Annotated in this window: 36 protein-coding genes and 3 pseudogenes (1 of these 39 running past the window's edge); 24 read left to right on the top strand and 15 right to left on the bottom strand. The window is 59.4% G+C overall.

The window, feature by feature from the left end; translation table 11 throughout:
• The 3 genes from U1A24_RS10055 to U1A24_RS10045 form a co-directional block, all read left to right on the top strand.
• On the top strand, window positions 1-212 hold the end of the coding sequence (locus U1A24_RS10055) for a GNAT family protein (protein ID WP_322321840.1). The gene continues 472 nt to the left of window position 1, outside the view; the window shows 212 of its 684 coding nt (coding positions 473-684); its start codon lies off the left edge, out of view; it ends in the stop codon at window positions 210-212.
• Between the two features lie 58 nt (window positions 213-270).
• Window positions 271-972: a GntR family transcriptional regulator gene (locus U1A24_RS10050; RefSeq protein ID WP_322321839.1), complete on the top strand. Its 702-nt coding sequence runs from the start codon at window positions 271-273 to the stop codon at window positions 970-972.
• A gap of 122 nt (window positions 973-1,094) precedes the next feature.
• Entirely contained in the window at window positions 1,095-2,057 is a 963-nt protein-coding gene (locus U1A24_RS10045) for a dihydrodipicolinate synthase family protein (RefSeq protein WP_322321838.1), read from the top strand.
• Window positions 2,058-2,070: 13 nt separating this feature from the next.
• Here the strand turns inward: U1A24_RS10045 and U1A24_RS10040 are convergent, their stop codons facing one another.
• The 3 genes from U1A24_RS10040 to U1A24_RS10030 form a co-directional block, all read right to left on the bottom strand.
• The gene (locus U1A24_RS10040) at window positions 2,071-4,449 is read right to left on the bottom strand and encodes an aldehyde dehydrogenase family protein (RefSeq protein ID WP_322321837.1); all 2,379 of its coding nucleotides are present in this window, start codon (window positions 4,447-4,449) and stop codon (window positions 2,071-2,073) included.
• A 3-nt stretch (window positions 4,450-4,452) separates the two neighbouring features.
• The gene (gene deoC, locus U1A24_RS10035) at window positions 4,453-5,454 is read right to left on the bottom strand and encodes a deoxyribose-phosphate aldolase (protein WP_322321891.1); all 1,002 of its coding nucleotides are present in this window, start codon (window positions 5,452-5,454) and stop codon (window positions 4,453-4,455) included.
• Between the two features lie 145 nt (window positions 5,455-5,599).
• Window positions 5,600-6,331 (bottom strand): DeoR/GlpR family DNA-binding transcription regulator, encoded by a 732-nt coding sequence (locus U1A24_RS10030; RefSeq protein ID WP_322321836.1) that lies wholly within the window; start codon window positions 6,329-6,331, stop codon window positions 5,600-5,602.
• A gap of 287 nt (window positions 6,332-6,618) precedes the next feature.
• Between U1A24_RS10030 and U1A24_RS10025 the strand changes: the two genes are divergently transcribed.
• The 10 genes from U1A24_RS10025 to U1A24_RS09980 all read left to right on the top strand — a co-directional run bounded on the left by U1A24_RS10025 (window position 6,619) and on the right by U1A24_RS09980 (window position 20,035).
• The gene (locus tag U1A24_RS10025) at window positions 6,619-7,203 is read left to right on the top strand and encodes an ANTAR domain-containing response regulator (RefSeq protein ID WP_322321890.1); all 585 of its coding nucleotides are present in this window, start codon (window positions 6,619-6,621) and stop codon (window positions 7,201-7,203) included.
• Window positions 7,200-8,372, top strand: a complete 1,173-nt coding sequence (locus U1A24_RS10020; RefSeq protein ID WP_322321835.1) for a CmpA/NrtA family ABC transporter substrate-binding protein — start codon at window positions 7,200-7,202, stop codon at window positions 8,370-8,372. The genes U1A24_RS10025 and U1A24_RS10020 overlap by 4 nt, the downstream gene beginning before the upstream one ends.
• Window positions 8,373-8,624: 252 nt before the next feature.
• A complete protein-coding gene (locus U1A24_RS10015) occupies window positions 8,625-9,983 on the top strand; it encodes a CmpA/NrtA family ABC transporter substrate-binding protein (protein ID WP_322321834.1) in 1,359 nt (452 codons plus the stop codon).
• A gap of 67 nt (window positions 9,984-10,050) precedes the next feature.
• A complete protein-coding gene (locus U1A24_RS10010; RefSeq protein ID WP_322321833.1) occupies window positions 10,051-11,136 on the top strand; it encodes an ABC transporter permease in 1,086 nt (361 codons plus the stop codon).
• A 5-nt stretch (window positions 11,137-11,141) separates the two neighbouring features.
• Window positions 11,142-12,800, top strand: coding sequence for an ABC transporter ATP-binding protein (locus U1A24_RS10005; protein WP_322321889.1), 1,659 nt, complete (start codon window positions 11,142-11,144; stop codon window positions 12,798-12,800).
• Window positions 12,800-15,235 (top strand): nitrite reductase large subunit NirB, encoded by a 2,436-nt coding sequence (gene nirB / locus U1A24_RS10000; protein ID WP_322321832.1) that lies wholly within the window; start codon window positions 12,800-12,802, stop codon window positions 15,233-15,235. The genes U1A24_RS10005 and nirB overlap by 1 nt, the downstream gene beginning before the upstream one ends.
• Window positions 15,232-15,567, top strand: coding sequence for a nitrite reductase small subunit NirD (gene nirD / locus U1A24_RS09995; RefSeq protein WP_322321831.1), 336 nt, complete (start codon window positions 15,232-15,234; stop codon window positions 15,565-15,567). Before nirB ends, nirD begins: the two co-directional genes overlap by 4 nt.
• A complete protein-coding gene (locus U1A24_RS09990; RefSeq protein ID WP_322321830.1) occupies window positions 15,564-18,206 on the top strand; it encodes a molybdopterin-dependent oxidoreductase in 2,643 nt (880 codons plus the stop codon). Before nirD ends, U1A24_RS09990 begins: the two co-directional genes overlap by 4 nt.
• Before the next feature lie 308 nt (window positions 18,207-18,514).
• Window positions 18,515-19,567, top strand: a complete 1,053-nt coding sequence (locus tag U1A24_RS09985) for a sensor histidine kinase (protein WP_322321829.1) — start codon at window positions 18,515-18,517, stop codon at window positions 19,565-19,567.
• 72 nt (window positions 19,568-19,639) lie between these two features.
• Complete coding sequence (locus U1A24_RS09980) at window positions 19,640-20,035, top strand: response regulator (RefSeq protein ID WP_322321828.1); 396 nt, start codon at window positions 19,640-19,642, stop codon at window positions 20,033-20,035.
• 149 nt (window positions 20,036-20,184) lie between these two features.
• Here U1A24_RS09980 and U1A24_RS09975 read toward each other — a convergent pair whose 3' ends face one another.
• Window positions 20,185-21,330 carry a PHB depolymerase family esterase gene (locus tag U1A24_RS09975; protein WP_322321827.1) on the bottom strand — a complete coding sequence of 382 codons (1,146 nt, stop codon included), beginning with the start codon at window positions 21,328-21,330 and terminating at the stop codon, window positions 20,185-20,187.
• A gap of 251 nt (window positions 21,331-21,581) precedes the next feature.
• On the opposite strand from U1A24_RS09975, the gene U1A24_RS09970 reads away from it, so the two are divergent.
• The gene (locus U1A24_RS09970; protein WP_322321826.1) at window positions 21,582-22,304 is read left to right on the top strand and encodes an SDR family oxidoreductase; all 723 of its coding nucleotides are present in this window, start codon (window positions 21,582-21,584) and stop codon (window positions 22,302-22,304) included.
• A 9-nt stretch (window positions 22,305-22,313) separates the two neighbouring features.
• Here the strand turns inward: U1A24_RS09970 and U1A24_RS09965 are convergent, their stop codons facing one another.
• Window positions 22,314-23,072, bottom strand: a complete 759-nt coding sequence (locus U1A24_RS09965) for an MBL fold metallo-hydrolase (protein WP_322321825.1) — start codon at window positions 23,070-23,072, stop codon at window positions 22,314-22,316.
• A 19-nt stretch (window positions 23,073-23,091) separates the two neighbouring features.
• Here U1A24_RS09965 and U1A24_RS09960 point away from each other — a divergent pair, with 19 nt between their 5' ends.
• Window positions 23,092-24,243 (top strand): aminotransferase class I/II-fold pyridoxal phosphate-dependent enzyme, encoded by a 1,152-nt coding sequence (locus U1A24_RS09960; protein ID WP_322321824.1) that lies wholly within the window; start codon window positions 23,092-23,094, stop codon window positions 24,241-24,243.
• A 165-nt stretch (window positions 24,244-24,408) separates the two neighbouring features.
• Here the strand turns inward: U1A24_RS09960 and U1A24_RS09955 are convergent, their stop codons facing one another.
• Together U1A24_RS09955 and U1A24_RS09950 are read right to left on the bottom strand one after the other, a co-directional pair.
• Window positions 24,409-24,975 carry a hypothetical protein gene (locus U1A24_RS09955; protein ID WP_322321823.1) on the bottom strand — a complete coding sequence of 189 codons (567 nt, stop codon included), beginning with the start codon at window positions 24,973-24,975 and terminating at the stop codon, window positions 24,409-24,411.
• Between the two features lie 32 nt (window positions 24,976-25,007).
• Window positions 25,008-25,511, bottom strand: a complete 504-nt coding sequence (locus tag U1A24_RS09950) for a hypothetical protein (protein WP_322321822.1) — start codon at window positions 25,509-25,511, stop codon at window positions 25,008-25,010.
• A 315-nt stretch (window positions 25,512-25,826) separates the two neighbouring features.
• Between U1A24_RS09950 and U1A24_RS09945 the strand changes: the two genes are divergently transcribed.
• The 7 genes from U1A24_RS09945 to U1A24_RS09915 all read left to right on the top strand — a co-directional run bounded on the left by U1A24_RS09945 (window position 25,827) and on the right by U1A24_RS09915 (window position 44,220).
• Complete coding sequence (locus tag U1A24_RS09945) at window positions 25,827-27,875, top strand: catalase (RefSeq protein WP_322321821.1); 2,049 nt, start codon at window positions 25,827-25,829, stop codon at window positions 27,873-27,875.
• A 51-nt stretch (window positions 27,876-27,926) separates the two neighbouring features.
• Window positions 27,927-29,156: an FAD-binding oxidoreductase gene (locus U1A24_RS09940; RefSeq protein ID WP_322321820.1), complete on the top strand. Its 1,230-nt coding sequence runs from the start codon at window positions 27,927-27,929 to the stop codon at window positions 29,154-29,156.
• A gap of 305 nt (window positions 29,157-29,461) precedes the next feature.
• Window positions 29,462-37,786, top strand: coding sequence for a GH36-type glycosyl hydrolase domain-containing protein (locus U1A24_RS09935; RefSeq protein ID WP_322321819.1), 8,325 nt, complete (start codon window positions 29,462-29,464; stop codon window positions 37,784-37,786).
• 157 nt (window positions 37,787-37,943) lie between these two features.
• Complete coding sequence (locus U1A24_RS09930; protein WP_322321818.1) at window positions 37,944-38,759, top strand: hypothetical protein; 816 nt, start codon at window positions 37,944-37,946, stop codon at window positions 38,757-38,759.
• On the top strand, window positions 38,662-40,179 hold the full coding sequence (locus U1A24_RS09925) for a DNA polymerase Y family protein (RefSeq protein WP_322321817.1): 1,518 nt from the start codon (window positions 38,662-38,664) through the stop codon (window positions 40,177-40,179). The genes U1A24_RS09930 and U1A24_RS09925 overlap by 98 nt, the downstream gene beginning before the upstream one ends.
• Window positions 40,179-43,463, top strand: a complete 3,285-nt coding sequence (locus U1A24_RS09920) for an error-prone DNA polymerase (RefSeq protein ID WP_322321816.1) — start codon at window positions 40,179-40,181, stop codon at window positions 43,461-43,463. The genes U1A24_RS09925 and U1A24_RS09920 overlap by 1 nt, the downstream gene beginning before the upstream one ends.
• Window positions 43,464-43,620: 157 nt before the next feature.
• On the top strand, window positions 43,621-44,220 hold the full coding sequence (locus tag U1A24_RS09915) for a 2'-5' RNA ligase family protein (RefSeq protein WP_322321815.1): 600 nt from the start codon (window positions 43,621-43,623) through the stop codon (window positions 44,218-44,220).
• A gap of 191 nt (window positions 44,221-44,411) precedes the next feature.
• Here the strand turns inward: U1A24_RS09915 and U1A24_RS09910 are convergent, their stop codons facing one another.
• Entirely contained in the window at window positions 44,412-44,705 is a 294-nt protein-coding gene (locus tag U1A24_RS09910; protein WP_322321814.1) for a hypothetical protein, read from the bottom strand.
• A gap of 1,478 nt (window positions 44,706-46,183) precedes the next feature.
• Between U1A24_RS09910 and U1A24_RS09905 the strand changes: the two genes are divergently transcribed.
• Window positions 46,184-50,824, top strand: a complete 4,641-nt coding sequence (locus U1A24_RS09905) for a hypothetical protein (protein WP_322321813.1) — start codon at window positions 46,184-46,186, stop codon at window positions 50,822-50,824.
• A 343-nt stretch (window positions 50,825-51,167) separates the two neighbouring features.
• On the opposite strand, the pseudogene istB reads toward U1A24_RS09905, so the two are convergent.
• From istB to U1A24_RS09890, 3 genes and pseudogenes are all read right to left on the bottom strand, one after another.
• Window positions 51,168-51,973 (bottom strand): annotated as a pseudogene (istB, locus tag U1A24_RS09900) (IS21-like element helper ATPase IstB).
• Window positions 51,906-52,704: pseudogene (locus U1A24_RS09895) on the bottom strand (Mu transposase domain-containing protein); the annotation flags it as partial. The pseudogenes istB and U1A24_RS09895, both read right to left, overlap by 68 nt.
• 235 nt (window positions 52,705-52,939) lie before the next feature.
• Window positions 52,940-53,710, bottom strand: a complete 771-nt coding sequence (locus tag U1A24_RS09890) for an IS110 family transposase (protein ID WP_322321812.1) — start codon at window positions 53,708-53,710, stop codon at window positions 52,940-52,942.
• Window positions 53,711-53,809: 99 nt separating this feature from the next.
• Here U1A24_RS09890 and U1A24_RS09885 point away from each other — a divergent pair.
• Window positions 53,810-53,938, top strand: a pseudogene (locus U1A24_RS09885) (IS110 family transposase); the annotation flags it as partial.
• 613 nt (window positions 53,939-54,551) lie between these two features.
• On the opposite strand, the gene U1A24_RS09880 reads toward U1A24_RS09885, so the two are convergent.
• The 4 genes from U1A24_RS09880 to U1A24_RS09865 form a co-directional block, all read right to left on the bottom strand.
• On the bottom strand, window positions 54,552-55,346 hold the full coding sequence (locus tag U1A24_RS09880; RefSeq protein ID WP_322321811.1) for a 3-hydroxybutyrate dehydrogenase: 795 nt from the start codon (window positions 55,344-55,346) through the stop codon (window positions 54,552-54,554).
• A 24-nt stretch (window positions 55,347-55,370) separates the two neighbouring features.
• Window positions 55,371-56,117: an acetoacetate decarboxylase gene (locus U1A24_RS09875; protein WP_322321810.1), complete on the bottom strand. Its 747-nt coding sequence runs from the start codon at window positions 56,115-56,117 to the stop codon at window positions 55,371-55,373.
• Window positions 56,104-57,279: a DUF3734 domain-containing protein gene (locus tag U1A24_RS09870; RefSeq protein ID WP_322321809.1), complete on the bottom strand. Its 1,176-nt coding sequence runs from the start codon at window positions 57,277-57,279 to the stop codon at window positions 56,104-56,106. The genes U1A24_RS09875 and U1A24_RS09870 overlap by 14 nt, the downstream gene beginning before the upstream one ends.
• Window positions 57,279-57,671: endonuclease/exonuclease/phosphatase family protein (locus tag U1A24_RS09865; protein ID WP_416173482.1), on the bottom strand; the 393-nt coding region annotated here is incomplete at its 5' end. The genes U1A24_RS09870 and U1A24_RS09865, both read right to left, overlap by 1 nt.

Below are 57,671 nucleotides of genomic sequence, written 5' to 3'. Positions count from 1 at the left end.
CGCTGCGGTTTGGCTTTCAGTATGAGGGGCTGTTCCGGCAGCATTTTGTGATCAAGGGGCTGAACCGGGATACCGCGTGGTTTGCGATGATCGACAAGGATTGGGTCAAGCTGAAGCCTGCCTATGAGGCGTGGCTTGCGCCCGAAAACTTCGATGCCAATGGCGGGCAGAAGCGGCGGTTGGAGGATATTCGCGCTGATTTTGGTGCCTGAGGCGGTTGATCGGCGGGGGATGTGGCCGTAACTGTGTGGGCCACAGAAGGAATGGCTCATGGACAACTCCCCTGCCCCGCCACCCGAACGCAAGCGCGGCTCTGGCGTTAAGATGGTCTATGATCTTTTGCGCGATGATATTCTTGATCTGGTGATGCCGCCGGGCAGCCCGATTGATGAGGTGCAGCTGGCCGAGCGTTTTGCGATCTCGCGCACGCCGATCCGCGAGGCTTTGGCGCGGCTGGCGATGGAAGGCTTGATCGACACGCTGCCGAACCGGTCCACCATGGTGTCGCAGATCGACTTTGTGAACCTGCACACGTTTTTTGACGCGATCACGCTGATGTACCGGGTGACGACGCGGCTTGCGGCGCAAAATTGGCGAGCGGGAGATCTGGAGGTGATCCGGGGGCATCAGGCGGAGTATTGTGCGGCGTTTGAGGCGCATGATGCTTTGGCGATGATTGGCACCAATCGCGACTTTCACGCGTCCATCGCCGAGGCGGGGCGGAATCCGTATTATCTGGCGCTGTTCTTGCGGCTGCTAGACGAGGGGCGGCGGATTTTGCGGCTGTATTATCAGTCGTTTGACGACCAGCCACCGGCTTCGGTGATCACCGAGCATGAGGATATTATCGTGGCGATTGCGGCGCGGGATGTGGCGCGCGCCGATGCGTTGGCGAAGGCGCATGCCGATCAGATTGTCGGGCAGATACAGCGATTGATGGCGCGGGATCAGCGGCAGGATATTGAGTTGTAAGGGTTTCAGTTTTACGTCGACAAGAAAAATACAAGATGTATATTAAAATGGAGAAGTGAGTCCTCCGGCAAGTGCCGCATGGCGTCACTGGGTCCAACCGCTATTTTACAGGGATGAAGCAGATGCAGTCCGAGATCTTTTCAGGGGTGATCCCCGCGCTGATGACGCCTTGCACGGCGGACCGCGCGCCGGATTTTGACGCTTTGGTGCGCAAAGCACGGGAATTGGTCGCGGCGGGGATGTCGGCGGTGGTTTATTGCGGGTCGATGGGGGATTGGCCGCTGTTGACCGATGCGCAGCGGATGGAAGGTGTGGCGCGGCTGGTGGCGGCGGGCATCAAGGTTGTGGTCGGCACCGGCGCGATCAATACCGCGTCGGCGGTGGCGCTTGCGCGTCACGCGGCGGAAGTTGGCGCGCATGGGTTGATGGTGATCCCGCGGGTGTTGTCGCGTGGGCCTTCGCCCAGCGCACAGAAAGCGCATTTCAAGGCGATCTTGTCCGCCGCGCCCGATCTGCCTGCGGTGATCTACAACAGCCCATACTACGGCTTTGTCACTCGCGCTGATTTGTTCACCGCTTTGCGGGCCGAGCATCCCAATCTGGTGGGGTTCAAGGAATTCGGCGGCCCGGCCGAGATGCGCTATGCGGGGGAGTTCATCACCTCGGCGGGCGATGGGGTGACGCTGATGGTCGGGGTGGATACCGGGGTGGTGAACGGGTTTGTCAACTGTGGGGCGTCGGGGGCGATTACCGGGATTGGCTGCGTGTTGCCGCGCCCGGTGTTGATGCTGTGCAATCTGTCGCGGGCGGCGGCTTTGGGCGATGTGGAAGCGCGGCAGAAAGCGTTGGAGTTGGAGGCGGCGTTTGCGGTGCTGTCATCGTTCGATGAAGGCCCTGATCTTGTGTTGTATTTCAAATACCTATTGGAATTGCAGGGCGAGGCCGAATACGCGCTGCATTTCGTTGAGTCCGATGCGCTGAGTGCGAGCCAGCGCGGCTATGCCGAGGCGCAGTTCAAGCTGTTTACCGCTTGGTATGATGTCTGGAGCAAGCAAGGCGGCGCTGTCGGGCGTTATCTGGCCTAAGCGGCTGGAGTCCCTACACGCCGTAGGGAATCCAGATATTCTTCACCTCGGTGGCGTGGCGCAGCCAATCTGCGCCTTCGGCGCTGGGGTGGTGCCAGTCGGTGAGCCGCCCGTGATCGACAAAGGTGCGTTTGAGGTTGCTGGCAGAGAGGCGTTCGACCGACTCTGACAGCGCTGCCGAGCCGAAGGCCCAGAGGGCATCGACATCCGCGTGGGTGGCGAGGGCCTCGGCCAAGGGCTGCGGATCGCCGGTGACGATGTTCAGGACGCCATCGGGCAGATCAGAGGTTTCCAATACGCCATAGAAATCGGTGGCCGACAGCGGATGCGGCGCGCTGGGGACGGCGATGACGCGGTTGCCCATGGCGATCAGCGGGGCGGTCAGGCTGATCAGACCCAGCAGCGGGGCTTCTGGTGGGCAAATCACGCCGACGACGCCGATGGGCTCAACCATCGCCAGCGCCACACCGCGCAGGGGTGGAGCGTGGACGCTGCCTTCGTATTTATCGGCCCAAGCGGCGTAGCTGAACAGACGGTCGATGGAGGCTTCGACTTCGGCATCGGCTTTGGCGGAGCTTTGACCTGTCATAGTGCTGATGCGGGCGGCGAATTCTGCGGCGCGGGCGGAGAGGTTTTCGGCGATGTAATACAGCACTTGCGCGCGATTGTGGGCGGTGGAGTTGGCCCAAGCATCGGCTTTGCGGGCGGCGGCGACGGCGTTGCGGATGTCTTTGCGGTTGCCCTCACCAACTTCGGCAATCACCGCGCCTTTGGGGGTCAGCACCGGACGGGAATAGTTGCCATCGGGGCGGGCCTGTTTGCCTGCGATGAACAGCTTGGCAGTGCGGTCGATAGTGGGAGCGACGAAATCGGCTATCGAAGCCGAGCGGGCGGTGATCGGTGGCTGTGCAGGGCGCAATTTGCGGCCCAGCATGGCCTTGGGTTTGAGGTATTCATAAGCGCCTTCGCGGCCGCCTTCACGACCAAAGCCAGATTCCTTACGACCCCCAAAGCCGACGGCCGCATCGAACAGGTTGGTGGCGTTGACCCAGACCACGCCAGCCTCGACCTTGGCCGCGACTTGCAGGGCGAGGCTGATGGATTCGCTCCAGATGCTGGCCGACAGGCCGTAGCGGGAGTGGTTTGCGAGTTGCACAGCCTCATCCGGGGTGCGGAAGGTCATGGTGACGGCGACCGGGCCAAAGATTTCTTCTTGGGCGACAGTGTGGGCGGGTTGCACGTTTGTCAGCAGGGTGGGCGGGTAGAAGCAGCCGTTGGTCGGAAGGTCTATCGCGGCCTGATAAAGAGTGGCACCCTCGGCCACACCCTGCGCGACCAAAGTGCGGATGCAGTCGGCCTGCACCGGGGCGACGATGGCGCCCATGTCGATGGATTTGTCGAGCGGGGAGCCGACCCGCAGGGTATCCATCCGGCGTTTCAGGCGGCGGATGAAGTCGTCAGCGATGCCCTCTTGCAGCAACAGCCTAGACCCCGCGCAACAGACCTGGCCTTGGTTGAACCAGATCGCATCGACCACGCCTTCGACAGCGCCATCGAGATCGGCATCGTCGAACACGATGAACGGGGATTTGCCACCGAGTTCCAGCGTCAGCGATTTGCCCGTGCCTGCGGTGCGCTGGCGGATCAGGCGGCCGACTTCGGTGGATCCGGTGAAGGCGATTTTGTCGATGCCGGGGTGATCGACCAACAGCGCCCCGGTGTCGCCTTCACCTGTGACGATGTTGATCACGCCTGCGGGCAGGCCAGCGGCTTGCGCCAGTTCGGCAAACAGCAGCGCGGTGAGCGAGGTGTATTCGGCGGGTTTCAGCACCACGGTATTGCCCAAAGCCAAAGCGGGGGCGAGTTTCCATGCCAGCATCAGGAACGGGAAATTCCACGGGATGATCTGGCCGACGACGCCAACCGGGGCATGATCGGGGAAGGCGGTGGCCTGCAGTTGTGCCCATCCGGCGTGATGGGTGAAATGACGGGCGGCCAGTGGCACGTCGATGTCGCGCGTCTCACGGATGGGTTTGCCGTTGTCGATGGCCTCAACCACGGCGATCAGCCGGGCATGGCGTTGGATCATCCGGGCGAGGGCGTAAAGGTGGCGGGCGCGGGCGTGGCCGGAAAGTTTCGCCCAAGGGGTTTGGGCCTTGCGGGCGGCGGTGACGGCAGAATCGACATCAGCAGCAGTGCCAAGTGCTAGCTGTGCCAGTGGCTTGCCTGTGGCGGGTTCAAAGGTTTGAAAGCTGTGATCCGGCGCGGTGAAGCTGCCGGCGATGAAATGGCCAAAGCTGTGATCGTGGCGGGCGAGCCAAGCGCGGGCCTCAGTGTCGGATTCTGGGGACAGGCCGTAGGACATATCGTCGAAATGCTTTGCGATGTTCATCAGTTATCCGATCGGGTGTCTGTTGAAGGCGGAATAGCCGCCGGTGACATGGGTTTCGAGTTGGCGTTCGATATCGGCCAAAAGGGAGGAGGCACCGATGCGGAACAGATCGGGTTCGAGCCACGGGCGACCGAGTTCTTCCTTCATCAGAAACTGCTGCATCAACACGTCTTTGGTGGTGGCAATGCCGCCTGCGGGTTTGTAGCCGACGCGGTAGCCGGTGCGATCATGGTAGGCGCGGATGGTGCGGATCATGGTCAGCGTCACGGCGGGGGTGGCGTTGACTGCCTCTTTCCCGGTCGAGGTTTTGATGAAATCCGCGCCTGCCATCATGCAAACGAGGCTGGCTTGCGCGACATTTCGCAGGGTTTTCAGCTCACCTGTCGCTAGGATGGCTTTGACATGGGCATCGCCACAAGCGGCGCGGAAATCACGCATCTCATCGTAAAGCGCCTGCCAGTTGCCAGTCAGCACATGTTCGCGGGTGATCACGATGTCGATTTCGGCAGCGCCATCGGCGACCGAGGCCGCGATCTCGCGCAGCTTCACATCATGCGGGGCGAGGCCTGCGGGAAAGCCTGTGGAGACGGCGGCGACCGGAATTCCGGTCCCTGCAAGGGCATCAACTGCCATGCCGACAAAGCGGTGATAGACGCAGACGGCGCCTGCGGTCAGGCGGCGGTCGCCCATGCCGAGGGCTTCTTGCAGGGCGGGGGTCAGCGGTTGCGCGGCTTTGGCGCACAGCCTGCGAACGCGTCCGGCGGTGTCATCGCCGCTGAGGGTGGTCAGATCAATGCAGGTCAGGGCTTTCAGCAACCACGCCGCTTGGGCATCTTTCTTGACGCTGCGGCGACCGGGCAGGCTGGCGACACGGCGATCGGTGGCGGATTGGTTGACGCGGGTCCTAGCGATCCACTCCAGATCAAGCGGCATCCCGGCGTTGCGCACCGTTTGGCCTGTCGGCTGCAGTAAGGCGATCTTTGCCTGTATTTCCGGCTGTAGTATCGTCACCGAACGCCCTCCGCTGCGCCAAATCCCCGAGGCAATCCGGCGCGGCCTTTCGACGCGATTCGCTGTGTTGCGCTCTTTCGTTATATTTGTATCATTATTTTGTTATCTTTACAACATAACTTTTCGCGGTCAGGGGCGATCAGGCTTTGGCACTTAACGGCATTTCCCCGGCTTCGGTGATGATGGCGTCGAAATCACCGACATCAGCAAACTGCGCCGGGCGCACCCGACCGATTTTAGTGCTGTCGCCAACCAGATAACGGCGCTGCGCCATTTGCATCGCTTTTCGTTTGATCGGCACCTCGTGGAACTGCTCACAGGACACGCCGCGCTGTTGGTCAATACCCGAGGCGGACAGGAAGGCGACATTGATGCCCAACGCATTCAACGTGTCTGCCCCCGAAGCCCCGGCGAAAGAGGCAGAGGCGGGGTGATAGACGCCGCCCAACAGGATAAGTGTGATATTTTCCTTTGCAATCAAACGCTCTGCTGTGTTGAAGGCATAGCAAACCACGGTCAGGCGGGTATCGGCGGGGATCAGATCAACCAGATGGATCAGCGTGCTGCCGCAATCCATGAACACGGTTTCATCCGGCTGCAGATAGCGCAAGGCGTGGATCGACGCTTGGCGCTTGGCGGCAGAATGGCTTTCCGCTGCCCGCGTGACGGCATAGGGCGCCTCAAGTTCGGACCTGCCCGCCGAAATGATATGCGCGCCAAGCGTGCCGAACAGGTCGGGGTTTTCAGCCACATCGCGGCGCACGGTCATTTCCGACACCTGCATCAAAGCGGCGGCTTCTTTCAGATGGATCACCTTGCGCTCTGCCAGAGCCAATGACAACGCCATGACGCGTCGGTCTTTTGCGGTCATTTCTTGCAACCCCTGATCGGTTTCCACTTGTTATATTTATAACATAGTTAGAGTAGAATCAACTTCTGTCATGAAGCAAACAGTCTGGCGGCTTGTCTTTCACCCCGACTTTGCCTGCTGTCACGAAATGGCGGCACTTGGTCTCGCGTTGTTGGTTTGCTTATTTTCATCGCACCTCTGAAATGTATGCCCAATATGCAGGCATACATATGCGACTTGGCCTGATGCTGGCGGTGCTGATGGCGGTTGCGCTTTCCTCGCGCGCTGCATCGCCGTCTTGCATTTGCATGGCACAACGGCTTTCCATCATTGTGGTTGAAAAGGACCGCGCCCGCGCGATGCTGATCGTGGACGGCCTGCGCGATGCCGGTGATTTTGATGTGATGGTGATTGCCGAGGAGACTGGGCTTGCCCGTCGGATCGCCCAGCGCAACCCGGATCTGGTGCTGATTGATGCCGGAAATCCGTCGCGCGATGTGCTGGAGGAATTAGCGTTGGCGACCGGGCCGACCGAGCGGCCGGTGGCGATGTTTGTCGATCAAAGCGACGGCAGCCTGACCAAAGCGGCGATTGAGGCGGGGATGTCGGCCTATGTGGTCGATGGCCTGCGGGCGGATCGGATCAAGCCAATTTTGGATGCCGCCATTGCGCGGTTTCACATGCTGCAAAAGATGCGGATCGAGTTGCTGGAGACCCGCCGGGCGCTGGAAGACCGCAAGGCGATTGACCGCGCCAAGGGGATTTTGATGCGGGCGCGTGGGATTGGCGAAGAGGAAGCCTACGCGCTGCTGCGCAAGACCGCGATGGATCAGGGGCGCAAGCTGGCGGATGTGGCGAGTGCTTTGGTGCTGGCGGCGGATCTGTTGAAATGAGTGTGCCCCTGCGCCTTGGCTATGTGCCCCTGCTGGATGCAGCCCCACTGATCATCGCCGAGGCTTTGGGCTTTGCCGAGGAAGAGGGCCTGACACTAGACCTGCACACCGCGCCCAGTTGGGCCAGCTTGCGCGATATGTTGGCGGTGGGCCAGGTCGACGCGGCGCAGATGCTGGCGCCGGTGCCTGTGGCGATGGCCTTGGGGCTGGGGCGGGGCACGGTGCGGTTTGAGGCGCTTTGTGTACTGAATCTGAACGGCAATGTGATCGGGATTTCCAACGCTTTGGCGGCCAAGATGGCTGGCGCGGGCTATGGCTTTGACTTCAGAGATGCGGCAGCGGCGGGGTGGGCTTTGCTGGCGGCTGCCCCTAGCCTGCGCATCGGCGTGCCTTATGCGTTTTCGATGCACCGCGAGTTGCTGCTGTATTGGCTGGCGGCTTCCGGTGCGCAAGCCGCGCAGTTGGATATCCGCACGGTGCCGCCGCCCCGGATGGCCGAGGCGCTTTCCGCCGGAGAAATTGATCTGTTCTGCGTCGGCGAGCCTTGGGGTTCGGTCGCGGTGGAAAATGGCTCGGGGACATTGCTGCTGCCGACCTCGGCTTTGTGGGCGCGGGCCCCGGAGAAGGTTCTGGCAGCACGGTTGGGCTGGGCGGAAGCCGAGCCCGCGCTGGCGGGGCGGTTGTTGCGTGCGGTGTGGCGGGCGGGACGCTGGTTGTCGCGACCGGAAAACCACATCATTGCGGCTGAGATGCTGACAGCGCAGGGGCGCATTGTCGTGTCGGCGGATCTGGTAGAGCGGGCGTTGACGGGCCGGATTGTGACTGCGCCCGATGGCCGCGAACATCTGACGCCGCAGCTGATCGAATTCTTTGAGGGCGCGGCGGGCTTTCCGTGGCGCAGTCAGGCGGCGTGGATTGGCGCATCTTTGGCGGGGCGGCATGGGCTGGATGTAGTCGAGGCGTCTGCCTCTGCCGCCGATGTCTTCCGCAGCGATCTCTATCGTCTGCATCTGCGGCCAGCGGGGGCCATTCTGCCGGGCGCATCTGAGAAACTTGAGGGGGCGCTGGCGCAAGCGACCGCCGTTCCAGCCGAGCGTGGCCAGCTGATTCTGCCCGCTGACCGCTTTTTTGATGCCCGGATTTTCGACCTGGCAGCGCCTGCGCGCTGAAAAAAGTGGCATCGCGATGCTGCGTCTGCGAAATCGCCCCATTGGGTGCGGAATCCGACACGGTATTGTTGACGCCGCAGCGCGGCATCGGCAGGTTTAATCCAAGCACGAAGGCAATGACGCCTTCACCGCTGCCCCCCAAAGTTGGGAAAAGCCGAGCACCGCCGCTCGATCCACTGCCTCTGTTGGCATGGGATCTGGCGGCTTTTTGCATTTCAACGCCCCCGTATCGGGGGCATCCGGGAACCAGATATGACACGCATCGCCAGCCTGCTTGCCACCACCGCATTGCTTGCCTTCCCCGCTTTTGCCGAGACCCCCGGCATTGAGAAACCCGAGCTGACGCTGGGCTTCATCAAGCTGACCGATATGGCCCCGCTGGCGATTGCCAAGGAGAAAGGGTTTTTCGAGGATGAGGGCCTGTCGGTGACGCTGGTGGCGCAGTCAAACTGGAAAGTGCTGCTGGACGGCGTGGTTTCCGGCGAGCTGGACGGCGCGCATATGCTGGCGGGGCAGCCGATTGCGGCCTCGATTGGCTATGGCACCAGGGCCGCGCTGGTGACGCCGTTCTCGATGGATCTGAACGGCAATGCGATCACCGTGTCGAATGCGGTGTGGGAAGCGATGAAGCCGGGGTTGAAGATGGAGGGCGACAAGCCTGCGCATCCGATTTCCGCCGCTGCACTGAAGCCGGTGATTGAGGCTTATGCCGCTGAAGGCAAACCGTTCAATCTGGGCATGGTGTTCCCGGTATCCACCCATAACTACGAGTTGCGCTATTGGCTGGCTGCTGGGGGTATCAATCCGGGTCTCTATTCGGCGGATGATGTGTCTGGCCAGATCGGTGGCGATGTGCTGATTTCGGTGACGCCGCCGCCGCAGATGCCGGCGACGTTGGAGGCCGGCACGATTGACGGCTATTCGGTGGGCGAGCCGTGGAACCAAGCTGCAGTTGCCAAAGGTATTGGCGTGCCGGTGATCACCGATAACGACATCTGGAAGAATAACCCGGAAAAGGTATTCGGACTGACCGCCGAGTTTGTCGAAGCCAACCCGCAGACGACTTTGGCGCTGACCAAAGCCCTGATCCGGGCGGCGATCTGGCTGGATGAGAACGACAACGCCAATCGCGCCGAGGCGGTGACGATCCTGTCCAGCCCGGACTATGTCGGCGCGGATGCGGCGGTAATCGGCAACTCGATGACCGGAACGTTTGAGTATGAAAAGGGTGACAAGCGCCCTGCCCCCGATTTCAACGTGTTCTTCCGTTACAACGCGACCTTCCCCTACTACTCCGATGCGGTCTGGTATCTGACCCAGATGCGCCGTTGGGGGCAGATTGGCGAAGCCAAGCCCGACGCGTGGTTCGACGAGATCGCGAAATCGGTCTACAAGCCGGATATCTACAAAGCCGCCGCCGAGGCAGTGATTGCCGACGGAAACGCCACGGCTGACCAGTTCGATTTTGACGCCGATGGCTACCGCGCGCCCTCTGCCGATTTCATCGACGGCGTGTCCTACGATGGCACCAAACCCAACGCCTATATCGACAGCCTGACGATTGGTTTGAAAGCCGCGCAGACTGTCACGGGCGGCGAAATCATCAACTGATCCAATACCTTCTCTGAATTGACGGGTGGCTATCCGCCCGTCAAAGCCGCCGCTGATGGAGACTGACATGACCCTGCTTGACCCTGCTGCTTTGCCCGAAGAACCCACGCGCGACCGCACCGTTCGGCTGGAAAAGCTGTACCGCTTGATCAGCAGATGCGACAAATGGTTCAAGCTGCTGGGGCTGGCATGGATCACCCCGATCTGGCGCGTGCTGGCCGGGGATAATCCGCGCGGGCAGATGCCGGAAATCTGGCGGCTGGCGGTGGTGCCGATGCTGGCGATTGCCGCGTTTTTGGCTTTGTGGGGAAGCCTTGCGCCGATGGTGCAGACCTCTTTAGGGGCCATTCCGGGGCCCGTGCAGGTCTGGGAGCAAGCGGTGGCGTTGGATGCCAGTGCTGCGACTGAAGGCGTGAAAGAGCAGGAATTCTACGCCAAACGGGCCGCGAAAAATGCAGCACTGGTGGCGGAAGGCAAGGCGGATCAGGTGAAAACCCCCGCCTATACCGGCAAGCCGACTTATTACGCGCAAATCTGGACCTCAATCAAAACCGTGTTCGCGGGGTTTCTGATTGGCACGATTATCGCGGTACCTTTGGGGATTTTGGCGGGGCTTTCTGCCACCGCAAATGCCGCGATCAACCCTTTGGTGCAACTGTTCAAACCGGTGTCGCCACTGGCCTGGTTGCCGATTGTGACGATGGTGGTGTCCGCCGTTTATACCGATGGCGATTTGCCGAAAAGCTTCATCGTTTCGGCGTTTACGGTGACCTTGTGTTCGCTGTGGCCGACGCTGATCAACACCTCGCTGGGGGTGGCCTCGATTGATAAGGATTTGGTCAACGTTTCCCGCGTGCTGAAGCTGTCGCTGTGGAAAAAGATCACCCGGCTGGTGCTGCCCTCGGCCTTGCCACTGATTTTCACCGGGCTGCGGCTGTCTTTGGGCGTGGGCTGGATGGTGCTGATTGCGGCGGAAATGCTGGCGCAGAATCCGGGTTTGGGCAAGTTCGTCTGGGATGAGTTTCAGAACGGGTCCGAGCAGTCCTTGGCGAAGATCATGGTCGCGGTGCTGACGATTGGCGTGATTGGTTTTTTGTTGGACCGGGTGATGTTCGCTTTGCAGTCGCTGTTCACCTTCTCGAATAATCGGTGAGCGGGATGGGAATTCTGGAGTTCAACAACGTTTCCAGGGGCTACGGCGATACGCCTGTGCTGCGCAACCTGTCGTTTCAGGTGCAGGATGGTGAGTTTCTGGCGATCCTGGGGTTTTCCGGCTCGGGCAAAACCACGCTGATCAACTTGATGGCGGGGCTGACTTTGCCGGATCGCGGCGAGGTCAACTTCAAGGGAGTGCCGGTAACGGGGCCGGGGCCAGAACGTGGGTTGGTGTTTCAATCTTATGCGCTGATGCCGTGGCTGACGGTGGCGGGCAATATCGGGCTGGCCGTGGATGCGGTCTGCAAGGGCAGCAAGGCCGAGCGTGCCGCATTGGTGCAGAAATATATCCAGATGGTCGGGCTTGGCCATGCGGCGGAACGCCGTCCCGCGGAGCTTTCTGGCGGGATGCGGCAGCGTGTGGCGGTGGCGCGGGCTTTGGCGATGCAGCCGGAAGTGTTGCTAATGGACGAGCCTTTGTCGGCTTTGGACGCGCTGACGCGGGGCAATGTGGCATCCGAGATTGAGGCGATCTGGGCGGCGGACAAGCGCACCGTGGTCTTGATCACCAATGATGTGGACGAGGCTTTGGTGCTGGCCGACCGTATTCTGTGCCTGAATCCTGACGGCACTTTGGGCGCAGCTTTTCCGGTTGCCCTGCCCCGCCCGCGCGACCGCAACGCGATGAATGAAAGCAATGATTTCAAAGCCCTGCGCGCCGATGTCACCGCTTATCTGATGGATGTTGGCATCAAATCCAAGCTGCCCGAAACCCGGACGCTGCCTGCGTTGACGCCGCGCCATGCTTTGCCGAAAGCCTATAGCGCTGCGGCGGCTTCGCCGGTTGAAACCCGCTATCTGCGCTATTCGCAACTGCACAAGGTTTACGCCACGCCAAAGGGGCCGTTGACGGTGGTGGAGGATTTCAACCTGATCCTGAAGAAGGGCGAGTTCGTCTCGCTGATCGGCCATTCGGGGTGCGGGAAGTCCACGGTTTTGACGATGACGGCGGGGCTGAACGCGATCTCGAAGGGCGCGATCACGCTGGACGGCACCCATGTGGAAGGCGCTGATCCTGAACGCGCGGTGGTGTTCCAATCGCCGAACCTGTTTCCTTGGCTGACCGCGAAAGAGAATGTCGCGATCGGGGTGGATAAGGTTTATCCGAAATCCACTCAAGCGGAACGGCAAGAGGTGGTGGAATACTATCTGGAGCGTGTCGGCCTTGGCGATGCGATGGACCGTCAAGCCGCCGATATGTCGAACGGCATGCGGCAACGGGTGGGTATTGCGCGAGCGTTTGCCTTGTCGCCGAAGCTGTTGCTGCTGGATGAGCCGTTCGGAATGCTCGACAGCCTGACCCGTTGGGAATTGCAAGAAGTGTTGATGGAGGTGTGGAGCCGCACCAAAGTCACCGCGGTTTGTGTGACGCATGATGTCGATGAGGCGATCTTGCTGGCCGACCGCGTGGTGATGATGACCAACGGGCCGAACGCCACCATCGGCAAGATCACCGAGGTGAAACTGCCGCGCCCGCGCAGTCGCCGCAGCCTGCTGGAGCATCCAGACTATTACCACTACCGCGCCGAAGTGCTGGCATTCCTTGAGGAATATGAGCACGGCCAGAAGAAATCAGCGCCTCAAAACAAGGACGTCGCGTGATGAAACAGAAACTTGTCGTCATTGGGGCGGGCATGGCCTCGGGCCGGATGCTGGAACAACTGACCGAAGCAGCGCCAGATGCGTTTGACATCACTTTGTTCAACGCCGAGCCGCGCGGGAACTATAATCGGATCATGCTGTCGCCGGTGTTGTCGGGCGAAAAGACTTATGCCGAGATCGTCACGCATGACGACGCTTGGTATGCAGAGCGCGGTATCAAAACCGTGCTGGGTCAGGCTGTTACCAAGATCGACCGCGATGCGAAAACCGTGACCAGTGGCGGGGTAGAGACGCCCTATGATCAGCTGATCATCGCCACGGGGTCCGCGCCGTTCATCATTCCGGTGCCGGGGCATAAGCTGCCGGGTGTGGTGACGTATCGCGACCTGGAAGACACCAATGCGATGATCGCGGCAGCCAAGCCGGGGGCGAAGGCCGTGGTGATTGGTGGCGGCTTGTTGGGGCTGGAGGCCGCAGCGGGCATGCAGTTGCGCGGCATGGAGGTGGTGGTGATCCATATCATGGGCCATCTGATGGAGCGGCAGTTAGACCCCGCCGCAGGCTATTTGCTACAAAAGTCGCTGGAGGCGCGGGGGATGAAAATCCACTGCAAAGGGGCGACCAAGGCCATCCTCGGGCATGAGCGGGTGGAGGCCGTTCTGCTTGAGGATGGCACGGTTTACGACGCCGATATCGTCTGCATGGCGGTGGGTATCCGGCCAGAAGTGCGGCTGGCCAATGACGCGCATCTGGATGTGGGGCGTGGCATTACGGTGAATGATGCGATGCAAACCAGCGATCCGTCGATCTGGGCGGTCGGCGAATGTGTGGAGCATGACAAGCAGTTGTTTGGGCTTGTAGCTCCGCTTTATGACCAAGCGAAGGTGCTGGCGCAGGCTTTGCTGGGACAGGAGACCGCCTTCCGTCCGGTGCAGACGGCGACCAAGCTGAAGGTGACGGGCTGCGATTTGTTCTCGGCTGGCGACTTCGCTGACGGCCCGGGGCGCGAGGATATCGTGTTCCGCGACCCGGCGCGGGGTGTCTACAAGCGGTTGGTGATTGAGGGCGACAAGCTGCTGGGCGCGGTGATGTATGGTGACACCGCCGACGGCAACTGGTTCTTCGGGCTGATCAAAGACGGCACAGATATCACCCCGATGCGTGAGACGTTGATCTTCGGTCCAGCCTATCAAGGGGGTGCCCAAGCGGACCCTATGGCAGCCGTTGCAGCCTTGCCGCCTAGCGCGGAGATTTGTGGCTGTAACGGCGTTTGTAAGGGCAAGATTGTGGATGCGATCTTGGGTGGGGCCAAGACGTTGGACCTCGTGCGGGCGACGACGAAAGCCAGTTCCAGCTGTGGCACTTGTACCGGGCTGGTCGAGCAGGTGATGGCGGTGACTTTGGGTGATAGCTTTACCGCCAACGCCAATCCGGCGATGTGCAAATGCACCGATCACACGCATGAGGATGTGCGACGGCTGATCAAGTCGATGGCGCTGAAGTCGATCCCGGCAGTGATGCAGGAGCTTGGCTGGCGCTCGGTCGGGGGTTGTGCAAGCTGCCGTCCGGCGCTGAATTTTTATCTGATCGCCGATTGGCCGACGGAATATGTCGATGACCGCCAGTCGCGGTTTGTGAACGAACGCAACCACGGCAACATCCAGAAAGACGGCACTTATTCGGTGGTGCCGCGGATGTGGGGCGGGGTGACGACGCCGAATGAACTGCGGGCGATTGCCGATGCGGCGGATAAATACGATGTGCCGCTGGTGAAAGTGACGGGCGGGCAGCGGATTGATTTGTTGGGCGTGAAAAAGGAAGATCTGCCCGCGATGTGGCAGGATTTGAACGCAGCGGGGATGGTGTCTGGCCATGCCTACGCCAAAGGCCTGCGCACGGTGAAAACCTGTGTGGGCAGCGATTTTTGCCGCTTTGGCACGCAGGATTCTACTGGGTTGGGGATCAAGCTGGAGAAGTTGTTGTGGGGATCTTGGACGCCTGCGAAGGTGAAACTCGGGGTCTCCGGCTGCCCGCGCAACTGTGCGGAGGCGACCTGCAAGGATGTCGGCGTGGTCTGCGTTGACAGCGGATATGAGATTTCGGTGGCGGGTGCTGCTGGGATGGATGTGCGCGAAACCGAGTTTCTGTGCAAAGCCACGACTGAGGCCGAAACGATGGAGATTATCGCGGCCTTCGTGCAGCTTTACCGCGAAAACAGCCGCTATCTGCACCGGATTTACAAATGGGTCGCCAAGGTCGGGCTTGGCTGGTGTCAGGAGCAGATGGCCGATTTGACGGTGCGCCGCGCGCTTTATGACCGCTTCATGCTATCGCAATCCGTCTACCAGATCGACCCATGGGCGGAACTTTCCAAACCCGATCAACTGGCACAATGGACGCCAATGGCTGACCTTTCGCTGGAGGCCGCAGAATGACGCTTTGGATCGACATTGGCGCACTGGCCGACATTCCCCCGCAAGGCGCGCGGGTCGTGAGGACCGCCCAAGGCTGCGTTGCGGTGTTCCGCACTGCCGAAGATCAGGTGTTCGCGATTGACGACGCTTGCCCGCATAAGGGCGGGCCATTGTCGGAAGGTATTGTGCACGGCAATGCGGTTACCTGCCCACTGCACGCTTGGGTTTTCAGCTTGGAAACCGGGATGGCGCAGGGCGTGGATGAAGGGGCGGTGCAAAGCTACCCAGCACGGGTGGAGGCTGGGCGGATTCTGTTGGACGCGACACGGTTGGCGCGGCGGTCCGCCGCATGACTGTGCAGCCGCGCGCCGTTGAAGCCGACCATATTCGCACCACCTGCCCCTATTGCGGCGTCGGTTGCGGCATCTTGGCAAAAGTTGATGGCAAGGGCGGTCTGACTGTGAAGGGCGATCCTGATCACCCGGCCAACAAGGGGCGGCTGTGTTCCAAGGGCAGCGCCTTGGGCGAAACCGTGGGGCTGGAGGGGCGGCTTCTGGGCCCCCGCGTGTTTGGGCAAGAGGTGTCGTGGGAGGATGCTTTGGGCGTGGTCGCCAAACGGTTTTCACGTGTGATCGCCGATCATGGCCCGGATGCGGTGGCGTTTTACGTCTCGGGTCAGTTGTTGACCGAGGACTATTACGTCGCCAACAAGCTGATGAAGGGTTTCATCGGGTCCGCCAATATCGACACCAATTCAAGGCTTTGCATGGCCTCCTCGGTCGCTGGCCATAAGCGGGCGTTTGGGTCTGACACCGTGCCGGGGCTGTATGAAGACTTGGAGTTGGCCGATCTGGTGGTGCTGACCGGATCAAACCTCGCGTGGTGCCATCCCGTGCTGTATCAGCGCATTGCTGCTGCCAAAGCCGCGCGCCCTGAGATGAAAATCGTGGTGGTCGACCCCAGGCGAACCGCCACCTGCGACATTGCTGATTTGCATCTGGCGATTGCGCCGGGGGCTGATGCGGCCCTGTTCAACGCATTGCTGGTGGCGATTGCTGATGCGGGAGCTGTTGACCTTGGCTACCTCTCGAATGTCGCGGGCTATGCCGAGGCGCTGACGGCCGCCTGCGCCAGCGATCCCGCCACTACGGGCCTGCCCGCGGCCGATCTGGCGGAGTTTCTGCGGCTGTGGACCAGCACCGAGAAGGTGGTGACGGTTTATAGTCAAGGCATCAACCAATCCTCCTCGGGCAGCGATAAGGTGAATGCGATCCTAAACTGCCACCTTGCGACGGGCCGCATCGGTCGCCCCGGCATGGGGCCGTTTTCGGTGACGGGCCAGCCCAACGCGATGGGTGGGCGTGAGGTGGGCGGGTTGGCGAATATGCTTGCCTGCCATCTGGATCTGGAAAACCAAGCGCACCGCGACGCCGTGCAGGGCTTTTGGGCCAGCCCGACGATGGCGCAAAAGCCGGGGCTGAAGGCGGTGGATATGTTCCGCGGCGTCGCCGATGGCACGATCAAAGCGATCTGGATCATCCACACCAATCCCGCCGTCACCATGCCGGATGCTGATGCCGTGGCCGCCGCCGTCAAAGCCTGCCCCTTTGTCGTGGTCAGTGACATCACTGCCGAAACCGACACTGCCCGCCTTGCACATGTGCTGTTGCCCGCCACCGCCTGGGGTGAGAAGGATGGCAGCGTCACCAATTCTGACCGCACGATCAGCCGTCAGCGCAGCATCCTGCCGCGCCCCGGCAAAGCCCGGCCCGATTGGTGGATACTGGCGCAAGTCGCCAGACGGATGGGACACGGGCAAGCCTTTGCTTGGGAAACCGAGGCGGAAATCTTCGCCGAATACGCCGCCCTCTCTGGCATCGCAGGTGCGCTTGGCGGCGATTTCGACATTTCGGATCTCGCCAGCCTGAGCGGGGCCGATTACGACGCGCTTGCCCCTTTCACATGGCCACAGAACCCGCGCCAGCGTGGCGGTAGATTCTTTGGCACGGGCCGCTTTCACACCCCGGACGCCCGCGCCCGGATGCTGCCGATAACGCCCCGTGCGCCGCAACTGCTGACACTGGAACACCCGTTCCGCCTGAACACCGGGCGCATCCGCGATCAGTGGCATACGATGACCCGCAGCGGAAAATCGCCACGCCTCAGTCAGCATCTGGCTGAGCCATTTGTCGAAGTTCACCCCGCAGATGCTACCAGCCTGAATATTCGACCTGATGATCTGGTGGTGCTTTCCAACGGGCATGGGCGCTGCATCCTGCGTGTGCTGATCAGTCGAAACCTCGCCCCCGGTCAGATATTCGCACCGATGCACTGGACGGCTGAGACCGCCTCTGCCGCTCGGATCGACACGCTTGTGCCCGGCATTGTTGACCCGATTTCTGGTCAGCCCGAAAGCAAAGCGGCAGCCGTGGCAGCCGCGCTTTATCCCGCGCAGTGGTTCGGTTTCGCGGTCAGTGCCACGCCGCTACAGCCGCAATCTGATTACTGGGCCCGCGCGCGCGTTCCTGGCGGGTGGCGGATGGAATTGGCGGGGCTGCACGCCCCCGAAGACTGGACCGCCTACGCCCGAGCCTTGTTCGATCTGGCCGAAGCAGAAGCAGCCACCGTCATTGACACCAAAAGGGGCCTTGCCCGCATCGCCTTTCACGCCGAAGGCCGCTTGCTGGCAGCGCTTTTCGCGGGGCCAGAGCCTGTCGCCGTCGCGCGCGACCACCTTGCCAGCCGCCTGAATGAGCCTGAAACGGCGGCGCTTGCTGGCCGTCCGCGCGCCGACTTGCCCGACCCCGGCGCCACGGTCTGCGCCTGCCTGAATGTCGGCATCAACACCATTCGCGCGGCGATCCAATCCGGCCATGCCCTGACTGTCGCCGCCTTGGGTGAGGCTTTGGGTGCAGGCACCTCTTGCGGATCCTGCCGTCCCGAACTGGCTGGATTGCTCACCCGATTCAAACTGCCGGAGGCCGCGGAATGACCAAATTTTCCGCCGAACCCAAGTTTGCAAGACGGACACTTGTCATTCTGACGTGAAAAGAACGATTGATGCCTTGGGGTGAGAACGTGAGATTGCGCTTTTTGACCATCGCTTACGACGCAGATATTTGAGCTTTCAGCACAGCACACGAGATTCTACCGACCAACAATCAAGTCAAATAGATGTGGTGCCGATCACTGCAAACATGGTAGGCTACCTTAGAGCGTCGCCCAAAATCTTTGTGGTTGAAGGCGTTCCTGCCGAGTGATGGCTCGCTTTGCGAGTTTTCGGCCCATAAGGGCCATTTTATGCCACGTAAACCTGCTGTCCACGTTGAAGCTGCCAGCACGCTTGCGGTAGTAATGTCGTCCAACGAACCCCTGCTGTTCCTTTCTGCAAATCTAAAGATCATTGCGGCAAGCGCATCGTTCTGTCGTGCCTTTGATATCGACTCGGTAACGGTTGCAGGCAAGGGCCTCGGCGAACTCGGACGCGGCGAATGGGCGATGCCCAAGCTGACCTCGTTGCTGAATGCGACTGCTTCAGGCAACGCACTGATTGAGGCCTATGAAATCGATCTCAAACGGCCGGATCAGAAAACACGGCAGTTGATTGTGAACGCGCAGATTCTTGACGACGGCCAGAAAGATCACGTTCGGCTGCTGCTCGCGGTTACGGATGTGACGGACGCGCGTGCTATCGCCCGCCTGAAAGACGATCTGCTGAACGAGAAGGCCATTCTGATTCAGGAAGTGCAGCACCGTGTTGCAAACAGCCTTCAGATCATAGCAAGCGTTCTAATGCAAAGTGCGCGTCGGGTACAGTCTGAGGAAGCCCGCGGCCATTTACACAACGCCCATCACAGAGTGATGTCGATTGCGTCTGTGCAGAAGCAGCTGTCAACTACAAATGGCGGAGAAGTCCAGCTTAGGGCATATTTGAGCCAGCTTTGCGAAAGCCTTGGTGCATCTATGATCGCTGATGCAGACCGCCTCTCGATTGCGGTGAATGTCGATGACAGCTCGGTCGATGCGGATGTTTCTGTCAGCTTGGGCCTTATCGTGACGGAACTGGTTATTAACGCTTTGAAGCATGCTTTCCCGGATCAAGCCACAGGTAGAATCGTAATAGACTATGCGTCCGAAGGTCATAATTGGACGCTGTCGATCACCGACGATGGCATTGGCATGCCCACCGGCCTGGCGGCGCCTAAGGCGGGCTTGGGCACCGGTATTGTCGAGGCGCTCACCAGAAACCTTCACGGCGAACTCCAAGTCAGCGATGCCGATCCCGGTACAGCTGTGACCATCAGACATCGGGGTGGGCCTGGCGCCCAAGTTGCCCTTCCATCGGCTGCATAGGAACCAGAATGTCGCCGAAGCGCTATACTCAAGGGGATCGTAGAAACTCCAAATCTTATGAACGAGTGGCAGATGAAGAACGGTAAGGCAGTCGTGCTTGTAGTTGAGGACAACGCGATCATTCGGATGGGCGCCGTCGATATTGTGCTAACCGCAGGCTATGAAGCGCTGGAAGCGCAGGATGCCGACGAGGCAATCCGCATTCTCGAGTCAAGAGACGACATTGATCTGGTGTTTACCGACGTGCAGATGCCGGGGACAATGGACGGGGTCAAACTCTCGCATTACATCCGCAACAGGTGGCCCCCGGTGAAGCTGATCGTTGCTTCGGGTATGGCAATTCTTGAAGAGAGCAGCCTACCAGAAGGTAGTCGGTTCTTCGCAAAACCCTATGCCGATCATGCGATTGCCGATGCGATGGAACGGCTGCTTGCGACAGATAGCGAGAGCCCTAGGCCGCGTGGTTAATAACGAGCACCGCTTATGCGGTGCCGCCATTCATTTGAGCGGCACTATAAACGCCGTTCGTCTACATGGCCGGAATGATCCACGCGTGCTGAGGCTTAGCTCCACACTGCCGAACATCAGGGTTTCGCCCCTCCGAAGTACAGTCGAACTCAGGCGGATTTTGCCAGAAAGAACCGAATCATTTGCGCAGAGGCATCAGGGCCTTCGGCGTCGGTATAGGAACCCGCGGCACGGCCACCTGACCAAGCATGGCCCGTGCCCTCGATCATCCAGAGTTCAAGCTGAGCCACGCCATCTGCTGACGTATACTCGCTGCGAGTATAGCCACGCCCCCGCACAGAGCGTTTGCTCACTTTTGTCGGCTGCGTGCCAGTACCCACCGCCGCTGAGACGATCATCGAGGCGTTCGACGGATGAACTGTGCTGTCTGCGTCGCCATGAAAGATGATCCGCCGCACCGGGCCTGACGATCCAGAAATGACGGGTGCAATATCGAACGGCGCAGCGCCGTTGCGCATCGCCATCACCGCCGAGAGCACATCGCGGGCAGCACCGCGGGGAAGCCCGGAATGGACTCCCGCCGCCGCAAAGATATCTGGATAGACGTCAGCCAGTGTAGCCGTCATCGCTCCTCCAGCGGACAACCCAGCCACGAAGGTGGTATCGCGATCAATGCCGAATTCCTTTGTCAGTTTGCGCACCAGTGAGGCCAGAATGGCGGGCTCACCCGCGCCGCGCAGTTGATCTCCTGGCTTGAACCAATTCCAACAAGATGCCGCGTTATGGCTTCCGGTCTGGGCCGGGTAAGCCACAGCGAGGCCATGTTTCTCTGCCATCGCGTTCATATTCGTACCCGCTGCGAAGTCGTCCGGGCTCTGCGTGCAACCGTGCAGCATGAGGATCAGACCTTTGGGTCGCTTGGAGTGGCTCGCGGGCAGGTATAGCTTGTAACCGCGCGACCCTGCGGCGCTGCGGTGCGTGCGGCTGAGATACTGCGCGCCAGCCGGGACGCTGGGCGAAACCAACCGCGCCTTTGCCCCTGTCCGCGCGCCCGGCATCAGCGATTGCGCCACCCGCAGCTGCTTGATCACGGCACCAAGGGTGCGGCCAGCCTTGGGCAGCGCCGCTTTGCGCGACTTAGCCGTCTTTGGCTTGAGTGCTGCAAGTGGGGCGAGGGCCGATTTGACCATAAGGCCCGTCATCATTTTCTGAATGGATTTGGCTGACTTCGTCAACTTGGCGGGTCGCATCAGCCGATTTGCCCGACGCAAGGCCGCCGCGAAACTGCGTGTCATTGTCATCCCCTTGAAAACTGGCCGCATTGATCACACGAAAACACCACACAAACGAAGTTCAGGTCCGCCGCACCCGCCGCCGCATGATACATGGGGATCACTGCGCGCGGCACAAGGAAAATGCCGTTACGTCGCTTGCTTTGCTGCAAGCAGTTGTCGTGGCCTCGAAATGCCAATCTTGCGTCGGCCGATCCATCTGTGCTGATCTTCAGCAGGCCGCAGAAGGGTGCGGAAATTGGATGGGGTGTGGCATGACAAAGATAGCCGTGGTGACGGGGGCTGCCGGTGGGCTGGGGCGGGCGATCAGTGCCAAGTTGCTTGCGGACGGGATGAATGTGGTCGGGTTGGATATTGATGCGGCAGGTTTGGCCAGCATGGCGCAGCCCCAGTTTAGCGGGCATGTCACCGATCTGACCGATGCGGACGCGATTGCGGCGGTCTTCGCGCAGGTTGCACGGCATCACGGTGGCATCGATGCTTTGGTGAACAATGCGGGCACCTGCTTTATGTCCGACTTTCCCGACATTCCGGCACGGGAGTTAGACCTGCAAATGTCGATCAACTTCTCGGGTGCCTTTCATTGCTCTCAGGCTGCGATCAAGCTGATGAAAGGGCGCGCCGGGGTGCGCAAGATCGTCAATATCAGCTCGAACGGAGCATATAATTTTGATGTGTTCGATCCACCGCATTACCGCGCCTCAAAGGCGGCGCTGGATACACTGACCAAGGATCTGGCGCGGCGCTATGCGCGTGAGAAGATCGCAGTGAATTCGCTGGCGCCAGCAATGACGGAAACACCGTTGTTCAAGGTGCTGACCGAGGATGTGCTGGCCCGTGCGATTGCTGCCATGCCGCATGGCCATGCGATGCAGCCCAGCGAGGTCGCGGCGTGGGTCGGGTTTTTGATCTCGCCCGCCGGAGATATTTGCAGCGGCAACGTGATCATTCTCAATCAGGGGCGCGATGTGAGATGAGCTGCGCGTCTAGTTGAACCACTCGGGCGCTTTGCGTAAAGTCGGCCATTGCTGCGGACTGTGACCAAAGATCACCAGCGCGTCCCTTTCGTGCGCAAGGTTCATCAACCGCGCGCCGTGATGTATGGCCAGCGGCACGTCCCACGACCCAGCAAAACCTTCGTCGATTTCAGCCGCACGGCTGATTGCGTCCGAGGTCAGCAGCACCCAACCGGTTTCCGGCAACTGGATCATGAACGCCAGTTGACCGGGAGCGTGGCCCGGGCATAGCAATACCTGAAATCCCTGTCCAAGCGTGAAATCTTGCATGACCAGATGATAGTCGCGCGCGGGCCATTCCATCGCCTGTTTTCCTGACCAATACATCGGACGCGGCAAATTCCGCTCTGCCTTGGCAATCAGGATCGGGACATCGGGAAAGCCGTGCATATGGCCCACATGATCAATATGTGTGTGGCTTTGGATCATCAGCGTGACATCGACCTTGGACAGCCCTAGCTTGGCGAGCTGTGTTTCGGGGGTGTTTTCAGGTGTGATTTTCAAGACGCGGCCAAAGCTGCCCAGCCCGTCCTCGGCCGTCGCGGCTTCGGCATTGACGGTGTATTTTTCAGGAAAGCCGGTGTCGATCAGCACCAACTCGCCTGCGTCGGTCTGCACCGCGAACCCGCAGATGCCAATCGTGCGCGGACCAGAATGGACCTCAAACAAGCCATAGTCCAATACCGCCAGCCGAATGGGTTTCCCCTTCAGCGCAATCTGATCCATCATCCTGCCACCCCCTTGCCAGATGAAGCGGAGCGCCCTGTTGAAAGTCAAGATACACACGTTGTTCCAATACCTTCTCGAAACAACCGAAGCGGCACCCGAGGCGATTGTCGGCTTTTCGCTATCAGGCTCGCCGCGCTTGGGCGACTATCTGAGCGATCTTGACCCGAACCTGTCGCTGGACTGGAACAGCCGCGACTTTCGCGGTCTGCCAGAACTGCGCGACCATGTTCTGGCGCAGGCGGGTCTGACCGGGGTTTGCACCCCCGCCGATGTGCTGATCACCGCAGGCGCGGCAGAGGCGAATTACCTGTCCATCATGCAGCGTCTGCAACCCGGCGAGCGCATCGTGATCGAAACCCCCGGCTGGCCGCAAGCCGAGGTGCTGGCCAAGGCCAAGGGTGCGGAAATCGTCAAAGTGGCGCGGGCAGAGGCGGAGGGCTGGCGCTTGCCGCTGGATCGGTTGGCGGCGGCGGTGACGCCCGGCACGCGGATGATCTTTCTGACCAACCCGAACAATCCCACCGGCGATCTGATGAGCGCTGCCGATTTGGCCGAGGTGGTGGCCATCGCGGACCGCGTCGGTGCGTGGTTGCTGGTGGACGAGGTCTATGCGGGGCTGGAATGGGACGGCCCACGCGCGCCATCAATCGCAGGGCTTTACGCGCGCGGCATTACAACGGGATCGGTCAGCAAGGCGCTTGGCTTGCAGGGGCTGCGGACCGGATGGATGATTTGCCCGGATGCCGGGCAGATGCGGGATGCGTTGATCCTGCGCGAAAACTCCAGCGAAATCATGAATGTCATGGGCGAGGTAATCGCCGAGGTGGCTTTGCGGCCAGCGCGGTATGCAACGGCGTTAGAGCGTGCACGTGCGGAGGGGGCGGAGAATCTGAGGCAGATGAATGCGTGGGTTGCAGCACAGGACCATCTGACTTGGGTGCCGCCGAAAGCTGGGCTGATCGGACTTGCGCGTCTGCCAGATAGCGTTGACAGCGACGCTTTCGCGCGCTTTCTTCTGGCACCGCCCTATCGCACCTTCCTGCTGCCAGGCAGTGCCTACGACCTGCCCGGCCACATCCGGCTGGGCGTTGGCGGCGGTGCCGCAGTACGGCTGCAGGATGGGCTAGATCGGCTTTCTCAGGCTCTGCATGACTGGCAATTTGCTCGCTAGGCAGCCGTCGCTTTGCGAGATGGAAAGAACGATTCAAAAATATCTCAACGGGGCCACTGATATGGCCCCGTTGATCACGTAAGTTTCCTGATTGGGTCCAGCCACCCGCTTGGGGGGCGCAACCGGGCGTATTGGCCGCAGGCGAACATTACATTGTACTGCGATTTAGTTGTTCCGCCAGCCTTCTTGCTCATAGCGTGTGCGGCGATCCATCAGCGACGCTGTCGGAATTGTGTTCAACGCATCCTCAACCGCTGACCTGGAGCTTTCGGGAAATTGGACGCTGACAGCGACACTACCCCGGCGCATCGCTTCGGAAAACACTGGGGTGTCTTCTTCCGAAAGCCCAAGATCAACAATCGCGCCAACGGTGCCGCCAGCCACTGCACCGCCTGCTGCACCCACTGCCGTGGCAGCAAGCCAACCTGCCGCGACCAGCGGGCCAACTCCGGGGATCGCCAGCATGCCCAGACCTGCAAGCAGACCAGCGCCACCGCCAATGGCAGCGCCGATACCAGCGCCGGTTGCAGTGCCCGAAGCGTCGGGATCAACGGCCACGGTGACCGGGCGTCCGGTGACCGGATCATTGCTGATCTCGGCCTCATGATATTTCCGGATGCTTTCATTGCCAAGGATCGACACCTCAACACCCGGCAAGGCCATCGCGTTGACATTGTCTTTGGCGATCCGAGCGGACTCGTAGTCGTCGTAAATCTTTGTGATAACAGACATGATTTCCTCCATTTACCTATAGAAAGCCGCTGTTACGACTTCGGCGTTGTGACAACGTTGCCCTTGTAGTCGACGGCAACGGTCACTGCCGTGCCATCAAGTTTGCCTTCGCCGCGCCAGATGCCTTTGTCGTCCAGCACCAGCACTGAGACATCCGTGACATTCCACGAAAGCGCGCGGTCGCGAGCCTGCTCTTCTGTAAAGCTGTTAGCCCCTTCAATCGGCGCGCCTTCTTCTGGCACGTTCTGCGCCCAATGGTCGGTTCCACATTGGTTCAGAAATTCGTCCTTGCTGATGCCCGTGTCTTGCATGGACATGTCATCCACCCGAGCGCGCGCATATTCCCGCGGCGCTTCGACATCCGACAGAAAGCCGTTTGCGTCCGTGTCGAGTGTGGTGAACTGCGCCTCACAATCAATCGGGGCGGTCATAGTATCAGCTGGCACAGTTGTCGTGCTGCTTTCCTGCGCAAAGGCGACAGAGGCCAAGGATGCGGTGAGGAAGGTGCCGAGGATCGTTGTTTTGTATCCGAGCATGTTCTTACTCCTGTGAACTTTTAGCAGTCATGAGCCGTTGTGGCCCTAGTACTGCAACAACTCGGCTTCTTTTCACGGGTTCCGCTTTAAGGTCGTCGACATGAAAATGCGGCGGCTTTCCGCTTGGGTCAGATGCCAAGTCAGCCTTGTCGAGCGCGTCGATCCAAGGCGGATTTTACCATATCAGGAACCATTTCAGGTCGATGTCGTTGACCACTGAGCCTGATTGACCGTGACGATCCGGTCTCCCCCGACAGTCTGTGGCAATGTCCCGAGGATTTTCGCCGCGCAGCAATTATTGAAAGGCAGCAGAACATGGCACGTTCTATTTATCAGACCCAGACCGGCAATGCCGGAGAAGCGCAGCAACGGGGCCGTGAGGCTTTAACCACCAATCACGGTATTCCGATCTCGGACAATCAAAACAGTCTGAGGGTTGGAGACCGTGGGCCGACGCTGCTGGAAGATTTTATACTACGTGAAAAGATATTTCACTTTGATCATGAGCGTATTCCAGAGCGTATCGTTCACGCCCGTGGCTCTGCAGCACATGGCTACTTTGAATGTACTGATCCAATCCCCGAGCTGAGCTGCGCCAGCATTTTTGCGGAGAAGGGCAAAAAGACCCCATTGTTCGCGCGGTTCTCGACAGTTGCGGGTGGGGCTGGTTCTGTTGACACCCCTCGAGATGTCCGCGGATTTGCGGTGAAATTTTACACCGATGAAGGAAACTGGGATCTGGTTGGCAACAACATTCCGGTGTTCTTCATCCAAGATGCGATCAAATTTCCCGATCTGATTCATTCGGTAAAGATGGAGGCTGACAAAGGCTATCCGCAAGCGGCCTCTGCGCATGACACCTTTTGGGATTTTGTATCCTTGATGCCGGAAGCCATGCATACGGTGATTTGGGCGATGTCAGACCGTGCTATTCCGCGTTCATTGCGGATGATGGAAGGTTTTGGGGTTCATACCTTCAAATTGGTCAATGCCGAAGGTGAGACGCATTTCGTCAAATTCCACTGGCGGCCTCGGTTGGGCATGCAGTCCTTGGTTTGGGACGAAAGCGCGAAACTGCAGGGTGCGGACAATGATTACCACCGCCGCGACCTGCACGAAGCGATCGCTGCGGGCGATTTCCCGGAATGGGATTTCGCGGTGCAGGTGTTTGATCAGGCTTTGGCTGACAGCTTGCCCTATGATGTGTTGGACCCGACCAAAATCATCCCAGAAGAGGTGGTGCCGCTGCGGGTGATTGGTCGGATGGTATTGGATCGCAACCCAGACAACCATTTCGCCGAGAATGAACAGGTCGCCTTCCTGCCGTCTAACATCGTGCCGGGGATCGACTTTTCTGACGATCCGCTGCTGCAAGGGCGGCTGTTTTCCTATCTCGACACGCAGAAATCACGGCTTGGCACGACGAACTTCCATCAAATCCCGATCAATGCGCCGAAATGCCCCTATGCCAATATGATGCGCGACGGGCTGATGCAGACCGCTGTGCCGAAGGGTCGCGCGACATACGAGCCAAACAGTCTGGATCAGGCAGGTGAAGATCCCGGCCCGCGTGCCAATGCCGCTGGTTTCACCACCGCCCCACAACAGGTTTCGGGAGAAAAGCTGCGGATTCGGGCGGAAACATTTGGCGATCACTACAGCCAACCCCGGATGTTCTGGCGTTCGCAGACCGAAAACGAACAGGCGCATATCGCATCGGCCTGTGTGTTTGAGCTGTCGAAGGTCGGGCTTGATCACATTCGCAACCGTGTTCTAAGCCATCTGGCCAACATTGACGGAGGCCTCGCGCAGCGTGTGGCCGATGGCCTTGGCACCGCCCTGCCCAAAGCCGCGGCACCGTTCCGCACCCCGGTGGATCTTGAGCCTTCCGACGCTCTTTCAATCCAGAAAAACTGGAAGCAAACACTGCATGGCCGCAAGGTCGGGCTGCTGTTTGGCGAAGGCTCGGACAAGGCAGAGATCGACAAACTGATTTCAGCGATCAAAGCCGAGGGCGGCAGCGTCTTCACCATCGCGCCGAAGATCGGTTTGCTAAAACTTGAAGGCGGCGAGATGAAGGCCGATGGTCAGCTGGCTGGCTCGCCATCGCCCCTGTTCGACGCCATTGCGATGATCCTTGCGCCCGAGGTGGCAGAAAAACTTGCCCGCGATTCCGCGGCGGTGGGCTTTGTGACCGATGCTTTCGTCCATTTGAAGGCCATCGGCCACTGCAATGGCTCGAAAGTCATTTTGGCGCGTGCTGGTATCGAAGCGGATGAAGGTGTGGGGCACTACAGCAATCTGCCCGAAACCGCCAAGCGCCGCTATTGGGCGCGAGAAGCAAAGGTTCGCGATCTGGCGTGACGTTTTCACGCCCGCCCGTTGGGGCGGGCGCCCTCAGTCGCGGAGCCTTTCATGCCTGACCACGACGCCAATACACGCAAAGACAATTTGCGCAGCGGCACGCCTTTTTGGATCAAAACACCACATTCTTCGATCAAGACCGAGCCACGTCTTTCACGCGACCGTTTCGATGTGATTGTTGTGGGCGCAGGGATCAGTGGCGCTTTGGTCGCTGAAGGGCTGACCCGCGCAGGAAAATCCGTGTTGATCCTTGATCGTCGCCCAGCCGTGCGCGGCTCCACCCCCGCATCTACAGCAATGATCCAGCATGAGATTGACGTGCCTTTGACCATACTGCGCAAGAAGATTGGGTCTGACCATGCCAACCGGGCCTGGCTCCGTTCGGTACGGGCGGTTGCTGATCTTGTTGATCTGACGGCTGATCTGAAACTGGGCTGTCAGATGTTACGCAAGCCTGCGCTGTATCTCGCCGGAAATGCTTTGGGGCCGCGCGCACTCCTGAAAGAGGTCAAAGCTCGCACTGACATCGGCATCAAGGCGGATTATCTCACGCGTCATGATCTGATCGACCGATACGGGATGGATCGCCCGGCCGCCATTCTTTCACCGGCGTCCGCCTCGGCCAACCCGGCACAGCTTACCGTCGGACTGCTTGAGGCAGCGCTTGCGCGTGGCGCACATCTTGTTTCGCCTGTCGAGATCACGGACATGGCTGAGTTTCCGACGGGCGTGGCTCTGGCGACCCGAAATGGTGAGGTGCTGCTGGCAGAACACGCCGTTTTCTGCACGGGCTACGAATATCTGCCGCAAATGAAATCAAAGGCGCACCACGTCTCTTCAACTTGGGCGCTGGCGTCAGAACCGCTGACCGGATTGCCTGCGTGGATGAAGGCGACAATCGCTTGGGAAGCCTCTGATCCATATCTCTATTTTCGCACCGATGAAATGGGGCGGATCATTGCGGGGGGCGAAGATGAAGACGCCGCCGAAACCAACTCTGACTTGAGGAAACTTGCCGCAAAGGCCAAGACCATCGCCAAGAAATTGCAGGCCCTGACAGGTGTGAAAATTGGTAAGCCTGCCTACGCATGGTCGGCCGCTTTTGGCGTTACAGATGACGGTTTGCCGATGATCGACCGCGTGCCGGGACTTGAGCGCGTCTTTGCCGTGATGGGCTTTGGGGGCAATGGCATCACTTTCTCGATGATCGCAGCGCAGATTGTGACAGCTGAAATCCTGGCAAAGCCCGATCCAGATGCTGACATCTTTCGCTATCGTTGAAGGCTGCATCCGGCGCGATCGGCGCCGCTGACAGGGGTTCGACCACTATCCACTTTGGCCAACCAAAATATCGCGCGGTGGGAACGGTTAGCTTTCGTCTGAGTTGTATTCCTGACTTCGGCTCATTTGAAAGGAAATCCGATGAATTGGGACCAGATCAAAATTGAATGGGCAGCAATGGCGCGTCGGGTGCGATCCGATCTGCCGCACAACGCGCGGCTTGCGCCAGGTGAAAACTTGCCTGCATCGCGCGCCACCGAGTTGAAAGAGCCGCAGGCGTCCAATCTTAACGCAGCGGACGCAAGGTGAGTTGGCGCTTGCGCCTGCCCGACTGGCTTCTGCGTCGTCCTGTCGATAAGCTTTGGGCGGATGATGCTCCTATTCGTGCCGATTTGTTTGGCATCGAACGGCTGGAGCATCATGCCCTCAGCTTGGCTGCAGCTCAAACAGTCACGCAAGGGCGTCCGCTTGCCGTATCCAGCTTGCTGGCTCGGGTGGAAGACAATTCGAAGGCTTTGCTTTCGGCATACCGAGCAGGGGCGCAAGCACTTGATGCGGGGCAACAAATCACCCCCGCTGCTGAATGGTTGCTAGACAATTTTCACATCGTCGAGCAACAGTTGCGCCAGATCGAAGACGATCTGCCACCGGGCTATTACCGCCATTTGCCAAAACTGGCGGATGGTCCATTGGCGGGCTACCCGCGCGTGCTCGGATTGGCGTGGGCTTATGTTGCGCATACCGACAGCCTTCTGTCTGAGACGTCGCTCTTGCGCTTTGTGCAGGCATATCAGACGGTTCAGCCACTGACCATTGGCGAGCTTTGGGCTGTGGCGATCACTCTGCGCATCGTGCTGATCGAGAACATGCGTCGCTTGGCGGTGCAGATCACTGAAGCCAACCGATTGCGGCAAGCCGCAGATGATATTGTCGACCGCGTTTTGGCATCCAGTGCGTCTGGAGTATCGAGCCATACGATGCTGGCCCGACTCGACGGCGTCGATTTGCCTGAAATCATGGCGGCTCAGATGGCCAAACGATTGCGTGGCATTGATCCGACGGAAACCCCGCTGGCAAGTTGGCTGGGCGAACGCCTGGCTCATTTGGGGCTGTCGGTTGAAACGGTGGTGGCCAGCGCGCAGGCGCGGCAGGGCGCGTCAAATGTCACTATGCGCAATATCGTGACCTCGATGCGCCGACTTTCCGAAATGGATTGGGCCGATTTTTTTGAAGCGGCCAGCCTTATTGATACCCGCCTGCGTGCCGCGCCGGGCTACAGCGATATGGATTTTGCCACACGCAACCGCTACCGCACGGCCATCGAATTGCTTGCACGACACTCGGGCCACGACGAAGCGGCGGTGGCCGATGCCGCTTTGGCAATGGCGCAAGCGGGTGAAGAGCCCGCAGCCCGCGATCCAGGTTTTGCGCTGATCGGGGCTGGGCGGGAGACTTTGTGCCGCAATCTTGGTTATGCGCCGCCACTGCGGGTCAGACTGGGCCGGCTGTGGTTCCGGCTGGGTTTACCGGGGTATCTTGGCGCAATTGCACTCGCGGCCGCACTTTTGGTAATTGGGGCAATATGGCTCACAGGGCTGCAGAGTGCGGTCTTGATCGCCAGTGCACTTTGGCTTGCGGTTGAGGCAGGAACAGCCTTGGTCAATTTGGTGATCACCCGGTTAGTCGGGCCAAAGCCGTTGCCTGGCCTGTCGCTGGAGCAAGGCATCCCTGCCGAGCTTCGGACGCTTGTTGCGGTGCCGGTGTTGCTGACCAATGTGCAAGACCTGATGGAGCAGATTGAACGGCTGGAAGTGCATTACCTTTCCAGCATAGGCGGTGCTGTGCATTTTGCATTGCTCTCCGACGGGCCAGATGCCGCCGAGCCAAGCACCCCGCTTGATAAGGCCCTGATAACCACCGCGCACACGGCGATTGCCAAGCTGAATGCAACCTATCCATCCGAAGACGGTGACAGATTTCTGCTGCTGCACCGTCAGCGCCAATGGAACCCAGCGCAAGGCGTCTGGATGGGATGGGAACGCAAGCGCGGCAAACTGGTGGAACTGAACAGGCTGCTGCGCGGCGCGACAGATACCAGTTTTCTGCCCCATGCTGTGGTGCCACAAGGCGTGCAATTCGTAATCACGCTGGATGCTGACACCCGGATCTTGCGCGATACAGTGCGGCGGCTGATCGGGAAAATGGCGCATCCGCTGAACCGCCCCGTTCTTGATCCGGTCAGCCAGCGCGTTGTTTCTGGCTATGGAATTTTACAACCGCAAGTGACCCCGGCCCTGCCACTTGGGCTTGACGGTTCCCTGTATCAGCGGATTTCCTCCAGTCCCGGCGGGATCGAACCCTATGCGGCCGCGCGCTCGGATGTGTATCAGGATTTGTTCTCCGAAGGTTCGTTCACAGGCAAGGGCATTTACCATGTCGATGCTTTCATGGCCGCCTTGGCGGGTCGAGTGCCAGACAATACATTGTTAAGTCATGATTTGTTCGAAGGTAGCTTCGCACGCGCAGGCCTTGCATCGGATATTGAGGTGGTCGAGGATTTCCCGGCTCGCCAAGATGTGGATGCCCGCCGCCAGCACCGCTGGGTGCGTGGTGACTGGCAGCTGTTGCCGTGGATCACTGGCGCGCGCAAAACCGTCGGTGGAATTTCTGCGGTCAACCTCTGGAAGATGCTGGATAATCTGCGTCGTTCCCTGCTGGCCCCGATGACGCTTTTGGCGTTGTTTGCAGGCTGGCTGCTGCCACTGCCTCAGGCTTTGGCATGGACCGGAGCCGTCTTGGTATTGCTGGCGCTGCCGAGGTTGATTGCGCTGCCGTTGGCGCTTCTACCGGGTCGGGCGGGGATCACCTCGCGCAGCCATTTTCAGGCGTTGCTTGGGGACGTGAAGATCGCTTTTGCGCAGGTCGCCCTCACCGTGATCATGCTGGCGGATACGGCGGCGCAGATGCTGGATGCTATTTTGCGCACAGCTGTACGACTTAGAACAGGTAAACATCTGTTGGAGTGGTTGACAGCGGCGCAATCCGGCGGCGGCGGTATGCCCGGCTACGCCCGCTTCTATCTAAGGAAACTGCGTGGCGTCGCTCTGGGGCTGTGTGTGTGCGCTTTGGCTGCCGCGATCAATCCGTCGATCTGGCCATTGGCGCTGACCTTCGCCATCCTGTGGCTGGCTGCACCTGCGCTGGCGCGCTGGATCAGTTTGCCCCGCAAAGCCAGAGATGCCCTGCCGCTCCGCCCTTCGGATCGAGATGCCTTGCGTCTGATCGCCCGTCGGACCTGGCGGTATTTTGAGACCTTTGTGACCGAGGCCAGCCATTTCCTGCCGCCTGACAATTTTCAGGAAATCCCCCAGCCGGTGGTCGCCACGCGCACCTCTCCAACCAATATCGGACTTTATCTTCTGTCGGTAACGGTGGCGAAAGACATGGGCTGGATCGGTCAAGCCGAGGCAGTGACACGTCTGGAACAAACCCTTGCGACGCTGTCGCAAATGCCGCGCTATCGCGGCCATCTTTACAACTGGTATGACACGTCAGATCTGCGCGTGCTGGATCCGGCTTATGTCTCGACGGTTGACAGTGGCAACCTCGCGGGTCACCTGATCGCCGTGGCACAAGCTTGCCAACACTGGCAGACGCACGCATCTGCGGCCGATCTGCGCGGGCTGCATGACGCTGTCGCTTTGGCCCTTCAGGCACTTGAAGCCAATCCCAATCCGCAACTGTCTGCCCTGCTTGCGCAGGTGGCAAATCAGCCCGCCTTGGCCTCGCAGGCGGCAGACTTGGCCGTAGCACATGCAGGACCAGAGTCAGAACTGGCCTTCTGGACGCGCGCGATTGCCGCAACACACGCCAGCCAACTGGCAGAACCTGCCTTGCCCGCTCGACTGTCTGCGGTCGGCGATCAGGCGCGGCAGCTGGCAATGGATATGGAATATGGCTTTCTCATCCAACCAGAAAAAAAGCTGCTCTCGATCGGTTTTTCGGTTTCGACCAACACACTGGATGCAAACTGCTATGATCTCTTAGCCTCGGAAGCACGATTGGCCAGCCTGTTTGCCATTGCCAAAGGCGATGTGGAAACCCGGCACTGGTTCCGGCTGGGCCGTGGCGCCACACCCATCGGCGCGGGCTCGGCTTTGATTTCATGGTCGGGCAGCATGTTTGAATATCTGATGCCGTCGCTGGTGATGCGCGCGCCGGCGGGTTCGGTCCTAGAGGAAACCAACCGCCGCATTGTGGCGCAGCAGCAGGCCTACGCGGCAGCGCTGGACATGCCGTGGGGGATATCTGAATCCGCCTATAATGCCCGCGATCTGGAAATGACCTATCAATACTCCAACTTCGGCGTGCCGGGGTTGGGGCTGAAGCGCGGCCTCAGTGAAAACCGTGTGCTCGCACCTTATGCGACAGGCCTTGCCGCGATGGTGGATCCGCAGGCGGCATTGCAGAACTATGCAGCCCTGGCTGATTTGGGGGCGGAAGGACGCTTTGGCTTTTATGAGGCGTTGGATTTTACCGCATCCAGGGTTCCCCAAGGATCAAGCTGCGCCATCGTGCGCAGCTTCATGGCGCATCATCAGGGCATGACGATCACGGCCATCGCCAATGTCTTGCAAGACGGCCAGTTGCGCGACCGCTTTCATGCCGAACCGATCATTCAGGCCGTTGAGATGCTGCTGCAAGAACGGGTGCCGCGCGACGTGGCGATAGCCCCTCCGCGCGCGCAAGAAGTGTCGGTGGCGGCGATTGAGACCCTGGCTGCGCCGGTGGTGCGCCATTTCAACAGTCCGGCGACGTCGGCTCCGACTGCACATCTGCTGTCGAATGGCAGCTATGGCGTCATGCTGACCCCGAAGGGCGCGGGCTTCAGCCGCTGGCGCGATGTTGCCATCACCCGCTGGCGCGCGGATGCGACGCAGGCACAGCATGGTAGCTTCGTTTATCTGCGTGATGTGCGATCTGGTGGCCAATGGTCTGCTGCCGTTTTGCCCACAGGGCACGATAGCAACCTGCACCGTGCGGTGTTTTGTGAACATCACGCGGCTTTCACCCATAAAGCGCGGCACCTGCTAACCCATACCGAAGTTGTCGTCTCTGCCGAAGATGACGCCGAAGCCCGCCGTGTGACGCTGACCAACACGGGGCGTCACCCGCGCGAGATTGACGTCACCTCTTACGTTGAACTGGTGTTGGCTCCAGCTGCATCCGACCTTTCCCATCCGGCATTCTCTAAGCTGTTCGTCGTCACCGATTATCTGCCGGAACTTGGCGTGCTGATCGCCACACGGCGCAAACGCAGCCCATCAGATCCCGAAGTTTGGGCCGCGCATATCGCTGTGGTTGAGGGCGAAGAAAGTGCGCCGCAACAGTATGAAACCGATCGGGCGAAATTCATCGGGCGCGGACAAGCGTTGAACGATCCTTCCGCCGCAGCAGGACCGCTTTCGGGCACCACTGGCACGGTGCTGGACCCGATTTTCTCGCTGCGCCGCCGCGTTCTGGTGCCCGGTGGGGGCCGCGTACGGGTTACATTCTGGACTATGGTTGCCGAAACTCCCGAGACCTTGCTGGAACTTGTTGACCGCCACCGCGATTCATCCGCCTTTGGCCGGGCCGTTACGCTGGCCTGGACACAGACACAGGTGCAACTGCGCCATCTCGAGATCACCGCAGCCACCGCCTCAGATTTCCAAAGGCTTGCCGGTATGTTGGTTCGGGGCGATGCGCGCTTGCGTGCCAGTTCCGCGCAAGTACGCGCGGGGGCTGGGCCGCAATCGGACCTGTGGGCCTTGGGTATCTCGGGTGATCTGCCGATTGTATTGCTGGTGATAAGCGATGCCGAGGATATCGGGCGACTGCAAGAGGTGCTGGCAGCCGCAGAATACTGGCGGATGCGACAGTTGGCCGTCGATCTGGTGATCCTTAATGATCGTGCGTCGTCCTATGTCCAAGACCTGCAAGTTGCGGTTGAAACGGCGGTGCGCTCGGCACAGGCGCGCCCCGGCACGCCAAGTTCGACAGGCAAAATCTACACCTTGCGCACCGATATGACTGCCTTTGAGACGCGCGCGCGGCTGATGGCTGCAGCAGCGGTCGTGCTGATCGCCAGCCGGGGCAGCATCGGTGCACAGCTTGATCTGTTGCCCGTGACAGCTGCGCCGTTGCCGCAAAAAATAGCGCCTGAATCTTTGCCAGCTAAACCCGTCACCCCGCCCAAACTGGAGTTTTTCAACGGCACTGGCGGCTTCGATCTGGATGGCCAAGAATACGTCACCGTGCTGCAAGACGGCCAAACCACTCCCGCACCATGGATCAACGTCATTGCTAATCCCAGCTTCGGCTTTCAAGTCTCGGCTGAAGGATCTGGTTTCACTTGGGCTGAAAACAGTCGGGAAAACCAGCTTACGCCATGGTCAAATGACCCGGTCAGTGACCCAGCGGGCGAAGCGATCTATCTGCAAGACCTTGAAACCGGGCAAACTTGGACCCCAACCGCGCTGCCAATCCGCACCAAGGGCAGCTACACCGCCCGCCACGGTTTTGGCTATTCCAGATTTCAGCACACTTCCAACGGCATCGAGGCCGATATGGTGCAGTTTGTGCCCCTGGATGCCCCGGTTAAAATCACCCGGCTAACGCTCCGCAACACCACGGATCGCGCGCGTCGGCTTTCGGTCACCGCCTATGCGGAATGGGTGCTTGGCACCTCTCGCGGAGCTACGGCAACGGCGTTGATCACCGAGATCTGTGCTAATACAGGGGCAATTCTGGTCCGAAATCCACGCGGCATGGCATTTCCGGGTCGCGTGGGCTTTGCCGATCTGGGTGCGGAAACCACCAGTCGCAGTGCGGATCGCAGCGAAATACTGGGGCGTACAGGGTCGATGGCAACCCCTGCCCGGCTAAGCGAATTGTCCGGAAATGCTGGTCCAAAGCTTGATCCTTGCGCTGCCTTGCAACGCGAGATCGCGCTATCCCCCGGTCAAAGCGTCGACGTCACCTTTCTATTGGGCCAAAGTGCAAACCCAGAAGAAGCCCGCGCGCTGATCCTTGCAACCCGTGCCCGTAACCTGACTGTGGTGCTAGACGAGGTCAAAGCGTGGTGGGCAAACCTGCTGGGCACCGTTCAGGTGCGCAGCCCGGATCGGGCGATGGATATCATGCTGAACGGCTGGCTGATGTATCAGTCCTTGGCTTGCCGCATCTGGGCACGCGCGGGGTTCTATCAAGCGAGTGGGGCTTACGGCTTCCGCGACCAGTTGCAAGATGGCATGGCACTGACCGCTCTGCGGCCCGAAATGACGCGCGCGCACTTGCTGCGCGCGGCGGCCCGGCAGTTCCCCGAAGGCGATGTGCAACACTGGTGGTTGCCGCATTCCGGCCAAGGCGTGCGCACGCGGATCTCCGATGATCGTGTCTGGCTCAGCTATGCTGTGGCACAGTATATCCGTGTTTCAGGAGATACCGCCGTGCTGGATGAGGTATTGCCCTTCCTGGAAGGCGTTGATTTGCGGCCCGGAGAACATGACAACTTTTTCCAGCCCAGCGTCTCTGAAACCAGCGCGACGCTGTTCGAACACTGTGCGCGAGGCTTGGATCAGGCGATTGCTCTGACTGGTGCGGATGGCATGCCGCTGATTGGAACCGGAGACTGGAACGACGGCATGAACCGTGTCGGCGAAGCAGGGCAAGGCACCAGCGTGTGGCTGGGCTGGCTGCTGATTGCCACGATCAAAGCCATGTCTCCCTTGGCCGAAACCCGTGACCCCGCCCGCGCCGCCCGCTGGCAGGCCCATGCCGAAACTGTGCGGCAAGCCATCGAGCGCGATGGTTGGGATGGCGCATGGTATCGCCGCGGACGGTTTGACGATGGCAGTCTGCTGGGCTCGGCAAGCTCGCCCGAATGTCAGATTGACTCCATCGCGCAGTCTTGGGCGGTGTTGTCTGGCGTGGCCACGCCTGACAGGGCCGCGATGGCGATGCAGTCTGTGGTTGATCACCTGATCACCCCAGATGTGGCGCTGCTGTTCAAACCACCGTTTGACCAATCTTTCCCCGATCCGGGCTACATCAAGGGATATCCGCCCGGCCTGCGTGAAAATGGCGGTCAATACAGTCATGCTGCGATGTGGGCAGTGCTTGCGCAGACTGGCCTTGGTAATGGCGATGCAGCAGGGGCGCTGTTTGCGCTGTTGAACCCGATCAACCACGCCCTGACGCCTGCCCAAACGGCGCGTTACAAGGTTGAACCCTATGTGATCGCCGCCGATGTCTACTCGGTCGCCCCGCATACGGGACGCGGCGGTTGGACATGGTACACAGGCTCTGCCGCATGGATGTATCGGGCGGGGATAGAGGGCTTGCTGGGCATAACCCGCACCGGAGACTCATTGCGCTTTGCCCCATGTTTCCCAAAGGCGTGGCCGCAGGTTGAGGTTCGGCTGACTTTAGGGCCTGCTCCCTGTCTGGTGACAATCCTGAACCCGGATGGACTGGGCACCGGTTTGAAATCCGCGCGCCTGAATGGGGTGAATATCCCGTGCGAAGCAGGCAGTCTGACGGTGGCGATTGAGCAGCTTCAGGGCGAGTTGATCGTTGAGATCGGCTAGGCCATACGCCCAGTAGCAGCCAGAGCCATAAAATTCAGACGACAACTTGGAGCGGCGAAGGCTGAACTGGCATGAGTCTTCTGGTTCGGCAGACGCATCCGTAACCAGCTTCATTTCGACTGCCGCTGTAATTGGGCCCGATGCGAAGCAACGCATCTTGTGGAAGTTAAACTTCTGGCACTACTGCAAGAATATAATCAAACCTTCCGTCTTGATCAAAAGGGAGCAAGAGGCTACCAATGATAGAACAAAAGATGAACATTTGAGTCGGGAACTTCTGTGTTACATGTCTCAGATATCCACACTTTCAAAGGCAAAGCACCAGACAGATTCGAACGGCAAGATAGGCATGTCGGCGGTAGCGCTGTCCGAGGTCTTTGCCAAAACGGCCGCGGATGCCGGTGCGGTAGGGTTTGTCCTGTCGCAGCTTACCAAAGGGCCTGGCCCTATTTTGTGGATTCAGGACAGGTTGTCGCGTCAGGAAACCGGGCGGCCGCATTTGCCGGGGCTTGGCGCAGGGCGATCATTTCTGCTGCTGGAGGTCGCGCGGCCTGCCGATGTGCTGATCGCAGCAGAAGAAGGCTTACGCTGCAAGGCGCTTATCACCGTGGTCGCCGAGATCTGGGGCGATTCACCGGTGTTAAATTTCACCGCAACGAAACGGCTGGTGCTGCGGGCCGAGGTCTCAGGCGTGCCCTGCTGGTTGATCCGACATGGCGGAACAGACGATCTCAGCGCCGCGCGGGATCGTTGGCGGATCACTTCGCTGCCTTCGGCGCCCAACCCCGACGATACAAAGGCACCCGGCGATCCGCGCTGGCGGTTGGAACTGTTTCGTTCTCGCGACAAGCCACCCGGCATATGGGTAGCACGCTATGATAGAGCGGCGGATCGTGTCGATCTTTCTGCCCCAGTTCCCAATAGAGCGCTGGCAGAGACAAGTAGCGCAGCAGGGCAACGCGCCGTCCGATGATCTGCCGCAGGTTCTCGCGATCGATGGGCCGCATGGGCCGATCATCCACGCCTGCAACCGCGCTGCACGTCTGTTGGGGGTATCCGAGGGCACGCGGGTTGTAGACATGCGTGCGCTTTGCCCATCTCTGCGTGTGAACCCAGCCGATCTGCAAGGCGACCACGCCGCTCTGACACATCTTGCTCTCTGGGCACGGCGTTGGTGCCCTTGGACAGCGGCAGATGGGCATGGCCTGATCTTGGACACCACCGGGTCGGACCATTTGTGGGGCGGTGAGGCCCTTATGCTGGAAGAGATCGAAGCGCGCCTGTCGCTGCTGGGATTTTCCGTGCGTCTGGCTCTGGCATCAACATGGGGGGCGGCATGGGCCTTGGCACGATTCGGGCCGGTCAGGGCAATCTCTCGCGGCCCTGCCGATCTGGCACCACTGCCAATGGCAGCCCTGCGGTTGGGAGAGGAGACGGTTCTCCTGCTGCACCGGCTGGGTTTAAAGACCGTGGGTGATCTGGCCGCTGTGCCGCGCCTTGCCCTGATGCGGCGATTTGCGCGGGCGGCCTTGATCGGCAACCCACTGCTGCGCCTGGACCAGATGACAGGCCATCTGGCCGAACCGCTGAGTCCGTCTGACGCGCCACCCGTATTTCACGCCGATGTGCGACTTGCCGAGCCGATCTTCGATCCGTCGCATCATCTGCCACACCTGTGTGAAGATCTCTGTGCTCGGCTGGACCATGCAGGCCGGGGCGCGCGACACCTGCGGCTGAGTGTCTACCGCACCGATGGCGAAGTAAGCCGGATTGATGTTTCGATGGCGGCGCCCAGCCGTGAGGCTGCGCACCTCGTCTTCCTGTTCCGCGACCGGTTGGAGCGGATCATCCCCGGCTTTGGCTTTGACCTGATCTCACTTGAGGCACCGACAACCGAAGCCCTTGGCGGGGCGCAGACCAATCTGGCAGGCGGCATAGATGAGATGCTTGAGCTTTCGCATCTGGTGGATCGGCTGGTGATGCGCTTTGGGGCGCCCGCACTCTCACGCCCACTGACCCGTGCCAGCCATATCCCCGAACGTGCCGAAGCGCGCGCGGAACCTCTGGCCGCCATACCCGATGCACCGATGCCATTGACCGAGCGGCCCTTGCGTTTGCTGGAGCGCGCCGAGGAAGTCCGCGTACTTTACGCCGTGCCCGAAGGGCCGCCCGCCCAATTTATCTGGCGGCGCGTGACTTGCCGCACCGTCCGTTATGCCGGGCCAGAGCGGATCGCGCCAGAATGGTGGCAGGACAAGCCCGGCACACGGTTGCGGGATTACTTCAAGGTCGAGGATGATAACGGGCGGCGGTATTGGTTGTACCGCGAAGGTTTACATGGCGACGGTCGCGGTGGCGATCCGCGTTGGTTCCTGCACGGGATATTCTCCTGATGCCACAGATCGACAATGTTCGCCCCCGCCGCAGCCTGATTGGAAGCTTTGCGCCCAACGCCCGTGCACCTTATGTCGAATTGGGCATCACCAGCCCGTTTTCCTTTTTACGAGGCGCTTCGGATGCGTCCGATCTGGTGCTAAGCGCCCATGCACAGGGCTACGATGCTCTGGGGATTGCTGATCTGAACACGATGGCCGGTGTGGTGCGGATACATGCCGAAGCTCTGAAGGCCAGTATGCGCCCGGTAATCGGTTGCCGCTTACGCCTGATCTCAGGCGAGGAGTTTCTGGCCTATCCGCGTGATCGGGCGGCATACGGGCGAGTGTGCGCCCTATTGTCCAAAGGCAAGATGAACGATCCGCAAGGTGCATGGCAGGCCAAAGGGGTCTGCGACATCACACTGGATGATCTCGCAGCCCATGCAGAGGGTGTGCAACTGATCGTTCTGCCAAGTGGTAATGTAGCGTACCGGTTGGCACAGCTTGTCCGCCACTTGCCCAGCTTGCGCCATTTTGCTGTCAGCTATCTCTATCGCGGCGACGACCGGGCACGGATCAACAGGCTGGACCGCTTGGCCCGCGCACATGGCCTTGGGATTCTCGCCACCAATGACGTGCAATATCACGCTGCTGACCGCCGCCCGCTGCACGACATAATGACCTGCATCCGCGAGAAGACCACAATCAACCAAGCTGGTTTTCTGCTGAACCCGAATGCCGAGCGATATCTGAAATCCCCCGCCGAGATGTGCCGTCTGTTTGCTGAATGGCCCCATGCGATCACCGCCACCCGCAAGGTGGCTGATGCCTGCACTTTTGATCTGCGCCAGTTGCGATACGAATACCCGCAAGAAGACCTGCCTCCCGGCGCCACCCCACAAAGCCAACTGGAAAAGCTCGCATGGGCGGGGGCCGCACATCGCTATCCGGCTGGAGTGCCCGCGAAAGTCGATCAGACGATCCGGCATGAGTTGAAGATCATTTGCATCAAGGACATCCAGCAGTATTTTCTAACCATTCACGAAATTGTCCTGTTCGCACGTGGTCAAGGCATCTTGTGCCAAGGGCGCGGATCCGCCGCCAATTCCGCGGTCTGCTATGTACTTGGCATCACCTCTGTCGATCCGGCTGAACAGGAACTCTTGTTCGAACGCTTCATCAGCCTTGATCGGGACGAGCCACCCGACATCGACGTGGATTTCGAGCATGAGCGGCGGGAAGAGGTGATCAAGCATATCTATGACAAGTATGGTCGTCACCACGCGGGCCTGTGCGCCACGGTGATCCACTATCGTCCGCGCTCTGCAATCCGCGAGGTTGGCAAGGCCATGGGCCTTTCCGAAGACGTGACCGCAGCACTAGCCAAGACAGTCTGGGGAAGTCATGGCACCGACATGGGACAGCAGAATGTCGACGAGGTTGGACTTGACCTAACCGATCCACTGCTGTCGCGCACACTCAAACTGGCTGAGCAGATAATCGGCATGCCGCGTCATCTGTCGCAGCATGTGGGTGGCTTCATCCTAACCAACGGACCGCTGACCGAAACCGTACCGATCGGCAATGGCGCCATGCCTGACCGCAGCTTCATCGAATGGGACAAGGACGATATCGACGAACTTGGTATCCTCAAGGTCGATGTATTGGCACTTGGAATGCTGACTTGCATCCGCAAATGCTTTGACATGCTGCGCGCCCATTACGGGATTGACCATGACCTTGCTTCGATCCCGCAAGACGATGTGGCGGTTTATGACATGCTTTGCACGGGCGATTCTGTAGGCGTCTTCCAGGTGGAGAGCCGGGCGCAGATGAACATGCTGCCCCGCCTGCGCCCACGCACATTCTACGATCTGGTGATTGAGGTCGCCATCGTCCGGCCCGGCCCGATTCAAGGGGACATGGTGCATCCTTATCTGCGTCGCCGCAGCGGGAAGGAGAAGGTGGAATACCCCACGCCCGCGCCGCCCCATGATCCAGACGAACTGCGCAATATTCTTAAGCGCACGCTGGGTGTTCCGATCTTTCAAGAACAGGCGATGAAGATTGCGATGGAAGCGGCGCAGTTTTCCTCACAGGAGGCCAACGAACTGCGCCGCGCCATGGCAACTTTCCGCTCCCGCGGGACCATTGGCAAGCTGGAGGAGCTGATGGTTGGCCGTATGATCGAACGCGGTTACGATCCCGATTTTTCTAAACGGTGTTTCAACCAGATCAAGGGCTTCGGTGACTACGGTTTTCCAGAAAGCCATGCGGCCAGCTTTGCATTGCTGGTCTATGTCTCAAGCTGGCTGAAATGCCATTATCCGGCGGCTTTTGCCTGCGCACTGCTGAATTCGCAACCAATGGGCTTTTACGCCCCTGCCCAGATTGTCCGCGATGCGCGCGATCATGGGGTAGAGGTACGCGGGGTAGATGTGAATTTCAGCGGCTGGCGTAATCTGCTGGAACCCTCGGGCACTGGATGGGCGCTTCGCCTTGGTCTGGGACAAGTCGATGGCATGTCCCATGTGGCGGCAGAGCGGTTGATGACCGCGCGCGATGCGCCGTTCGCCGATTTGGAGGCCATCAAACTTCAGGCTCAACTGAACGTGGCCACGATCCGTAAGCTGGCGGCAGCAGATGCCTTTCGTTCGATGGGACTCGACCGGCGGGCTGCCCTGTGGGAAGCTCGGGCCCTGAAGGACGCTCCTGATCTGCCCCTGTTTTCCGAAATCCGGGATGAAGGGTTCGAGCCCCTCATCACCCTTCCCACAATGCCACTTCGCGAGCATGTGGTGACCGATTATCAGACCCTGCGCCTGTCGCTGAAGGCGCATCCGATGTCCTTCTTACGGGCCAGCATGGTGCGACAAGGCTATCGCGCCGCCGTCGATCTGGCGACGCTGCGCAACGGCCAGCGCCTGCGTCTCGCTGGTCTGGTGCTGGTCCGCCAGCGCCCCGGTAGTGCCAAGGGCGTCTGCTTCATCACACTGGAGGATGAAACCGGAGTGGTCAATCTTGTCGTCTGGCCGAAGGTCATGGCCGCCTTTCGCAAAGCGATCATGACCGCGAGGCTGCTGCAGGTGACGGGCCGGGTGCAACGTGATCCTGCCTCGGGCGTTACCCATATCGTGGTTGAACAGTTGAACGATCGCAGCGATGCCCTACTGCATCTGTCCGGCAGCCCTTTCGCCCCACCACTGTCGCGCGCGGATGAGGTGGCACATCCCATCCCCGCCCCAACCCTCGGTCATCCCCGCAACGCCAAGGTGATCCCGAATTCACGAGACTTTCACTAACCCAAAGCGGACGGCCTGCTGGCCACCCGTCTCTCTGCACCGACTACACTATCAGAAATCGCGCGAAGGATTGGTCATCGCATCTTATCAAAACCAAAGTTGTTCTTCTTTTGTTTCCCCTGTATGATATCCAGAATCATTCGGATAAGGTGACGCAATGGCAGATCACCAGACATCAACGAAATCGGATCCCGTTGGCAGGGCGGTCCATGTGCTATTCTTTGCGTCTGTACCGCCAGACGAGATCAAAAACCAGATTGCGGAGGTCTGGCGTTCAGCGGGGACTGGGGAACGTTTTCGTCACGACACGCTTCATATGTCCATTCAGGCAGTCGCAGGTATCGATGAACTGGACCCGACTGTAGTTGAGCGGGCCCGATTAGTCCCTCCTGCTCTGCGCACAGCCCCGTTCGAGCTATACTTTGACCGGCTGATGACGTTCAATGGCAAACCCCGCAACCGCGCGCTTGTCCTTGGCACCGACGGCCGGAACAACCAAGCCAACAACATGGCAATCGAGTTGCATCACGCGCTCCGTGCAGTCGGCCTTGCGCCACCCTCACGGCAGAAAGTTGTTCCACATCTGACACTTGCCTATGGCCTTGGCTTCTCTGAAACGCGGTATCTCGCCGAACCGATCCGTTGGACAGTCCGCGATATCACGCTGATTGACAGCCTTCAGGGACAGAGCCGTCATATGGCGCTAGGAAACTGGCCATTGAAGGAAGGCAGACAACACCCCAGCTTTGACTTTTGATCGACCTGTATGCGATGTTTTCGTCCGAACCAGTCTCGCAAGCGATCACGCTGAAGTTCGCCTTGTCAAAATTGCGTTTTTATAGATATTTATCTTAAGATGCGTATCCTAGATCGCCTCATCAGTTCGAAACAGACCACTAATTACCGTCGCGCGATTGTGTTTATTGTCAATCGGCCCTTTAATCGCGATTACTGGTCAAGCTTGGTTTTGAGTCCGTGCCGCGGTCTTGGCCTCCTGTTGATATGCGGGTCGGATGCCTCAACGTGCGCAAAGTAGTCCTTCGAGGCCGCCGCCGATTGAACGGGGTCACCGCGACCACCGTCACGGCGGGAAATAACAGGTCTGGCTTCAGTCCTGCAATCTTGTGGCTCAGTATTGTGTAGGGCCATTTCTTTCCCCAATTCGAACACCGGGCGGTCAACCCAGATGTAATATGGAATGACCACTAGTTTTTGCGCCTCGGCGACCTTTGCCTTCTTCATGCCGTTGCGTTTGGCCAGCCGTCGTCCCCAAGCCTTTCGTTCGCACACCACCGTTGGGTTCTGTGAATGAGGACGCTGGTGACCACGAACAGGTAAGTTCTCTAAGGCCGATCTCCCCAGCGGGCGACATTGCCGATTGTGTCCACTTCCCCGGATTGCTTGCACCTCGGGTGAGGCCTAGATTGGCTCCAACAGTGGAGGACTTCGGAAGCCGAAAGCGCCGTCGATTGGATGCCAGAAGGTCACGGGGATCGCCATGCCGATGCCCCGCAAGGTCATAAATCGACGGATCGCCTCCTCCTCCTTGGCCAAATGGCGACTCTGCCGGTCGAGCCAGCCCAACTCTCCGCAAACATGGGCATGGGCGGAAAGCAGTGGCTGCAAGACAGGCCATAACAGATGATCCTCACCGATCAGCTCAATGAGGGGCCACCATGATAGAGATTGTGACGCTTGGCCGAGATCTGGCGAAGAATGTGTTTCAGGTCCATTGCATTGATCGCCTGCTCTCTGATCTAGGCGCAACCCTGACCCAGCGGCCCGTTGGGTGCGTAGGTGTGAGGCAACCTACCTTACCATGCAAGCCGCCCCGAAGGCGCTAATCGCTAATCCTTGACAGGCGATTTCAACTTGGCGTCGCCACACGACCCCGAGCCGGTGAGCTTCGATGTTCTGCTACACATCATCGCGCCCGATATCTTCCCGATGATCTGGTCCATGCCGAGCGCTCAGTTCTGGCGCAGTTGGAGGCGGCGGGCTGGGCCGATCCGGGTCATCGGCTTGCCCAGGTCATAGCGCCCCGGTGACGATTGCGGCATTTACCGGCACCGAGTGCACCACGATACGCTGCGATTATGCGATGGTGAGTACTGCGTTGGCTATGACAGCTAAAAGCTATGGTGACGCCCGCAGCCAGATCCCAGCATGGAAGGAGACCACAACCAACATAGACTACATTCTGCCTTAAGCTTCATTTCGCTGGTGATTTTGAAATAAAAATGAGGCTGGAAAGCTCACCACACAGGGCAAGAAATCGACGTCCGCGCCCGCCACAAAATCGGAGCTCAGATCACATGAAGCGTAAGTTTATGACATAAGTTGACATCTTTTTGCCCGAATTGTGTTGAGCCGCCCCCTTGCGCGATCCAGCGATTCGCACTTTTAGGCGAATATTCCTGACAAGTCCTGACAGCAATTAAACCATAGGTAAAATATTTTAAAACACTTTCAACCTTAAGGATGCTTGAAATTTGAGAATCTTCCCTATCGAAGCCATGAAAACCTTAATTATTCGTTAACGCGCCGCAAAAGGCCGGATTGTAGTTTACAGACATAAACGCGAACAATTAACGTCTAGGTCAAATTGTAGGCACTTGGGTTAAAGTATCTCCATCGCCGACAATCCAGCAATCCGTGCGAGCATAATTTTCGGTTCTTTCCGAAGGAATATGCATTTTATTTTAATGGAGCAATAACAAATGGCGACTTTCACTGTCGATACATCTGCGGATGCTGATGGCGTAAACTTTCACACGATCCAGGACGCGATCAATGCCAGTGTGCCCGGAACGGTGATCGTCGTCGCCGACGGCACTTACAACGAAAACCTGACGATCGCGGTCAGCGGCATTACTCTTCTTTCCGAGAATGGCCGTGGCGCAGTGACGATCAACGGCAGCGCAGGCACGCTCGGGACGATCGTGGTCGCGGACGGCGTGACGGGCGTGACGATTGGAGACACCGGACAAGGCTTTATAATCAATGGCTTCGACGGACCTACGCCGGGAATTGAGACGGCAGCGGTCTATCTGCAGGGCAACATGTCCGACATCACGATCCGCGATAATGAAATTGTGGCCAAAGGCGATGCCGGCCTGCAAACGGAATATGGCAGGACCGTTACGAACATCGTTGTGGACGGAAACACCTTTTCTGGCCAGACGTTTACCGGCACTCCCGGCATTGGCGACCAATTCACCGTGGATAATGTCCCGCGCCAGCTTGTCGTGATTGGCGATAACGGGCCTTCGTTGACCACGAATATTACATTTACCAACAATGAAATTACCGGAACAGCAGGCGGTATCACATCGGGTGGTCTGGTCTCGGGCAATACTTTGGTCACAATTGACGCCGCCAATTCCATCATTACTGGCAATGATTTCAGTGGCTTCACCAATCGCTTTGCCACCCAATTGCGGGTGCGCGAGGAAGGCACGATCATTTCCAACAACATTTACAGCAGTGAAGCGGGTGGCAATCTTGGTCTGTTCACGCAATTCGGTTCAGGTGAGACGGCCGGCCCGATGGTGAACAACAGCTATGACTATGGCGACGGCGACGATGTGATCGTTGCGGTGGCAGGAGATGATGCGGTTGATGGTGGCGCAGGGATCGACACTTATGTCATGTCTAATGCCGGTGCGGCGGGGTCGCTGGTGGATCTGAACGCCGGCCTGTCATTTTCCACTGCTACAGGCATCGATTCACTCAGCAATATTGAAAATGTCAGTGGATCGGCCGGGGCAGATGGCCTTTATGGCAACGAAGCTTCAAACGTATTCTTCGCCACCGCAGGGGCCGATGTTATTGATGGACGCGGCGGATCGGACACATTCTCTGCCGCACAGGCCACGGGCAACATTACTGCCAACCTGACAACCGGTTCGGTCAGCGGTGCGCATGTAGCCGCTTTGACCTCGGTCGAGAATATCGTCACCGGCAGTGGAAGCGACAGCATCACCCTTTCCAGCGCCAACAATTCAGTTGACGCGGGTGCTGGCAGTGACACCATCATCATCAATTCGACGGACGGAGCAGGAACCGACAGCATTGATGGCGGTGAGGGCACGGACGTTGTGTCGTTCAACGAAGCGCGTGATGCTTACACGGTGGCGTGGGATGGTGCCACAGCAACTGTAACGCATACGGCCAGCGGCGATGTTACCACGATCACCGACGTAGGACAGTTGGCGTTCTCCGACAGCGACGTGTTCTTGGTCGACGACAGTTCTACCGAGTTTTCGACGATCCAGTCGGCGGTCGATGCTGCATCCAGCGGTGATGAAATCTTGGTGAGTGCTGGCACCTACACCGAGCAGGTCACGGTCGACGGCAAGGACGATTTGACCATCACCGGTCTCGGTGGCGTCACCGTCATGGCCCCCGCCGATGTGGTGGAAACCGCCCTTTCCAGCAGTGGCCGCGAAACACATGCGGTGATCACCGTCTTGAATGGTGAGAACGTGACCATCGCAGGAATGACCGTCGATGGCGATGGTCGTGGCACTACCGTTGACGAAGGCATGGGTGCAGGTCAGGCGCAGTATGTCGGCGTGTTCTTTCGCAACGCATCGGGCGGCCTAGAGAATGTTGACATCACCGGTGTCCGCGACCCCTATGCGGGCGGAACCACGGTAGACGGCTATCCAATCGTCAGCGGGGTTCAGCGCGGAGTGGGTTTGCAGGTAGATAACGACACCATGCTTGCTTTCTTCATGCATGGTGGGTCGATCAGCGACTTCCAGAAAAATGCAACAGTGTTCAGCCGCGCTGATCTGGATGTCGATGGTGTCACCATAACCGGTGGCGGCGCGCAGACGATCATTGCGCAAAATGGTATTCAGGTACTGAACTCAACAGGAACCATCGCCAACAACATCGTGACGGCAATTGGGTATACTGGCTCTTCCGTTGCATATTCTGGCATGATCCTTGCATATGGCAACGCTGATCTGAACATCGTCGGCAACACCCTGACTGGCACCAACGGCGTTACTGCGGCGAGCATGGTGGGTGGGATTTTCATCCTCGACTTTGGCACAGCCAACAGCGGTGGGTCGATCACTGGCAACATCATCAGCAAAGTCGATTTTGGCATTGATGTTTCGGGCAATGTGACCCCTGGCGGCATTACGATCAGTGCCAACACAGTCACTGATCTTGACTTGAGCGATCTGTATGCAGCGGGGGTCAGCTTTATGCCCAACCCTGTGCTGACGACACCTTATTCAGTCGAGGGAACGCAGGCCAACGATTTTCTGTCAGGCGGCGCAGGGAACGATTCCTTGTCAGGGCTAGGCGGCAATGACGAGATCATCGGCGGCGCCGGGACGGATACGCTCAATGCTGGCGACGGGGATGACAAGATCGTCTACGGTGACGAATCCGAATTGACTGCGACGGAATCCGTTGATGGCGGGGCAGGCAATGACACCATACTTTACGGCGATGCCAACGGCGGCACACTGACGCTGACGGCAAACGTGATGCGGGTCGAAACGGTGGAAATTAGCAATGCAAGCGCGCTAAACAATGTGGTGATGAACATCGACGCCAGTGCAATTGGCAACGGTGCAACCATCACTGGCAACGCGGCTGCCAACACGCTTACCGGCACGGCCTTCGCTGACGCGATCCATGGCTATGATGGTCATGATGCACTCAACGGTGGGGCGGGCGACGATGCGCTCAGCGGTGGCGGTGGCAATGATACGCTGCAAGGCGGTGCCAACAACGACACACTGATTGGCGGGGCTGGCGCGGATATTCTTAACGGTGGTTCGGGCATCGATACCGTCAGCTACGAAACTTCATCTGCCGGAGTTTCGATCAACCTGATCCTCGGGACTGCTTCTGGTGGAGATGCTGCGGGCGACACTTTGGCGCTGATCGAAAACCTGACTGGGTCTGCTCAAAGTGACAGCCTGACTGGTGACAACATTGGCAACACTCTGGACGGCGGAGCGGGCAACGACGCGCTGGTGGGCATGGGCGGCGCCGACGCGCTGTTTGGTGGCGACGGCGACGACACGCTGAACGGCGGGGTAGGTGTGGACGAAATGACAGGCGGGGCCGGCAACGATTTGTATTATGTCGACGTCGCCAGCGACAAGGTGTTTGAGGTTGCGGGCGGTGGCACGGCAGATCGCGTTTTGGCAAAGGTCAGCTTCACCCTGGCAGCCAGCGCCGAAATCGAAACGCTGGGAACGTTCTCGCAAGCAGGCACAAATGCGATAAACCTGACGGGGAACGACTTTGCCCAGACAATCATCGGCAACGCTGGCGTTAACGTGCTGAGCGGGCTTGGCGGTGACGACTGGCTGCGGGGTCTTGCAGGCAGCGACACCCTCTTGGGTGGCGAGGGCAACGATACGCTTGACGGTGGTATCGGTGACGACAGCATGACCGGGGGCGCGGGCAACGACTTGTACCTTGTCGATGCCGCCAATGACGTTGTGGTCGAGACAGCAGGTGGTGGTACTGAAGATAAGGTTCAAGCCAATGTCAGCTATGTGCTGGCGGCGGGGGCTGACATCGAAATACTGACGACATTGTTGCAGGCGGGATCAGCCGCGATCAATCTGACAGGCAACAATCTTGCCCAAACGATTACAGGAAACGCTGGCGCAAACGTGCTCAGCGGACTCGGCGGCAATGATCTGCTGGAGGGTCTTGCCGGCAACGATACTCTCTTGGGTGGGAACGGCATCGACACACTGGACGGTGGCACTGGGGCGGACGAAATGACCGGTGGCGCAGGCAATGACACCTATCTGGTCGACAACGCCGCCGACATGGTGATCGAGACTGCGGGCGGTGGCGGGTTGGATCGGGTTCTGGCTAAGACCAGCTATGTGTTGACGGCTGGCAGTGAAGTCGAAGCTCTTGGCACCACCTTCACTGGCGGGCTGGCTGACATCAACCTGACCGGCAATGAGATGGCTCAGCGGGTGACGGGCAACGCCGGAGCCAACGTGCTGAATGGCTTGGGCGGCAATGACATCCTGACGGGTAACGCCGGAGCCGATAGCTTTGTGTTCAGCAGCACCTTGGGCGCGGGCAATGTCGATACCATCACTGATTTCTCGGTAAACGATGACACTATACTAATGGCGGCTTCAGTGTTCAGCGACCTAGCAATCGGCGTGCTGTCGGCAGATGCCTTTGCGGCAAACGCGACTGGTGATGCGAGTGACGCTTTGCAACGGATCATTTACGAAACCAACACTGGCAATGTCTGGTTTGATGCAGATGGTTTGGGCGGTGTTGACCGCGTGCTGTTTGCCACGCTCACCCCTGAATTGGCACTGACGAATGCCGATTTCCTCGTGTTCTAAAACGCTTACGCCGTATCTTGAGCCGACCAGCACTCTTGTGATGGTCGGCTCAAAGCTAGCCGTCACATCCCCAGATTTCCAAAACCCAGAATGACAGCCAGCGTTGAGAGCAATAGCAGCCAGTTCGATGATTGAGCACCTGTCGCAACGGACGCGACGCGCTTTAAGAAGATCGGTTGCGGTCTGATTTTTCTTATCATTCAGAGCAAGATGAAGGTGCCTGTCAATCGGCACGCAAAGCTGACCCCCTATCGGCGCGCAATATTGCCCACTTGATTGGCGGAGATCAGGGCCTGAGCCGACCGAACTGATCATGTTGTGCAGGCGGGTCAGGCCCTGATCGTCAGGCGCGGTTTTTGAAACGCCAAGGCTCGTTGCCGGTCTCAATGATCTCGTAATGGGGGGTCAGGCGGTCCAGCAGCGCAGTTGTTATCTTGGCTTCCATTGCCCGGCAGGCGTTTGCAGGCAAACGCCGAGAGGGGCTGAAGACGGCCGGCCACTTGCCGAAGGCGAGGTTGGTGGTGACGATGATCGAGGTGCGTTCGTAGAGTCGGCTGATAAGGTGGAAGAGCAGCTGGCCGCCGGATTGGGCGAAGGGCAAATATCCCAGTTCATCCGTCGGCCGGCAGTGGTTTGCCCGCAAACCACGAGAGGGGAGTATGACGAAGTCGAGGCGGGTGAGGTAATCGGCCATGCGCCCCTGTTTGCCGCCGCGGGTCTCAGTCTCCAGCCGGTTCACCAGATCGACGACATTGAAGAAGCGACCGCGTGTTCCGGTGCGGATGAGGGCGCGGGCAATGGCGATGGCGAGGTGGGTTTTGCCGGTGCCGGTCCCGCAGATCAGGACCACGTTGCGCTGATCGGCGACGAAGTTGCCGGAAGCCAGTTCGCGGAGCAGTCCCTCATTCACGGGCGTGCCGGCGAAGTCGAATTCCTCGATATCCTTGGCCAGAGGCAGCTTGGCGATGGTCATCTGGTAACGGATCGATCGCGCCTGCTTCTCAGCAATCTCTGACTGCAGCAGGTCGCTACGATGCGGGGCGGCTCATGCTGGCGCTTGATGCCGCTGGCCATGACCTCGTCATAGGCGCTGCGCATTCCGTAGAGCTTCAGCGTCCCCATCAGGTCGAGGATTTGGGTGCGTTCCATGTTGACTAGTCCTCCTGAGGCTGTCGTATCGCGCGCAGTCCATTGGCCGATAGGCGATTGCCTCCAATCGCCGTAAGGCGGCCACGGGTTCGTGGGTCAGGCGCAGGGTTGCGGGGGTGAGAAGCAGGACTGCAGGTGCCGGGTCGCGGCTGCGGGCGAGGATGCTGATCACGATCGGTGCCGAATAGACGCCTTGGTCGAGCGCTTCTCGGCAAGCAGCTTCGACCGCCTGCAGGCCATCGTCGGGAACGCAGCTGGGGATCTGAACCATCTGTCGGTCTCCATCGCCGCGCCCCTTGAGCTTGCGTCGGACCGCCGCCATTGCCGGGGGCAGCACCCAGTCTTTGAACGGGGCTCCATTACGTAGAGCACCAGGTTTGCGCGCCAGAACAGGCACATAGTGCCATGGATCATAGACAGTCTGGCCGCGGCGAAAGGCGCGCGCATGTTCGCCAACGATGATCCCGTCCTGGCGAATGACGATCCGCTCCGCATAGGCATGCACCTCTACGGAGCGGCCGACTGCGGTGGCGAGAACGGAACACTTGTTGTTGTCGAAGCGCATGGTGCAGGTCTTCGACATACGAGACCTTGTTCGCCATTGGTTCGAGAACAATGGTCGAGTGAGCTGGGACGCTGTGGAAGCCATCGAAGTGCCCGGCATAGGGCACGAGGTGCTGGCGTTCCTCTTCGAACACCTCCCAGATGGTCCGATCCGTCTGCTCGGGATGGCGACCCGTTTGTCGTCGAATCGGTCAAGTCAGTTTCCGGGTCTTTTTGTCGCGGTGCAACCGTGCGTTGTCGTCTTCGAGGTCATGAGTTCAAATCTGCCTCACAATGGCGCCATGCTTGAAAGTCTCTCGATGTGATTCACGCTGTCAGCGCTCGTCTGGGGGCGTGCAGCAAAGCGGGTCTCGAGATCACTTTGGCCAGACCCGGAACGGCCTGGCGTTCTTTGACCTCTGTTTAAGTGGACAAGCTCCTGCTCTCAAACATTGAGTTGGTCTTCCACATCGTCAGAAGGGTGACCGCCAGCTTGCGTGCCAGTGCCACGCGTGCATTCCAGCTTCCGGATCGGGAGCTCAGACGCAAATCCCATTGTTTCAATGCAATTGTGGGTGACGCTCGATACAAGATCACTGTCGCTGCTTCGAACAAAAGCTTGCCGGTCAATCGATCTTCTGTCTTCGAGATGCGCCCGCCGGTGTCGACTTCGCCCGACTGGTATTGCTTCGGGGTCAGCCCAAGGTATGCGCCTACGTCACAGGCTGATCGAAACCGCGCAGGGTCGTCCACAGCCGTCACAAAGGCGATCGCCGTCAGACTGCCGACACCGGGGGCGCTTGAGACAATCCGGCAGGCCCCATCTTCCCGACCGAAGCGGGCAAGTTGCCGATCAAACGCCCGGCGCTGATCCTTGAGGCCGGATAATACCGACAACAAGCTTTTGAACAGATCGCGCAAAACAATGTCATCTGGCAATATACGGCGAACCGACGCCTCAAAGGCCTGCCCTTTTCCAGCCGACAACGTCAAGCCGAAGGTCTTGGCCAAGCCCCTGATCTGATTGATCATGGTCGTGCACATTCGGACGATGCGCGCTCGTGCCGTGAGGACGGCCCGCATGCGATACCGGTCAAAGGACTTGATCGCCACCGGCTCATACCAGCCACTGTGAACCAGACGTGCGAGGCCGAAAGCATCGTTGCGATCCGTTTTGTTGGCTTGCAGCTTCAAGGCCCCGCCGCACGCCGGGCATGAATGCAGGCGACCACTATCCCGTGCTTCCGCAGAGCATGCCAAAGCCAAACAGCCTGGGGACCGGTCTCCATGCCCAGCCGATGGATCAATGCGTTGCGTGAGCGGCGCGGTGTCAACCGAACGATCGTCGCGGTAGCCAACAAGAACGCACGCATTATCTGGGCGATGCTGCGAAAAAACATGGAATTCCAGCCCGGAGCCTGAGGCTGGGATGAGGATCGCAAGGAGATCCAAGACATATGACCGACCGGCAAGATCCGGTGTGTGAGGAACCTGAATTCTATAATAGCCCGCTGACGCCGACCACTTGTCGAGGCTCACCACGCGGAACTCCCATTTGGGCGCACCGATATCCGGTGACGCGGGATAGATGTTTGCAACCCGGGAAAACGGTCGGATCAGTTCGAAGAAGACCTTGCAACGGGAGAGACGTCCATAGATGTAGACGGTTGCATCGCTGACGCCGTGCTTGCGGCACAACTCGGCAACCAGCATGCCGCCTGACACAGGATCGCTAGGATCTGCGCCTCTGTGTATCTGCTTGTCTTCATTCAGAATCTCCTCATGCATCTTGCAGAGAAAATTCTACTTATGCAGTCCCTTACTTGCGGGGTGATTAACATTAGACACCGCCACCATTGCGACTGAACGATAGTATTGGCGATGCCACAGCGCGGAAGACAGTTCTCGGAACTGTAATTCCTTAGTTCCGCAAAAGAGTGATCCGCTCTGAACTGCTTCAGATCGATAGAGCCGAATGTAGATGTATTCGACAGCATAGGGCCCAAACGTTAACGATCTGTCCCACGCAATCCGGTCACTCCATGAACCAGCCGTGGCTGACGATCATGGATTGGCCGGTCAGGGCGTTGGTGGGGAAAGCGGCGAACACATGCGCGATCTCGGCCACATCATCGACCGTGGTAAACTCTTTGTCGACGGTGCCACCCAGCATGATCTTGGTGACTACATCTGCCTCGGAGATGCCCAAGGTCTTGGCCTGTTCGGGGATTTGCTTCTCGACCAACGGGGTTTTCACAAAGCCGGGGCAAATCACGTTGGCGCGCACACCGTGTTCTGCGCCTTCTTTGGCGATCACGCGGGCCAGACCGAGCAACCCGTGCTTGGCGGTGACATAGGCCGATTTCAGCGGGGAGGCTTCTTTGGAATGCACCGAGCCCATGAAGATGATCGAACCGGACCCGGCCTTATACATATGCGGCAGGCAAGCCTTTGAGGTCAGAAACGCGCCATCGAGATGGATCGACAGCAGCTTTTTCCAATCGTCGAACGGGAATTCCTCCAGCTTGTGCACGATCTGGATACCGGCGTTCGACACCAGCACATCAATGCGGCCCCAATGGTCAATGACCTGTTGCACGCCCGCGTTGACCGCGGCCTCATCCGTGACGTTCATCGCGACGCCGATCGCGACGCCGGGGCTTTTTGCGGTCAATTCAGCGGCGGTGGCTTGGGCAGCATCCAGCCGCAGGTCAGCGATGACGACTTTCGCGCCGTCGGCGATGTAGCGTTCAGCGATCGCCTTGCCGATGCCGCTGGCAGACCCGGTGACGATACAGACTTTTCCGTTGAGACTCATGGGGAAGGACATGGGAGGCTCCTGTGGTGAGAAGGGTTATTTGGTGGGGGCGAGGTAGTCATGCACGACGCGACCCAAACCAAGGGTGAGATCGGTGAGTATGTGGGTGGCGGACAGCACCTCACGCACCGGCAGTTGCGTCAGCGGTGCCATTGCGTGATCGTGCAACTCAAGGCCAGCGGGGCCTTCCCATGCGCCTTTCACGGTGATGTCCTCCAGCGCGTACTCCACCAGTTCGCAAATGCGTGGCGTGCAATCGACATGGGGAATGATCTTCAGAAGGAAGGTCGGAGCCTTTAGGCTTTCCAGCACCATGGCGGTGTCGATGGCGCGGTGCTTGTAGCCCATCGTCGCCGATGCAACCTGCACAGAGCCGACATCCAGCGTGCCTACCAGGGTGTCTTTCTCAACGCGCAGCCGGGGTTCTGCCAGCTTCTTGGGAAACCCCCAAATCTCACGCCCGCCTGCAATCGGGCTGTCGTCGTTGAGAAACATCGCATGGACATAGCTGCCCTTTCGGCCATTGAATTCGACCGGAATCACCTGACCGGTTTCCGTATAATCGCCAAAGCCGGTACTGTCGGGCATACGGATGAACTCATATTTTACGATGGGGTCGATGACTTGCAACGGTTCCGGCACCACGTCGCGCAGGGCTTCCATATCGGTGCGATAAGTTATGATGAAAAACTCGCGGTTGACAAAGCGGTAGGGGCCCTTGGGGTATGAGGGGCTGGTCAGCGGCATGGCGAAGGCATTTCGGGTGACATCAGCGATGTTCATGGCTTTCGTCCTTGGGTTGGCGATTTGACAGATCGAACACCTGCACATGCGCGTCAGATCGGCGGCGGTTGCGCCAATCCGCATGGGTGACCGTATGTTCGGCATCAGCTTTTCCTGCAGCCCAATGATCCAGCATCGAACTGCGTGAGAATTCGTAATCCTTCGAGCCGCCTTCATATTTTGTTGGGCGGTAAATCAGATGCGCAATGGTGATGCGAGGATCGGTATTGCCCGTGAGCAAAGCCTGCGCATCGGGATCTGATTTCATCTCGGGCGGCAGTTTGTCATACAGGCGGCGCGCGGCTGCACTCATGTCATGCAGGCGGCGCATCATGTCGGTGTTGAAGCGGGTGCGGCTGGAGAAGCGGATTTCTTTCTCCCGCGTCTCGCTTTGCCAGACCGAGTTTGGCAGCGCGCCGCGCGCATTGAACAGATCCACCTGAAACACGCAGAGGTCGGCTGCCGATTTCTGCTCGTCCATCACATATTGCAGTGGCGTGTTGGAAACGAGACCGCCATCCCAATAATGTGCCCCGTCGATCTGGATAGCCGGAAAGCCCGGCGGCAACGCGCCCGAGGCCATGATATGTTCGGGGCCGATGCGGTGGGTGGTGGTGTCGAACCATGTCATATTGCCGGTTTCGACATTTACCGCGCCAAGGCTGAGCCGCAGATCGCCATTGTTCAGCAGATCAAAATCCACCAACCGCTCTAGCGTGGCGCGCAAGGCTGAGGTGTCATAATAGCTGCTGGCCCCGACGCTGCCCGGCGGCATCAGCGCAGCTGGTGGGATGCGCAACTCGAAAAAGCCGGGCACGCCAGTGATTGTGGTGGCAGAGGCGCTGAACTGGTTCAGGAAGGCCCGCGCCCAGATGCCATCCAGCACCGTGGCGGGTAGGGATCGGGCGCTGGCCTGTTCCCAGAATTCGCGCAGCCGTTTGGTGCGGTTTTCCGGCGTGTTTCCGGCGATGATCGCGGCATTGATTGCGCCGATGGAGATGCCTGCTACCCAAGAGATATGGCGGGCCTGCTTGGCCAGCCCTTCATAAGCACCGGCCTGATAGGCTCCGAGAGCACCGCCCCCTTGCAGCACAAGGGTGATACATTCCTCGGAACGGGGCTGGGTTGAATTGGGGGCGGATTGGGTGGGGATCCGGGCCATCACGAGGTTCCTTTCAGAATCAGATCGGCAACAAGCGGCAAATGGTCCGAGGCACTTCTTGCCTCGGGCGTCAGAACGGCTGCAATCGCGCGCAGGCTGAAGTCATCGGTCAGTGCGATGCGGTCCAGAGCGGCCATGGGCCTGCGGGCGTGAAATGTCGGCGGACTGTGCAGCACGCGAAAGTCCGGCCCAAGCCCGGCCAGATGCTTCAGCCGCGACCATTCGTTGAAATCGCCTGCCACAAGCCGAGCGGAGATTTGCGTCGGGCTGGCGAAGGCGCGCAGCGCCGCCAACTGGCGGCGGCGCGAGGCGCGGATCAGGCCCAGATGCGTGCCGACCACCCGCAGTTCGCGTCCGCGCACGCAGAGATCGGCCATCTCGGCGCGGCGCGG

It is taken from the genome of Cypionkella sp., assembly GCF_034376685.1.
Classification (GTDB): Bacteria; Pseudomonadota; Alphaproteobacteria; order Rhodobacterales; family Rhodobacteraceae; genus Cypionkella.
This window is presented reverse-complemented; position numbering and strand designations above follow the sequence as displayed.

Excerpts from the sequence above, each read along its gene's own strand:
- U1A24_RS10050 (WP_322321839.1), top strand. The coding sequence starts at position 271 with ATGGACAACTCCCCTGCCCCGCCACCCGAACGCAAGCGCGGCTCTGGC.
- U1A24_RS10045 (WP_322321838.1), top strand. The coding sequence starts at position 1,095 with ATGCAGTCCGAGATCTTTTCAGGGGTGATCCCCGCGCTGATGACGCCT.
- U1A24_RS10040 (WP_322321837.1), bottom strand. The coding sequence starts at position 4,449 with ATGAACATCGCAAAGCATTTCGACGATATGTCCTACGGCCTGTCCCCA.
- U1A24_RS10030 (WP_322321836.1), bottom strand. The coding sequence starts at position 6,331 with ATGACCGCAAAAGACCGACGCGTCATGGCGTTGTCATTGGCTCTGGCA.
- U1A24_RS10025 (WP_322321890.1), top strand. The coding sequence starts at position 6,619 with ATGGCACAACGGCTTTCCATCATTGTGGTTGAAAAGGACCGCGCCCGC.
- U1A24_RS10020 (WP_322321835.1), top strand. The coding sequence starts at position 7,200 with ATGAGTGTGCCCCTGCGCCTTGGCTATGTGCCCCTGCTGGATGCAGCC.
- U1A24_RS10015 (WP_322321834.1), top strand. The coding sequence starts at position 8,625 with ATGACACGCATCGCCAGCCTGCTTGCCACCACCGCATTGCTTGCCTTC.
- U1A24_RS10010 (WP_322321833.1), top strand. The coding sequence starts at position 10,051 with ATGACCCTGCTTGACCCTGCTGCTTTGCCCGAAGAACCCACGCGCGAC.
- U1A24_RS10005 (WP_322321889.1), top strand. The coding sequence starts at position 11,142 with ATGGGAATTCTGGAGTTCAACAACGTTTCCAGGGGCTACGGCGATACG.
- nirB (WP_322321832.1), top strand. The coding sequence starts at position 12,800 with ATGAAACAGAAACTTGTCGTCATTGGGGCGGGCATGGCCTCGGGCCGG.
- nirD (WP_322321831.1), top strand. The coding sequence starts at position 15,232 with ATGACGCTTTGGATCGACATTGGCGCACTGGCCGACATTCCCCCGCAA.
- U1A24_RS09990 (WP_322321830.1), top strand. The coding sequence starts at position 15,564 with ATGACTGTGCAGCCGCGCGCCGTTGAAGCCGACCATATTCGCACCACC.
- U1A24_RS09985 (WP_322321829.1), top strand. The coding sequence starts at position 18,515 with ATGCCACGTAAACCTGCTGTCCACGTTGAAGCTGCCAGCACGCTTGCG.
- U1A24_RS09980 (WP_322321828.1), top strand. The coding sequence starts at position 19,640 with ATGAAGAACGGTAAGGCAGTCGTGCTTGTAGTTGAGGACAACGCGATC.
- U1A24_RS09975 (WP_322321827.1), bottom strand. The coding sequence starts at position 21,330 with ATGACACGCAGTTTCGCGGCGGCCTTGCGTCGGGCAAATCGGCTGATG.
- U1A24_RS09970 (WP_322321826.1), top strand. The coding sequence starts at position 21,582 with ATGACAAAGATAGCCGTGGTGACGGGGGCTGCCGGTGGGCTGGGGCGG.
- U1A24_RS09965 (WP_322321825.1), bottom strand. The coding sequence starts at position 23,072 with ATGATGGATCAGATTGCGCTGAAGGGGAAACCCATTCGGCTGGCGGTA.
- U1A24_RS09960 (WP_322321824.1), top strand. The coding sequence starts at position 23,092 with ATGAAGCGGAGCGCCCTGTTGAAAGTCAAGATACACACGTTGTTCCAA.
- U1A24_RS09955 (WP_322321823.1), bottom strand. The coding sequence starts at position 24,975 with ATGTCTGTTATCACAAAGATTTACGACGACTACGAGTCCGCTCGGATC.
- U1A24_RS09950 (WP_322321822.1), bottom strand. The coding sequence starts at position 25,511 with ATGCTCGGATACAAAACAACGATCCTCGGCACCTTCCTCACCGCATCC.
- U1A24_RS09945 (WP_322321821.1), top strand. The coding sequence starts at position 25,827 with ATGGCACGTTCTATTTATCAGACCCAGACCGGCAATGCCGGAGAAGCG.
- U1A24_RS09940 (WP_322321820.1), top strand. The coding sequence starts at position 27,927 with ATGCCTGACCACGACGCCAATACACGCAAAGACAATTTGCGCAGCGGC.
- U1A24_RS09925 (WP_322321817.1), top strand. The coding sequence starts at position 38,662 with ATGATAGAGCGGCGGATCGTGTCGATCTTTCTGCCCCAGTTCCCAATA.
- U1A24_RS09920 (WP_322321816.1), top strand. The coding sequence starts at position 40,179 with ATGCCACAGATCGACAATGTTCGCCCCCGCCGCAGCCTGATTGGAAGC.
- U1A24_RS09915 (WP_322321815.1), top strand. The coding sequence starts at position 43,621 with ATGGCAGATCACCAGACATCAACGAAATCGGATCCCGTTGGCAGGGCG.
- U1A24_RS09910 (WP_322321814.1), bottom strand. The coding sequence starts at position 44,705 with ATGAAGAAGGCAAAGGTCGCCGAGGCGCAAAAACTAGTGGTCATTCCA.
- U1A24_RS09905 (WP_322321813.1), top strand. The coding sequence starts at position 46,184 with ATGGCGACTTTCACTGTCGATACATCTGCGGATGCTGATGGCGTAAAC.
- U1A24_RS09880 (WP_322321811.1), bottom strand. The coding sequence starts at position 55,346 with ATGTCCTTCCCCATGAGTCTCAACGGAAAAGTCTGTATCGTCACCGGG.
- U1A24_RS09875 (WP_322321810.1), bottom strand. The coding sequence starts at position 56,117 with ATGAACATCGCTGATGTCACCCGAAATGCCTTCGCCATGCCGCTGACC.
- U1A24_RS09870 (WP_322321809.1), bottom strand. The coding sequence starts at position 57,279 with ATGGCCCGGATCCCCACCCAATCCGCCCCCAATTCAACCCAGCCCCGT.